The 57,671-nt window shown below is 35.3% G+C and carries 54 protein-coding genes and 1 riboswitch (2 of these 55 only partly in view); of the genes, 40 read left to right on the forward strand and 14 right to left on the reverse strand.

The annotated features are described in order from the left end of the window. The 5 genes from JST55_01235 to JST55_01255 all read right to left on the reverse strand — a co-directional run. Positions 1 to 907: the 5' portion of a TIGR01777 family oxidoreductase gene (locus JST55_01235; GenBank protein MBS1492100.1), read on the reverse strand. The gene continues 2 nt to the left of window position 1, outside the view; the window shows 907 of its 909 coding nt (coding positions 1-907); it begins with the start codon at positions 905 to 907; its stop codon straddles the left edge of the window (only 1 of its three bases is visible, at position 1). 1 nt (position 908) lies between these two features. Next, the gene (locus JST55_01240) at positions 909 to 1,436 is read right to left on the reverse strand and encodes a GNAT family N-acetyltransferase (GenBank protein ID MBS1492101.1); all 528 of its coding nucleotides are present in this window, start codon (positions 1,434 to 1,436) and stop codon (positions 909 to 911) included. A 122-nt stretch (positions 1,437 to 1,558) separates the two neighbouring features. Further along, on the reverse strand, positions 1,559 to 3,562 hold the full coding sequence (locus tag JST55_01245; protein MBS1492102.1) for a T9SS type A sorting domain-containing protein: 2,004 nt from the start codon (positions 3,560 to 3,562) through the stop codon (positions 1,559 to 1,561). A gap of 145 nt (positions 3,563 to 3,707) precedes the next feature. Continuing rightward, a complete protein-coding gene (locus tag JST55_01250) occupies positions 3,708 to 4,319 on the reverse strand; it encodes a T9SS type A sorting domain-containing protein (GenBank protein ID MBS1492103.1) in 612 nt (203 codons plus the stop codon). 1,541 nt (positions 4,320 to 5,860) lie between these two features. Further along, a complete protein-coding gene (locus JST55_01255) occupies positions 5,861 to 7,090 on the reverse strand; it encodes a T9SS type A sorting domain-containing protein (GenBank protein MBS1492104.1) in 1,230 nt (409 codons plus the stop codon). Positions 7,091 to 7,543: 453 nt separating this feature from the next. On the opposite strand from JST55_01255, the gene JST55_01260 reads away from it, so the two are divergent. Both JST55_01260 and JST55_01265 read left to right on the forward strand, forming a co-directional pair. Further along, a complete protein-coding gene (locus JST55_01260) occupies positions 7,544 to 8,794 on the forward strand; it encodes a T9SS type A sorting domain-containing protein (GenBank protein ID MBS1492105.1) in 1,251 nt (416 codons plus the stop codon). 282 nt (positions 8,795 to 9,076) lie between these two features. Beyond that, on the forward strand, positions 9,077 to 10,597 hold the full coding sequence (locus JST55_01265; GenBank protein ID MBS1492106.1) for a T9SS type A sorting domain-containing protein: 1,521 nt from the start codon (positions 9,077 to 9,079) through the stop codon (positions 10,595 to 10,597). 74 nt (positions 10,598 to 10,671) lie between these two features. Here the strand turns inward: JST55_01265 and JST55_01270 are convergent, their stop codons facing one another. Both JST55_01270 and JST55_01275 read right to left on the reverse strand, forming a co-directional pair. After that, complete coding sequence (locus JST55_01270; protein ID MBS1492107.1) at positions 10,672 to 12,498, reverse strand: tetratricopeptide repeat-containing sensor histidine kinase; 1,827 nt, start codon at positions 12,496 to 12,498, stop codon at positions 10,672 to 10,674. A gap of 84 nt (positions 12,499 to 12,582) precedes the next feature. Next, positions 12,583 to 14,454, reverse strand: coding sequence for a tetratricopeptide repeat-containing sensor histidine kinase (locus JST55_01275; protein MBS1492108.1), 1,872 nt, complete (start codon positions 14,452 to 14,454; stop codon positions 12,583 to 12,585). Positions 14,455 to 14,768: 314 nt separating this feature from the next. Between JST55_01275 and JST55_01280 the strand changes: the two genes are divergently transcribed. From JST55_01280 to JST55_01310, 7 genes are all read left to right on the forward strand, one after another. Then, on the forward strand, positions 14,769 to 14,930 hold the full coding sequence (locus tag JST55_01280) for a hypothetical protein (GenBank protein ID MBS1492109.1): 162 nt from the start codon (positions 14,769 to 14,771) through the stop codon (positions 14,928 to 14,930). Between the two features lie 85 nt (positions 14,931 to 15,015). Further along, the gene (locus tag JST55_01285; protein ID MBS1492110.1) at positions 15,016 to 15,276 is read left to right on the forward strand and encodes a hypothetical protein; all 261 of its coding nucleotides are present in this window, start codon (positions 15,016 to 15,018) and stop codon (positions 15,274 to 15,276) included. Between the two features lie 121 nt (positions 15,277 to 15,397). Continuing rightward, positions 15,398 to 15,919 carry a hypothetical protein gene (locus JST55_01290; GenBank protein ID MBS1492111.1) on the forward strand — a complete coding sequence of 174 codons (522 nt, stop codon included), beginning with the start codon at positions 15,398 to 15,400 and terminating at the stop codon, positions 15,917 to 15,919. A gap of 14 nt (positions 15,920 to 15,933) precedes the next feature. Beyond that, on the forward strand, positions 15,934 to 16,131 hold the full coding sequence (locus tag JST55_01295) for a hypothetical protein (GenBank protein MBS1492112.1): 198 nt from the start codon (positions 15,934 to 15,936) through the stop codon (positions 16,129 to 16,131). Between the two features lie 287 nt (positions 16,132 to 16,418). Next, complete coding sequence (locus JST55_01300; protein ID MBS1492113.1) at positions 16,419 to 16,952, forward strand: transposase; 534 nt, start codon at positions 16,419 to 16,421, stop codon at positions 16,950 to 16,952. Positions 16,953 to 17,651: 699 nt separating this feature from the next. After that, positions 17,652 to 18,917, forward strand: a complete 1,266-nt coding sequence (locus JST55_01305; GenBank protein MBS1492114.1) for a T9SS type A sorting domain-containing protein — start codon at positions 17,652 to 17,654, stop codon at positions 18,915 to 18,917. Positions 18,918 to 19,595: 678 nt separating this feature from the next. Further along, the gene (locus JST55_01310; GenBank protein ID MBS1492115.1) at positions 19,596 to 19,844 is read left to right on the forward strand and encodes a hypothetical protein; all 249 of its coding nucleotides are present in this window, start codon (positions 19,596 to 19,598) and stop codon (positions 19,842 to 19,844) included. Positions 19,845 to 20,076: 232 nt separating this feature from the next. On the opposite strand, the gene JST55_01315 is transcribed toward JST55_01310, so the two are convergent. Both JST55_01315 and JST55_01320 read right to left on the reverse strand, forming a co-directional pair. Next, entirely contained in the window at positions 20,077 to 21,723 is a 1,647-nt protein-coding gene (locus JST55_01315) for an arginine--tRNA ligase (protein ID MBS1492116.1), read from the reverse strand. Positions 21,724 to 21,803: 80 nt separating this feature from the next. Then, positions 21,804 to 22,826 carry an NAD-dependent epimerase/dehydratase family protein gene (locus JST55_01320; GenBank protein MBS1492117.1) on the reverse strand — a complete coding sequence of 341 codons (1,023 nt, stop codon included), beginning with the start codon at positions 22,824 to 22,826 and terminating at the stop codon, positions 21,804 to 21,806. Between the two features lie 74 nt (positions 22,827 to 22,900). Between JST55_01320 and JST55_01325 the strand changes: the two genes are divergently transcribed. The 7 genes from JST55_01325 (at position 22,901) to JST55_01355 (ending at position 27,195) form a co-directional block, all read left to right on the forward strand. Then, entirely contained in the window at positions 22,901 to 24,094 is a 1,194-nt protein-coding gene (locus JST55_01325; GenBank protein ID MBS1492118.1) for a pyridoxal phosphate-dependent aminotransferase family protein, read from the forward strand. Between the two features lie 179 nt (positions 24,095 to 24,273). Continuing rightward, positions 24,274 to 24,720 carry a GNAT family N-acetyltransferase gene (locus tag JST55_01330; protein ID MBS1492119.1) on the forward strand — a complete coding sequence of 149 codons (447 nt, stop codon included), beginning with the start codon at positions 24,274 to 24,276 and terminating at the stop codon, positions 24,718 to 24,720. A gap of 30 nt (positions 24,721 to 24,750) precedes the next feature. Further along, a complete protein-coding gene (locus JST55_01335; GenBank protein ID MBS1492120.1) occupies positions 24,751 to 25,176 on the forward strand; it encodes a hypothetical protein in 426 nt (141 codons plus the stop codon). Positions 25,177 to 25,179: 3 nt separating this feature from the next. Further along, on the forward strand, positions 25,180 to 25,584 hold the full coding sequence (locus tag JST55_01340) for a hypothetical protein (protein ID MBS1492121.1): 405 nt from the start codon (positions 25,180 to 25,182) through the stop codon (positions 25,582 to 25,584). Between the two features lie 2 nt (positions 25,585 to 25,586). Further along, the gene (locus tag JST55_01345) at positions 25,587 to 26,036 is read left to right on the forward strand and encodes a helix-turn-helix transcriptional regulator (protein MBS1492122.1); all 450 of its coding nucleotides are present in this window, start codon (positions 25,587 to 25,589) and stop codon (positions 26,034 to 26,036) included. 46 nt (positions 26,037 to 26,082) lie between these two features. Further along, the gene (locus tag JST55_01350) at positions 26,083 to 26,493 is read left to right on the forward strand and encodes a VOC family protein (GenBank protein ID MBS1492123.1); all 411 of its coding nucleotides are present in this window, start codon (positions 26,083 to 26,085) and stop codon (positions 26,491 to 26,493) included. A gap of 84 nt (positions 26,494 to 26,577) precedes the next feature. Next, positions 26,578 to 27,195: a DUF1211 domain-containing protein gene (locus tag JST55_01355; GenBank protein MBS1492124.1), complete on the forward strand. Its 618-nt coding sequence runs from the start codon at positions 26,578 to 26,580 to the stop codon at positions 27,193 to 27,195. Between the two features lie 76 nt (positions 27,196 to 27,271). On the opposite strand, the gene JST55_01360 is transcribed toward JST55_01355, so the two are convergent. Further along, positions 27,272 to 27,601 carry a hypothetical protein gene (locus JST55_01360; GenBank protein MBS1492125.1) on the reverse strand — a complete coding sequence of 110 codons (330 nt, stop codon included), beginning with the start codon at positions 27,599 to 27,601 and terminating at the stop codon, positions 27,272 to 27,274. A gap of 312 nt (positions 27,602 to 27,913) precedes the next feature. On the opposite strand from JST55_01360, the gene JST55_01365 reads away from it, so the two are divergent. The 5 genes from JST55_01365 to JST55_01385 all read left to right on the forward strand — a co-directional run bounded on the left by JST55_01365 (position 27,914) and on the right by JST55_01385 (position 34,109). Continuing rightward, positions 27,914 to 29,488 (forward strand): HAMP domain-containing histidine kinase, encoded by a 1,575-nt coding sequence (locus JST55_01365; protein MBS1492126.1) that lies wholly within the window; start codon positions 27,914 to 27,916, stop codon positions 29,486 to 29,488. Beyond that, complete coding sequence (locus JST55_01370) at positions 29,485 to 29,910, forward strand: response regulator (GenBank protein ID MBS1492127.1); 426 nt, start codon at positions 29,485 to 29,487, stop codon at positions 29,908 to 29,910. Before JST55_01365 ends, JST55_01370 begins: the two co-directional genes overlap by 4 nt. Positions 29,911 to 32,204: 2,294 nt before the next feature. Then, positions 32,205 to 32,876: a T9SS type A sorting domain-containing protein gene (locus JST55_01375; GenBank protein ID MBS1492128.1), complete on the forward strand. Its 672-nt coding sequence runs from the start codon at positions 32,205 to 32,207 to the stop codon at positions 32,874 to 32,876. 305 nt (positions 32,877 to 33,181) lie between these two features. Continuing rightward, positions 33,182 to 33,538: a hypothetical protein gene (locus JST55_01380; GenBank protein MBS1492129.1), complete on the forward strand. Its 357-nt coding sequence runs from the start codon at positions 33,182 to 33,184 to the stop codon at positions 33,536 to 33,538. Positions 33,539 to 33,776: 238 nt separating this feature from the next. Further along, positions 33,777 to 34,109: a hypothetical protein gene (locus tag JST55_01385; protein ID MBS1492130.1), complete on the forward strand. Its 333-nt coding sequence runs from the start codon at positions 33,777 to 33,779 to the stop codon at positions 34,107 to 34,109. Between the two features lie 131 nt (positions 34,110 to 34,240). On the opposite strand, the gene JST55_01390 is transcribed toward JST55_01385, so the two are convergent. Further along, positions 34,241 to 35,626 (reverse strand): tyrosine phenol-lyase, encoded by a 1,386-nt coding sequence (locus JST55_01390; protein ID MBS1492131.1) that lies wholly within the window; start codon positions 35,624 to 35,626, stop codon positions 34,241 to 34,243. A gap of 116 nt (positions 35,627 to 35,742) precedes the next feature. Beyond that, a riboswitch (cobalamin riboswitch) is annotated at positions 35,743 to 35,926 on the forward strand. A 118-nt stretch (positions 35,927 to 36,044) separates the two neighbouring features. Here JST55_01390 and JST55_01395 point away from each other — a divergent pair. From JST55_01395 to JST55_01460, 14 genes are all read left to right on the forward strand, one after another. Further along, positions 36,045 to 37,958 (forward strand): TonB-dependent receptor, encoded by a 1,914-nt coding sequence (locus JST55_01395; GenBank protein MBS1492132.1) that lies wholly within the window; start codon positions 36,045 to 36,047, stop codon positions 37,956 to 37,958. Positions 37,959 to 37,963: 5 nt separating this feature from the next. Further along, on the forward strand, positions 37,964 to 39,268 hold the full coding sequence (locus JST55_01400; protein MBS1492133.1) for a T9SS type A sorting domain-containing protein: 1,305 nt from the start codon (positions 37,964 to 37,966) through the stop codon (positions 39,266 to 39,268). A gap of 92 nt (positions 39,269 to 39,360) precedes the next feature. Continuing rightward, positions 39,361 to 40,014 carry a cob(I)yrinic acid a,c-diamide adenosyltransferase gene (locus tag JST55_01405; protein MBS1492134.1) on the forward strand — a complete coding sequence of 218 codons (654 nt, stop codon included), beginning with the start codon at positions 39,361 to 39,363 and terminating at the stop codon, positions 40,012 to 40,014. Positions 40,015 to 40,021: 7 nt separating this feature from the next. After that, entirely contained in the window at positions 40,022 to 40,222 is a 201-nt protein-coding gene (locus JST55_01410; protein MBS1492135.1) for a (2Fe-2S)-binding protein, read from the forward strand. 12 nt (positions 40,223 to 40,234) lie between these two features. Further along, positions 40,235 to 41,290 (forward strand): hypothetical protein, encoded by a 1,056-nt coding sequence (locus tag JST55_01415; GenBank protein ID MBS1492136.1) that lies wholly within the window; start codon positions 40,235 to 40,237, stop codon positions 41,288 to 41,290. Between the two features lie 52 nt (positions 41,291 to 41,342). Then, positions 41,343 to 42,224: a Mov34/MPN/PAD-1 family protein gene (locus JST55_01420; protein MBS1492137.1), complete on the forward strand. Its 882-nt coding sequence runs from the start codon at positions 41,343 to 41,345 to the stop codon at positions 42,222 to 42,224. Positions 42,225 to 42,233: 9 nt separating this feature from the next. After that, on the forward strand, positions 42,234 to 42,764 hold the full coding sequence (locus JST55_01425; protein ID MBS1492138.1) for a hypothetical protein: 531 nt from the start codon (positions 42,234 to 42,236) through the stop codon (positions 42,762 to 42,764). A gap of 45 nt (positions 42,765 to 42,809) precedes the next feature. Then, a complete protein-coding gene (locus tag JST55_01430; protein MBS1492139.1) occupies positions 42,810 to 43,310 on the forward strand; it encodes a gamma carbonic anhydrase family protein in 501 nt (166 codons plus the stop codon). Positions 43,311 to 43,493: 183 nt separating this feature from the next. Next, complete coding sequence (locus JST55_01435; GenBank protein MBS1492140.1) at positions 43,494 to 43,697, forward strand: cold-shock protein; 204 nt, start codon at positions 43,494 to 43,496, stop codon at positions 43,695 to 43,697. Between the two features lie 89 nt (positions 43,698 to 43,786). Continuing rightward, positions 43,787 to 44,200: a hypothetical protein gene (locus JST55_01440; GenBank protein ID MBS1492141.1), complete on the forward strand. Its 414-nt coding sequence runs from the start codon at positions 43,787 to 43,789 to the stop codon at positions 44,198 to 44,200. After that, positions 44,197 to 44,640, forward strand: a complete 444-nt coding sequence (gene ybeY, locus JST55_01445) for an rRNA maturation RNase YbeY (protein MBS1492142.1) — start codon at positions 44,197 to 44,199, stop codon at positions 44,638 to 44,640. Before JST55_01440 ends, ybeY begins: the two co-directional genes overlap by 4 nt. Positions 44,641 to 44,645: 5 nt before the next feature. Beyond that, positions 44,646 to 45,101: a DUF494 family protein gene (locus JST55_01450; GenBank protein MBS1492143.1), complete on the forward strand. Its 456-nt coding sequence runs from the start codon at positions 44,646 to 44,648 to the stop codon at positions 45,099 to 45,101. Between the two features lie 41 nt (positions 45,102 to 45,142). After that, positions 45,143 to 47,599 (forward strand): type I DNA topoisomerase, encoded by a 2,457-nt coding sequence (gene topA / locus JST55_01455; GenBank protein MBS1492144.1) that lies wholly within the window; start codon positions 45,143 to 45,145, stop codon positions 47,597 to 47,599. A 132-nt stretch (positions 47,600 to 47,731) separates the two neighbouring features. Then, positions 47,732 to 48,781: a hypothetical protein gene (locus JST55_01460; GenBank protein ID MBS1492145.1), complete on the forward strand. Its 1,050-nt coding sequence runs from the start codon at positions 47,732 to 47,734 to the stop codon at positions 48,779 to 48,781. Here JST55_01460 and JST55_01465 read toward each other — a convergent pair whose 3' ends face one another. Both JST55_01465 and JST55_01470 read right to left on the reverse strand, forming a co-directional pair. Next, the gene (locus tag JST55_01465) at positions 48,782 to 50,146 is read right to left on the reverse strand and encodes an aspartyl protease family protein (protein ID MBS1492146.1); all 1,365 of its coding nucleotides are present in this window, start codon (positions 50,144 to 50,146) and stop codon (positions 48,782 to 48,784) included. A 49-nt stretch (positions 50,147 to 50,195) separates the two neighbouring features. Then, a complete protein-coding gene (locus JST55_01470) occupies positions 50,196 to 50,921 on the reverse strand; it encodes a hypothetical protein (GenBank protein ID MBS1492147.1) in 726 nt (241 codons plus the stop codon). Positions 50,922 to 51,004: 83 nt separating this feature from the next. Here JST55_01470 and JST55_01475 point away from each other — a divergent pair, with 83 nt between their 5' ends. The 4 genes from JST55_01475 (at position 51,005) to JST55_01490 (ending at position 53,659) form a co-directional block, all read left to right on the forward strand. Further along, positions 51,005 to 51,430, forward strand: coding sequence for a DUF1801 domain-containing protein (locus tag JST55_01475; GenBank protein ID MBS1492148.1), 426 nt, complete (start codon positions 51,005 to 51,007; stop codon positions 51,428 to 51,430). A gap of 102 nt (positions 51,431 to 51,532) precedes the next feature. Continuing rightward, positions 51,533 to 52,528, forward strand: coding sequence for an ATP-binding cassette domain-containing protein (locus tag JST55_01480; protein MBS1492149.1), 996 nt, complete (start codon positions 51,533 to 51,535; stop codon positions 52,526 to 52,528). Positions 52,529 to 52,720: 192 nt separating this feature from the next. Beyond that, on the forward strand, positions 52,721 to 53,074 hold the full coding sequence (locus tag JST55_01485; protein ID MBS1492150.1) for a hypothetical protein: 354 nt from the start codon (positions 52,721 to 52,723) through the stop codon (positions 53,072 to 53,074). Between the two features lie 27 nt (positions 53,075 to 53,101). Next, on the forward strand, positions 53,102 to 53,659 hold the full coding sequence (locus JST55_01490; GenBank protein MBS1492151.1) for a hypothetical protein: 558 nt from the start codon (positions 53,102 to 53,104) through the stop codon (positions 53,657 to 53,659). A gap of 366 nt (positions 53,660 to 54,025) precedes the next feature. On the opposite strand, the gene JST55_01495 is transcribed toward JST55_01490, so the two are convergent. Beyond that, on the reverse strand, positions 54,026 to 54,748 hold the full coding sequence (locus JST55_01495) for a helix-turn-helix domain-containing protein (protein ID MBS1492152.1): 723 nt from the start codon (positions 54,746 to 54,748) through the stop codon (positions 54,026 to 54,028). Positions 54,749 to 55,289: 541 nt separating this feature from the next. Between JST55_01495 and JST55_01500 the strand changes: the two genes are divergently transcribed. Then, on the forward strand, positions 55,290 to 57,671 hold the 5' portion of the coding sequence (locus tag JST55_01500) for a TonB-dependent receptor (protein ID MBS1492153.1). 177 nt of this gene lie beyond the right edge of the window; the window shows 2,382 of its 2,559 coding nt (coding positions 1-2,382); its start codon is at positions 55,290 to 55,292; the stop codon falls past the right edge of the window.

Below are 57,671 nucleotides of genomic sequence, written 5' to 3' on the forward strand. Positions count from 1 at the left end.
ATATAGCGTTCTTCAGAGCAGTTTCTAAATCATTATAATTAAATTTAAATCCTTCGCTTATCAATTTAGATGGTATACAATTTCTTCCAGTAAGCGCAAGACTGGAGTCTGTTTTCATAAACAACCTCGCTCCTATTTTTACAGCAAAAACCGGCACCGGTGGAGACCAGGGTTTGTGAAGCGCTTTTCTTAATGCCTTCATAAAATCCTTATTTTTGGTTGGAGAAGTTCCTGTTGCATTATATATTCCTTCAGCGTTTTCATTATTCAAAACAAATTCAAACATTCTGTTCAAATCATCTATGTGAAGCCAGCTTAAGTATTGTTCACCTGATGCAATTGCTCCGCCTAAAAATCTTTTTGTTAGTTTTGATAGCGTTTCAAGAGCGCCGCCGTTTTTTCCTAAAACAAATCCAATACGTAGTAAAACTTTTCTGGTATTTGGCAGATTTGTTCTGAAGAATTCTTCTTCCCATTGTTTGCATACTTCAACAGAGAAACCTGTTCCGTTCGGGGCATTTTCATCGCAGATTTTTTTCGTATCACCGTAAATTGCAAGAGATGCTGCCTGGATTAGTATCTTAGGTGGATTCTTTGCCTGCAAAATTGCTTCGGCAATTATTTTTACTGAATCTATTCTGCTGTCAATTATCTCTTTTTTATTTTCAGGAGTGTAAATGCAGTTAACGCTTTTGCCTGTAAAGTTTATCACTGCTGCAGCACTATCAATGTGTTTAGTCCACTCACCAAAAGTTTTTCCATCCCAGTTCAAGTATTGAATATTATTTATTGTTTGTGATTTTCCGCGAGTTAGAATTATTACTTCGTAACCCAGGTTAAAAAAATATTCAGCGGCGCTTTTACCTAAAAAACCTGAACCACCCGGTATTACAATTTTTAGTTTCATGTTATTTCAGTTTTATCTTATACCATTCCGAAGGCAGAGAGCCATTAAAACTTTCATTCGAATATAAAATATATCCATTCTTAGTAAGTACTTTTCTTGATGCATCGTTTTCAGGATTTATTATTCCAATCACTTCTTTTATATCATCAAATGTTTTTGCAAACTCTGTTAAATACTCAGTTATTTCAGTTGCGTAACCTTTGCCCCAGAACTCAGAGAAAAGTGAGTATCCAACTTCTGCTATCCCGTTCTCCTTTCCTTCAGTGCTTCCTTTTTCTGCTCCATAGAAAAGAAGTTTTGCAAGACCGAGAACTTGGTTATCTTCGATTCCTTTTACTGAAAAATAGCCAAGCTTATCATGCATTGAGTTTGCAGTCATTATTTTCTTCCATTTCTCTTTTGCTTCTTCTGCAGTTGCTGCTTTTCCGTTTATATATTTCATTACTTCATAGTCCATTGCCTGACGTTTGTATTCTTCAAAGTCAGAGTCGGTGTAGAGGGAGTAGGTGAGGCGTTTTGATTTCAGCATTTACAAAAATGAGAATTATATTTTTAAGGAAAAATACAAATGAGTAAATAAATCAAAACAAAAAACCCGTCAGCATTTCATACCAACGGGTTGTTTCAATACTCATTACCCAATACACACTACTATTTCACCATCACCATTCTCTTCGTATCTTCAAATCCGTTTGCACTTAATTTATAAAAGTACATTCCGCTTGAAAGATTATACTTCCCTGCATCAAAAGTTATTGAGTAACTTCCTGCACTTTTATTTTCGTTAAGAATCTCCGCAATTTCATTTCCTAAGATATCGTAAATTTTCAATGAAACAAATCCTGAGTTTTTTATTTTAAAATTAATGTTTGTTGACGGATTAAAAGGATTAGGATAATTCTGCTCAAGTGAATAATCCTTTGGCATTTCTGTTTCAGGATTTGATTTCACATCAACCAGACCGCTGATTGGCGCTCTCACTACAGAAGTAGTTGAAGTTGCTCCGTATAAACTATTTCCGCTTACATACATTTTCGATACTCTAAGTTTGCTTCCCAGATTTCCATTTACATTTCTCCATGTAAGGCCGTAATCCTGGCTTACATAAAATCCTTTTTTATCCGTGCCTGCAAAAACTGCATTTCCGCTGGATGCCATGCATAGTGTATATTCGGTAAACGGTGTAGGTGCCCATGTTGTGCCGTTGTTGGATGAAACATATACTCCGATTCCTCCTCCTGCAAAAACATAATTGTTTATCGAGGCAAATGAGCTCAATGGGGAACCGGCAATTGCAAACTGATTCCAGATATTTCCTCCGTCAGTTGACATATATATTCCCGAACCTGAACCTCCTGCAAATAGTCTTCCCTGATTTTCATGGATATTGTAAATGGTCTGAACTCCTAAGTTGGTGGTAGTCCAGTTTGCTCCTGCGTTTGTAGAATATTTTATCCCGGAGCTGAATGTGCCCGCAAATAATGTGGAATTAGAAGAGACTAACATTGAAAATACTGCACTAGGTGCGCCGGCTACAGGTGCCCACGTAATTCCGTCATTAGTAGATTTATGAATAACAGTATTATTCATACCGCAGAAAATTGTTGAACCTATTGAAGCAAATGAACGGATGCTCCAGAAGTCGATGTTCAAAGTAAAATTAGTCCATTCATTTCCGTCGTTTGTGGAACGGTATATTCCAAAATTATTGGTGGAGCTGAAAAGGGTTGTAGGAGTTTTGAACACAGTGTATGTCTGCATCAAACCGAACTTCTTTTGTGTCCAGCTTGTGCCGTTATTGGTGCTATAGTAAATGGAAGTGTTATCCATCGCAATAACACCGGTTGATGTTGTTCTTATCTGCTTTAGTCCGGTGCCTGAATTAAATACTGATGTCCAGTTCTGTCCGTTGTTAGTTGATTTGTAAATTGTCGTACCGGAGATCGCATATATATTTGAACCCTTTGCAGCGATATCTTTTATATTGGAAGTTAAGGTAGTTGTATTCCACGATAGGCCTCCGTCACTTGAATAATCTACGCCTGTTGTTGAACCAACATAAACTTTACCGGCATCGTAGGCGAATGCATTAACTGACCTCAATAACGAAACCACAAAATTTACTGTATCAACACATCTGTAAACGGCAGTATTGCTGCCGGCAAAAAATACTCCCGGAGTAATAATTATTGTATTTATTGAACCTCCCGTTCCGGGATTCCAGGTTACACCGGCATTTTTAGAAAAGTATGCACCAATAGAACCCGAAACCATTGCAAGATTATTGTTCATGCACAGGTCTGTAACATTGCCGGGAGCGATTACGTTAGCGAAGTTAGCTCCGAAATTTGTTGAGCGGGATGCGATAGAAGAATTACCAACCATTATCACTCCGTTAGAAGCAGCGCATGCATTGTTGTTTCCGCTGGTGTATCCTGTTTCGCACCACGTTACTCCCAAATCAGTTGAGAAATGCAAACCAAATACATTATCTACTGCATATATGGTATCACCTGAAATATATAAATCATTGATAATGGGGACCGGGTCATTTGATGAGCCGTAGTTAGGGCCAATCTGAGTCCACTGCGCGAGGGAGAGTGCAGCAGAGCAGAAAATTAAAAAAACACCCAAAGGTAAAATGTACTTTTTCATAGGCAGGGGGTTATTTTATTTGTATAAATGTATAAAGAATTTTCATAGGTAAAAATCCAAATCGCGGGTTAATTCTACTAAAAAACCCGTCAGAAACTGAGTTCAAACGGGTTTTATTTTGAAACTTGAAATTTGAAACTTGACACTATTTAATAAGCACCATTCTCTTAGTATCTTCAAATTCTCCTGTGTTCAGTTTATAAAAATATACTCCGCTGGCAAGATTATATTTTCCGGCATCAAAAGTTATTGAATAACTTCCTGCGGTTTTCAATTCATTGACTAATTCTGCAACTTCACTTCCGTTCATATCATAAATTTTCAATGTTACAAAACCTGTATTGCGGATTTGATAATTTATTTTAGTTGCCGGGTTAAACGGATTCGGATAATTTTGGCTTAAGGTGTACTCATCAGGGATATCTGAATTTGTTGTATTTGATATTCCAACCAATGTACTTATGGGAGCCTTCAAAACAGATGATGTATATGTAGCTGCATACAGATCATTTCCCGATACAAATAACTTATTGACAGAAATTCTTTTTCCGAGGTTTCCGTTTATATTTCTCCATGTCTGTCCTAAATTCTGACTGATAAAAATTCCATTCTTTTCAGTTCCTGCAAAAACTATGTTTCCGCTTACGGCGATTGCATTAACATTTCCATACGGAAATACTACGCTGCTCCATGAGTATCCTTTATCAGATGATATGATAATTCCGTTAGATAATCCTGCAAAAGCATAATTTCCCATAAATGCGATTGAACCAACGCTTCCGGTAAATGCAAACGTTCTGCCAAATGTAAGACCTGCATTAACTGAAAAATAAATTCCGGATGTTGCAACTCCCGCAAGTACTATACTGTCTTTTCCTGCAAGGGCATAAATATTAAATCCGTTATTGATATTTGCCTGCCACCAGTTTCCGGCAAGACTTTCTTTGAACCAGATATCATGCTGATAAGTTGATACAACTAAATTCGGTGTTTCCGCAAGTATTGCATACACTGCATAACCTCCGAGACCAAAGCCTGACCAGTTTATTCCGTCATTAGTTGTCATTGCTACTCCGCCGTCATACGGGCTGTTGCCTGCATAAATTGTTGAACCACGAGTGGAAAAACATCTTACGTTTGTTACGCCGCCGAAATGAATATTCCAGTTTGCTCCTTCGTTCGTTGAACGGTATATACCGGGAGTGTTTGTTGAAGTTAACAAACTTGTCGGAGTTTTATAAGCTGTATATGCCTGCATAAAATGATATGGATAATTCACCCAGCTTGCTCCGTTATTTGAACTGCGATAAAACTGCGAGTTCACTATTGCATAAATATTATTATTATCTGATACGATTTCAGTAGCTGCCACATTACCGGCATAAGTTACACTCCAGTTTACACCATTGTTTGTAGATTTATATATGTTGCTTCCAGAAGTGGCGTAAAAATCACTTCCTTTCTTCGTAATTTTATAAAAGCCAAACTCTGTTGTCATCGCATTCCAGGTAACTCCGTTATCAGTCGTATAATCTATTCCGCTGCCTGAACATGCATATACAACTGTGCCGATTGTTGTGATGGAAGTTACAACTCTGGAGGTAAGTGAATTGGTGAAATTTGCTCCGTTATTTGTAGAACGAATTACTTTTGTTGAATCACCTGCAAACATTACATTGCCCGAAATGGCGACAGAAGAAAATCTTCCTGTGGTAATTGGTCTTGACCATCCATAACCTAAATTTATTGAAGTATATAATCCGGATGCGCTGCCAACAATTGCAAGATTTGTTCCCATATCTAAATCAAGCATTGTGTTTAATTGCGCAGTGCCGCCGAAATCAATACCGCTATTAGAGGAGTACATAATGTTTGTTGTAGAAGCTGTAACAACTATGTTATTTGTTTTTGCAATACCTCTTATATCTCCGGAAGTCATTCCTGTTTCGCACCAGGTCTGACCAAAATCAGTTGAGTAATGTGCTCCGAAAATATTGTTTGAGCTCCAGAGAGTATCACCTGAAATAAATAATGAATTGATCCCGGGTGTTCCCGATGGCGCTGCATTGGGACCTATTGGTGTCCACTGCGCAAGGGAGAGAGCAGCAGAGCACAAAATTAAAAAAACACCCAAAGGTAAAATGGACTTTTTCATAGGCAGGGGGTTATTTATTTACATAAATGTAAATAGAAATTTCATAGTGAAAAATACCAATCGCAGGATTTATTCCAACAAAAAACCCGTCAGCTCTTTTATGCTAACGGGTTGTCTCAATACTCACTACACAATACTCAATACTATTTTATAAGCACCATTCTCTTAGTATCTTCAAATCCGTTCGCGCTTAATTTATAAAAATACATTCCGCTGGAAAGATTATATTTTCCTGCATCGAAAGTTACCGAATAACTTCCTGCGTTCTGCTTTCCATTTACTAGTTCTGCAATTTCATTTCCAATCAAATCATAAACTTTCAATGTTATGAAATCCGCATTTTGTAATTTGTAATAAATAATCGTCGAAGGATTAAAGGGATTCGGATAATTCTGCTTCAGCTTAAAATCTTTTACAGCGCTTTGTGTTGGAGTAATTCCCACTAACTGCGAGAGCGGTCTGCGGTAAACTCCATTTGTCGGTGCGACATAAACATTCAGTGTAGAATAAACAATTCCATCTGAACGGATTTCTGTATTCGGAGGGAAGCCGTCGTTCATAGGCAGCCAGTTATTTCCCTGATTGTATGAATAAAATATTCCCTGCGCAGTACCTGCAATTACCCGGTTTGCGTAATATTTTAAAGAATAAATTGCATTGCTTGAAGGGCTCTGCGAGTAGCATTGTTCCCAGTTAGCTCCGTTATTCGATGTTCTGAAAATTTTAGCATCTGATGTTCCCGCGAATAAATATGTTGGCGAGTTAGTGAAAGTGAATGCCCACTTTGTTCCTGTAATTCCGCTTGAAACACTCTGCCATGTCTGCCCAAAATTATAAGAGACTTTTACACCTGCAGAATAATTGGAAGCGAATAAAACATTATCGCGGAAAATTAAATCAACAACCATAGTATCTGCCATTCCTGCTAAATTCCATACTGTTCCTGCATTGGTTGATTTGAACACTCCTTTATCCGTACCGGCAAAAATTGTTGTTCCGTATCCTGCAAAAGTTTTGACGACTATATTGGCAGGGAAACCTGTGTTTCTCTGTGTCCATGTACTTCCGTCATCTGGAAGAGTATAAACACCCATTGTATCCAGTCCTGCGTAAACAGTACCGTTAAAATTATACATGCGGTTCACCTGATAGTGATATGTGACATTAGGCAGTCCGTTCGTGAAAAGATTCCACGATAACCCGCCGTCTGTAGTGCGCGATACTCCGTTCTTGCCTGCATAAATGTTGCCGTCTTTTATCAAAAGGCAGACTGCAAAAATATCATAATAGGGACGCTCCCATTGAGCGTAAACAGGGAATACCAAAGAAAAGGATAAAGAAAAAAATAACAGAGCAGTTATTAATTTTTTCATAGGGGAAATTAAGTTTTAAGTAATTAACTTACTATTTTATGTAGTCTCACGGCTATAAAATTCTCTTAGAATTTTTTGGAGTAGAAGCCGTGAGCGCTGAAAACAAGCAAAATTAATTACTTTGTTTGATTAAGTGAATTTTTCGTCTTAAGTTAATATGCAAAGGGCATACCAATTTTATTTTCAGCACTCATATATAAATTGGTAAAATAAGGATTAAAAATAAATGAAGAAGATATGTATACAGTTTTTCTCGAGATTCTTCCCCTCCTTTATAAATAGGAGGAAGAATGTTGCGCATTTATTAAAATTTTTTCTCCCCCACAAACCCTTTAACATATAACCCTTTTCTACAATTATTCCCACTGATTTTATTAATCTAATACATTATATTCCAAGTCCATTATTATTTATTGTACAACTAAAAGACCGATGAGATTTCGGTACGATAAAATGAAAAAACTAAACCTTACAATTCTTTTTTTATTAATTTTTGTATCACAGTCATTTGCGGGGCTTGATTCACTCCGCGTTATGGACTGGAACATCCTCAACTTCGCAGGAACAGATACTTCACGCGTTCATTATTACAGAGACGTTATTTCTTATGCTAATCCCGATATTTTTATCTGTCAGGAAATAAGCGGACCTGCTGCAAACCAGGTTTTATTCAATCAGGTATTTCAGTCATTCGCTCCGGGAGTATATGATACGGTTTCATTCGATATGGGACCAGATACCGGAAATCTTTTATTCTTCAAAAAATCACGCGCGAAATTTATTTCCAATACTCCTATAAGGACTGAACTGCGTTACATATCGGAGTTCAAAATGTATATTCCTTACATTGCAGATACAGTAAGATTTTTCAGCTGCCACTTAAAAGCAAGCTCAGGAACTGCAAATGAAGACCAGCGCGGAAGAGAAGTAGATACGCTCCGATATTACACAAACAGACTTCCTGCCGGAAAATATTTTGTGCTCACCGGTGACTTTAATATTTATACTTCCAATGAACCTGCCTATAGCAAGCTTCAGGCAATTACAACGGGTGAAGGGCAATTTTACGATCCTATTCAGGGAATGACGGGTACTTGGAATAACGGCTCATACGCTTTTTACCATACTCAGTCACCGCGTGTTCGTTCGTTCGGCGGCGGAGCTACGGGCGGCATGGATGACAGATTTGACCTTATGCTGAACTCAAAAGCATGTACTCTTCCCGCCAATAAATTCTATATGGCTTACACACGTTCAAGATTTTATACAATAGGAAATGACGGTGCGCATTATAATGACTCGATTAATAAACTTCCAAACGCATCTGCACCTGTAGCAGTATTGAACGGAATACACTACGCTTCAGACCACTGCCCGATTATGGGAATATACCTTATGAATGGCGCAAGCGGAGTTGTAACACAGACTTCGAATGTTGCAAGCGAATTTGGTTTGGGACAGAATTATCCGAATCCTTTTAACCCGACAACAACTATTAATTTTGATTTGCCTGTTTCATCTTATGTAAGCTTAACTGTGTTTGATGTTAACGGCCGAGAAGTTATGAATCCTGTTAATGAAAATAAGACGGCGGGTAAATTTTCCGTGAGCATTGATGCTTCAGCGCTTCCATCAGGAACTTATTTCTACAAGCTAAGCGCAGGCAATTTTGTATCAATGAAGAAGATGATTCTGCTTAAATAATTATAGTTATTAGTTTTTGGTTATTCGCTAGTCGGATTTTTAAAATTATTATACGACTAATCGAATAACGAGCAACGAATAACGGACAACGAACAACGAGTAACGATAAACGCAGCCGGTAGAAATACTGACTGCTTTTTTATTTAAAACTTGGGAACGGTATTTGAAAAATAAAGTTTATAATTACAAACAACTGAATAACGAAAAATTATACTGATAAAGTCCTCAAAAATCGCTATTTTTAACTGATTTCACCAAAAAACGAACAGAAAGAAATTAATAATGAAAAAACTAAAGTACTTATTTCTTTTCATTTTGACCTCATTTGCTCTACAATCGAACTTCGCAGCAACTGATACCTTAAAAGTAATGGATTGGAATATATTGAATTTTGCAGGAACCGATACTTCCCGCGTACAGTATTACAGAACAGTTATCAGCTCCGTATCACCTGATATTTTTGTTTGTCAGGAAATTAACGGTACAGCCGCAAACAGAGTACTATTCAGACAGGTGTTTGAAGCATTTGCTCCGGGAATTTACGATACAGTTACATTCGTTGACGGACCTGACTCAGATAATCTTCTCTTCTTCAAAAAATCCAAAGCTTCATTTATTTCAAATACTGCTCATCATACTGAACTTAGAGATATATCTGAGTTTAAGATGTATATTCCGTATATACTTGATACTGTGAGGTTTTTCAGCTGTCACTTAAAGGCAAGCACAGGAACCAGCAATGAAGACCAGCGTGGAAGGGAAGCAGATACGCTAAGATATTTCACAAATCAGCTGCCTGCCGGAAAATATTTTATGCTTATGGGTGATTTTAATTTTTATAAAGCTTCTGAACCTGCATATATCAGATTACTTGCAGCAGGAGGAATTGACGGTAAGTTTAACGACCCCATTACAGGTATGACGGGTAACTGGAATTCGGTTGCAGCATACTCACAATATTATACACAGTCTCCGCGTGTGCGTTCATTCGGCGGCGGCGCAACAGGAGGTATGGATGACAGGTTTGATTTAATACTGCACTCCAATGCATGTCTCAATAGCGCAAATAAATTTTACTATGTACCAAACTCACATATAGCATACGGAAATGACGGCAATCATCTTAATGACTCGATTAATAAAATGCCAAACACAGCAGTTTCAGCATCGGTTGCTGACGGAATTCATTATGCTTCTGACCATATTCCGGTAATATCCAGGTTTGTTTTAAACAATCAGATTGCGCCTGTTGAGCTTTCATCTTTTGTCTCAATTGTTAATGCAAATAATGTTGAGCTTAAATGGAGCACTGTCTCTGAATTAAATAATTCAGGATTTGAAATTGAAAGAAAATCGGTTTCGGAATGGCAAAAAATTGCTTTCGTTGCAGGTAATGGAACATCAAATATATCTAACACTTACGCATTTACAGATAAAGCTTTGCAAAGCGGAAGCTATCAATACAGATTAAAACAAATTGACTACAACGGTAACTATGAATATTTTAATCTGAACTCTGAAGTACACATAGGTACTCCTGATAAATTTTCGTTATTACAGAATTATCCGAATCCATTCAATCCATCGACTTCAATTAATTTTAATATTCCTGCTGACGGATTTGTAAGCCTTGCTATATATGATTTAAGCGGTAAAGAAGTTATGAACGTACTACAGGAAAATAAAACTGCAGGATATTACTCAGTAAATATAAATGCCTCTGCATTGCCTTCAGGAACATATTTCTATCGTATATCGGCAGGGGATTTTACTGCAGTGAGAAAAATGGTGCTACTTAAATAGTTTTTCGTTTATTGTTTTTCGTTAATCGTTGTTCGTAATTTTCTTTAAAACGGACAACGATTAACCAATAACGACTAACGACCTTCGATTGGAATCCTTACAATCATATTAGCTCCTTTACCGGGCTCGCTTTCTGCTTCTATAGTACCGTGAAGTGAATCTACAAGTTTTTTCACAATTGAGAGTCCAAGTCCTGAAGAATGTTCTCCGCCCGTTGGTCTTGCGCTAAGTTTTGAGAATTGTCTGAAGAGCTTCTTTTTATCTCCTTCGTTGAATCCCGGTCCTTCATCTTTCACTTCTATTTTCATAAACTTACCCTCTTCAGATATAGTTATAAAAATATTTTTACCTTTCGGGGAAAATTTGATCGCATTAGAGAAAAGATTATCAAGAATATTTAACAATGCATCTTTATCCGTATTTACGTATTTATTACTTACCTTATTTTCAAAAATTACATCTATTGATTTATTACCCGTCTGTACTTTATAAAATTTTATAAGCTTAATGATTTCCTGATTGATATCAATATTTTCTATCTTAGGCTGCGCTCTGCTTTGCTCCATAGCTGTAGTATCAAGCAGTTTGGTTACAAAGCCAAGTGATGTTTCTGCAGATTCAAGTATAAGAAGTTTGAAATCGTTTTTTTCTTCCTCTGAAAGTTCAGTTTCGTTTATTAAATACTCAACAAGCTGTTTAATATTTCCTATGGGATTTTTAAGGTCATGAACTATATTGCCGAGAGCATCATTCTTTTGCTTTTCATTCTTCAGGATTATTTTTTCAATCTCAGATAATGCCTGCTTATATAAAATTTCAATTTCTGAATTAAATTTGCCGGTAACTCTGCTTTCTGCTTTTTTATATTCAGCAATTTCATTTGAAACGTTTTCCCTCTGAATTTTTTTCTCTGCTTCGGTTAACTTGTAAAGAATTTTATTGGCTTTTTCAAAATTTTCTTTCGCTTCGTAAAATTCTAAGTAAGCTTTATTTAGATGTAATAACAGGTTTGTTTTAGATTCTATATTTCCCGTTAATTCTTCAGCTGACTTTAAATAGTTTTTCGCTTCCTTTAATATTTTTTTACGTTTCTCTGTTTTGTAAATTTTCAGATATGTTCTTGCAAGTAAAATGCTGCAGTAAACTAATTCCTCTTTTTGTTCCGTATGGTTGAGAATGTCTGACGATTTGCTCAGTCTAGCAATTGCATTTTCATAATCACACTGCTCAAAATATATTTTTCCCTCTAAATAATTGCAGAATGCAATTCCCTGCAAGTCATCGAAAAGTTTTTTTATTTCGATGGAATTTTTAAGATAGCTGATGGCTTGGGAATAATTCTTTAAATGGAAATTGATGGCGGCAATATTCTGATAGACGGTTGATTTAAGGCGGTTAAGATTTTTATTGTTGAAGATTGCTGCAGCTCTTTGAAAATATATTAAAGCTTCATCATAATCTTTTTTAAATAAAAATATATTTCCTAAGTTGTTATAAGTAATTGCTGATGCATCTGAATTTTTAATGTCGGAGTTGTATTTATGCGGTCGGCTGCTGTACTCATACGCTTCCTTTATAGATTGAAGATTTGCTTTTAAAATATACAGGTCAGTGTCTGTTTCTTTTTCAGCAGGGGAGGAGTTAAAAAGCAGCTCAGTATAATACTCAGCTTCTTTGTAGTTAATTGTTTTGAAGTGCTCCAGAGCGAGTTTTCTTAAGTAATAAGAATAACTTTGAATATCACTCTGATTTTGAAATTCAGGGCTTTCTAATTTTTTAAGAGTGCTTTCAAAAATCTTTTTAGTCTCTTCGTAGTTATCAGCCTGAACTGACTGTATTTTTTTACATAACCCTCTGATATGTTCTAAGATATCAGATTGTGACTCAGTACTTAAAATCATATTATTTAGCTCAAACCGTTGGCCGAAAAAATTAGGGGGTTATATTTTTATAATTTAGTGTATGAGAAGGTACACTTTTAAATTTTAAATGGGAATTCTTACTATCATACTTGCTCCGTTACCTACTTCACTATCGCACTCAATTTTTCCTTTTAAGGAATCTACAAGCTTCTTTACTATCGATAATCCTAATCCGGAAGAATGTTCTCCGGCTGTAGGCCTTGCGCTTAATTTTGAAAATTGGTTAAATAATTTTTTTCTGTCTTCATTGGAAAATCCCGGACCTTCATCTTTAATCTCAATTTTCAAAAAGTCATCCTCTTTCAATAATCTTATCATAACATTTTTTTGCACGGGTGAAAACTTAATCGCGTTAGAAAATAAATTATCTATTATCTGTACCAGGGCATTTTTATCCGAGTGTATTATATTATTTTTCAGTTCGTTCTTCAACTTTACTTCTATTTCTTTCTGCATAGTTTTCAATTTATACAGACGTATTATTCGCTCGGTTTCGGAAATTATATCAAAATCATTCACATTAAGAGTTATTTTTCCCTGCTCGATTGCAGCATAGTCCAGAAGTTGCGTAATGAGTTCAAGAGAAGTATCAGCCGATTCAACAATGAATTTTTTAAATTCATTCACTTCAGCATGTGAGTAATTTCCTTCGTCAATCAGAAATTCCGCTAACAGTTTTATATTGCCGATAGGATTTTTTAAATCGTGAACAACTACTCCGAAAAATTCATTCTTCTGCTTTACAATCTCTTCAAGTTTCTTTATCGTCTCGGCAAGCTCTACGTTTCGTAACTGATTTATCTCGGCAGTGTGTTTCGCTTCCTTTACCTGAAGTTCTTTTTCAAGCTTTAAAATATCCTCAGTTACTTTTTCATTATAAATATCTTTTTCTATCTCATAAAGTTTCTTGTGGAAGTCAAGCGCTTTTTCTAAGTTACCGAGAATCTCATAAAGAGAAGAAAGATTTTTATATATCAGAGACAAAGTGTACTTTGAATTCACTCTTTGCGCCGTAAAAAGAGATTCCAGAAAATATTTTTCTGCCTTAGTCAGCAACGCTTTTTCTTTCTGTCCTTCTGTTAAATATTTATCAACATACGTTTTCCCGAGATGCATATTGGAATAAAATATCCCGTTCTTATCGTCAAGCTTCGTTTGTATCTCAAGCGATTCCCTATAATATTTTAGTGCTATATCAAATTCCTTTGCATCCAGATGTATATCACCCGTTAAAAATTTGCAGACTGCAACTCCGAACTGGTCATTTATTTCCACTTTCAGTTTCTCAGCTTCGGCAAGGCAATTTAGTGCATTCGGATAATCTTCTCTGTGAATATATATCGATGCCATGTTCTGAAGTACATTGGATTTGTTCATCTTCTGGTCAACCTGATTAAAATAAAACAAAGCCTTTTCATAATGGGGGATTGCCTCATCAAAATTTTTCTGAAATAAAAATACGTTGCCGATATTATTATTTGTGCTTCCCATTCCTTCCAGATTATCTAACTCCTTAAAAATTTCCAGCGCAGAAGTAGAGCACTTCATAGATTCAGTATAATCACCAAGGTCGGAATGTATATTACCCAGCTGCAGCAGTGCGTTAGCCTTCATCAGATTATCACTGTAATATACTGAAGCGGTTTCAAGCAGTGCTGTGTAGTGCAGAGCCTTTTCATATTTTGAAGAATAAAAATGAACATTTGAAAGATGTGTAAGAATTGTAGTATAAGCGTGCTTATACTCTTTTGAGTTCCTGTCGGAATTCAATTTTTCAAGCCGTTCAAGCAGATTTTCAAGTCGTAAGATAGTACCAACAAAATCGCTGCGGCGTAATTTTTCTGCATGGTTCAAATCCTCAGATATTTTCTGAAGACTATCCACAGAAGAATTATTGCCCGACTCTCTGTTAGTTGGGATATTTAACTCTTTCATAATAGTAGTACACTTTTTCTACATGGGAGCGCATAGGACAACGCCAAGGTTAATTGTCCTTATAAGATGTGAGTGCCACCCCACGTAAACTTAAACTACGTAAAATTAAGACTAAATTTGAGTTAAAAATTTAGCGATACAATTTATTAACATTTCACTCAATAGCCGCAACTTAGTTGTAAAATAAATAGTTTCACCTCAAAAATTTAAAAGCTTTTTCTTATATTGAAAAAAAAGATTCTGTGTTTCATAAATTAGGTAAAGTATTTGAATTTCTCTTAACCGATTTTAGCGGTTCTTCTGAACTTACTAAAATGAGAAAAATTTATGAATATCTGATACATGGAAAGGAAATGTACAAAACTGAAACCGATGAAGCTGAATATGTACCGCGGCTTACACCGGTTAAAAAAATCTTTATAATAGTGTTTACTGCAATCATCATTTGTTTTTTATTTCTGATATTTTATGTCTAAAAACTTTCGCTGAGAAAACTTTTGATTTTTATTTTGATAGCCATCATAGGAATTTATTTCACTTTTTAACCCCAACCCCAAACAAATGTATCAAATTTTTATTGCAAGCGTTAAAATTCACAATTCCGATTTAATGTTAATCGGAGGAATTGCATTCGTTATTCTATGGATTTTAAACCGCCTTATTGCAAACCGCATTAAATTCAAACCGAAACCAAGCGAAGCTGACCACGCTCCGGGGCAAGTTTCCAGACCTCAAAGCAAGCTTGCTATGTATGCTTTCTGGATTATAAATATCATAGCATTCTGCGGATTATTTGTTTTGATAACGTATTTATTTTTTTAAATCACTATATTAAAATCCATATCCCGTCCCGCTTAAGTTCAAACAGGGGACTATAGCTTCCGCGCAGCATACCATATAAATTTCCAAAACAATTTTTTAAAACAATCTAAATAAAACTCGTATGAAATTTATTCTTGCTGCAATTTTTTTATTTCTACTTTCCGGCGCTGCCTTCAGCCAGGATGATATTCTATCAAAAACTAAATGGGGAATGAGCGGAGATGAGCTTATCTCTGCCTTCAAAGATAAGGGTATTGCCAATTACACCTATTCCGATAACGATGACAACAACAACAGCGATAATGATAACGATAACGACGATAACAATAACAGAAGCGGCTACAGGATTTCCAATTATTCAATCGACGGGAACAGCTACTCCGTAAGATTTTCGATGAACCACAACAAGCTGAAGGAAATAAGATTCACGCTGAATAAAAATGATAAGGCATTAGATATTTACGAAGGCTGGAAGAAAACTTTTAACAGCAAATTCGGAAACAATGTTCACGAAAACGACTTCTCCGGCTACGGAAGAACACAAAACGAACGCGCATGGGAAGGCTCAGTCGTTCATGTTGAGCTTAACTACTTCTCAGGCAACGGAAGAACTGCAATGGATATAACTTACAGCAGGGATTAATCGTAACATATTTTATGAACACACTGTTAGATATACTTGGAAATTTGATTATATTAGCTGACTGGTCTATTCTTTTCAGAAAAGATAATAATGAAAATGAAAAGGAACACCGCCGAAAAGTAAAATCATTCTGGAAGGGAATTGCAGTTGTGATTTTTATTTTCGTAGGAGGATTTTTTATCGGATGGTTAGCATTTAAGTTGTTTGGGTAAATATTTTCTGCATTTTACAGGGTAAGTTTTTAAAATTCAAAAGTTCTCTCCTTCCCAACGTCCTCGTTGGGAAGGTATCAAGCATGGAAAATTCGTATGAAAAAATAAAATTCCATTCATACGTAGCACTTACAAAGTTCAAAATAACCAATCGGTTTCTTTATAATTTTCAAGTAGATATATTTCAACTCCTCCTTCCCAACTACCTGTCCCGCTTTTAGCGGGATCCTCGTTGGGAAGGTTTGTAATCTTTAAAAATTTTTCAGCTATTAGAATATTCATATTTTATGAGAAGCACATATAAAGTCCATAATCCCGATGCAGTTTATTTTATTACTTCTACAATTGTAAACTGGATTGATGTATTCGCTTCAGAAAAATATTTTAATATTCTAATTGACGCAGTAAATTTTTACATAAAAAATCAAAACCTTACAGTTTACTCTTATGTAATTATGAAAAATCATTTTCACCTGATTTGTAAATCTGATAATCTTACAGAGACTATTCGATTAATAAAAAGTTATACTGCAAAGAAAATTATAAGCGAATTAAATAAAGATGGCGAAGAAGAATTGTTGGCACATTTTGCTGAAAATAAAAAAAACTATAAAATCGGAAGAACATATCAGATCTGGCAGGAAGGTTTTCATCCACAGGAAATGATAAATAATGATGTTATGAAACAAAAGATAGAATATATTCATAGTAATCCTGTTAATGAAAATTATTGTAAATATCCGCAAGATTGGAAATATTCTTCAGCAGGATTTTATGAGACCGGAATTCATTCTTTAATTCCTATTGAAAGAATTATTTAACCTTCCCAACGAGGACGTTGGGAAGGAGGGGAACGGGTGCAGAATATGTTATTTCTCACAGCTAAAGTTCAGTTTACTATTATTGCAATATAAAATTATGGAAGGAAAGTTAAATGGTATTTTAATCGTTAAGTCTGCCTCCTAATTCCCAACGTCCTCGTTGGGAATTGAATGTAATCAAAATTCTCTATTCCAACTTTCCTAATTCTCAACGTCCTCGTTGGGAATCGAATGTAATCAAAATTCTCTATCAAACTTTCCCCCTTCCTGTCAATACCACAACCCACCTATTCCTACTAATAGGGGAGAAACCTTTCCTATTTAAAAATAATTTATTTATTTTTGAAGTGAGCCGCAAAGTTCCGCTGACTTTACTAAGGAGAGCGGTAACAAAAATATATCTTATGTAAAAAATCCGGACAAAATATTATTAAAGTTACTTTAACCTGAGTTTCCGGAGAATTAACTCCCGTAAATTCTCCGGAAAGTACACAAAGTAAAGTAAAGTAAAGGAAAGTAAAGAAAAGCAGTGTGTATTGCACACACACAATTTTGAAAAATTCACTCAAACACAGTTCTTGATCCTTGGAATTTAAGTGTTTCCGAAGAAATATTTATAAGCGGTTTCAGTGAAAACCATTGTGAATTTAAAATTAAATAATTATTTTTTTAACTTTAAAAATATTAAATTACACAGATTTGAAGATAAAATTTTTACTAGTTATTATAATTGCTTTTGCAGCGGTCTCTTCAATTTTTGCGGAGGGCTGGGAATCAAGAAGTTCAGGTCTCGGAAATGTTTTCTTTAAATGCGTTGCTTTCAGTAGTGCGACTAATGTATTTGTGGGAGGAAACCTTAATAGCATCAAATCAACTAATGCCGGAGATAATTGGTCAGTTCTTCCTGCGCCAGTAGCAGGAACTGTGTGCAATTCAATTTTTTTTACAAATGCTCTTACGGGATACTTCGGCTGCACTTTATCCGGTACAACCGCTATTTACAAAACTACGGACGGAGGACTGACCTTTACAACTTCACTAATATCGTCCGATGTCAACATAAATTCCATTAATTTTCCCTCTTTAAATACAGGATATGCAGCGTGTGGAAGCGGGAATATCTTAAAGACTACTAATGCTGGCGTGAACTGGATTTATACTCCCACGCCATCAATTAATAAGTTCGCAGTCTTTTCAGTTTCCTTCGCAAATGACTCTGTCGGATTTGTTGCGGGATCTGACGGAATTTTTATTAAGACTACAAATGGCGGAAACAATTGGGAAACTCATTCAGTCGGCGTATCATACGCTTTTTATTCAATTTCAACAACAGATATTTTGAATGCTTATGGCGTAGGAGAGGGAGCGATAATGGCAAAAACTACAGACGGAGGAATTACCTGGATTGGAACTTCATCGCCATCGATAAAAGCAGAGCTTAGAAGTGTTGATTTTAAGAATACCTTAACCGGTTACGCATGCGGAAATACAGGGTTCATTATGAGAACGACTAACGGAGGTATTAACTGGACTCAGCAAACTTCACAAACTACTCATTTTCTTTCCGGTATTAAATTTTGGGGGTACAATCTTGGCATTGCTGTCGGCTATAACAGCACTATTCTGAAAACAACAGATGGAGGCGGGTCTCCTATAGGAATTCACAATATTAACAATGAAAAACTCAGTTTTTTTAAGTTAAATCAAAATTACCCCAATCCTTTTAATCCTTCAACACATATTAACTTTTCAATACCTGAAAATGGAGACGTGATGTTAAAAATATTGGACATAAGCGGGAAAGAAATTTTCAATCTGATTGGTTCTTATTTATCAAAAGGTGAGTATGAAAGAACTTTTGACGGAACAAATTTAGCTTCAGGAATTTATTTTTATAAATTGGAATTTAAAGGAATAAGTGGTAAGGTTTATTCTGATGAAAAGAAACTAGTTTTAATAAAGTAACTTTTCTATACTGATAAATATTTTAATATCCATTTAATTTTTTTACTATTACATCATTCATCCTACCTGTCAATACCACAACACACCTATACCTACTAATAGGGGAGAACCCTTTCCTATTTAAAATTAATTTATTTATTTTTGAAGTGAGCGGCAAAGTCCCGCCGACTTTACTAAGGAGAGTGGTTAACAAAAATATATCTTATGTAAAAATCTGAATAAAATAATATTAAAGTTACTTTAACCTGAGTTTGCGAAGAAATAATTCCCGTAATCTCTCCGGAAAGTACATAAAGTAAAGTAAATAAAAGTAAAGAAAAGAAAAGCAGTGTGTAGCACACACACGTTTTTTCGGAATTTACACATGAGGAAAGTGGGAAGAATAACCCGACTATTTCCGATTTATGTATAACGTTCCAACGCTGGAGCATTGGAACGAGTTGATGTTAAATAACTTGTAATTCGTAATTTGAAACTCGTAATTCTTAACTGAAATAAGAACCCGACTATTTTCCGACTATTTGCAAATAGTGAAATGGTGAGTAGTGAAATAGCGAAAAAATAAAATGTGACTTTTTTGCGACTATCTGTGAAATCATAATTTTCATAGTTATCAGTGTTCAGAAATCCGTCAAAAATCCGTCAAAAAAAAATATTTTTTAACTAAACAAATAAAAAATGGCAGCACTAACCCCGGCTGTAATTTTAGCCATAGGAAATTTCTTCCTTCCTGCGCTCGTTGTTCTGGTTGTAATATACTACGTAATAAAATACTCGCTGCTTTGGCAGTATAGGCTTAAAAATCGTGACAATCTGCTGAAGAACAGAAGCGAAATGCCATTTGCAAAATTCCTTAAGTGGGGAGATATAATCGTGGCAGTAATCGGACTGGCCATTATATATTTGTTTGTAAAGAGGTATTTTTGATTAGAGAAAAGTATGAAGTTCAAATTTGAAATAACAGTAATTTAACCCATAACTTACGAGGGGGCGATAGTTTCGCTATATGTTTTTACAATAGTTAAATTCTGATCGAATACAAAACTTTGAAACTCAGAATCCAGACTTTGCAATTAGTGAAATATCGAGAAGTGAAATAGTGAAGATAAAACCCGACTATTTTCCTACTTTCTGACAACTAAAAACCGGCAACTGACAACTACATTCTCTCCGGAGCGCTGATGCCAATGATATCAAAACCGTTCTTCAGAATCTGCTTAGCTGCAAGACAGATTTTCAGACGGGCGATTGAAAGCTCGCGGTTTTCCGCATCAAGCACACGGTTATTATGATAGAATTTATGAAATCGTTCAGCCACAACATTCAGATATGTAATAATCTTATGAGGCTCATATGAAGCAGCACTTGAACTAACTTCTTCAGGGAATTTAGCTAATATCTTAAGCAATCCAAGCTCTTCCTCTGACCTAATCAGGTCAGTATTAAACTCCGCCTCTGAATTAAAGTCAAAGCCCGGGAAGTTGTCCTCAGCATTTCTGAGGATGCCGCAAATCCGCGCATGAGCGTATTGAAGGTAGTAAACGGGGTTCTTATCGGAGTGCTCCTTGGCAAGCTCGATATCGAAATCAAGATGCGTGTTAGCTCCGCGCATAACAAAAAAGAACTGCACTGCATCGGCGCCGACTTCTTCAATAAGTCCGTCAAGAGGGTACGATTTATCGCTCCTTTTGCTCATTTTCACGCTTTCCGTGCCTTCTTTAAAGGTAACCATCTGGTGTATAATGACCTTAATTTTGGAGGTATCGTAGCCAAGCGACTTGACTCCGAAAAGCACTTCTTTATAAGTATCTCCGTGGTCTGAGCCGAAAATGTCAATTATAAGGTCGTATCCTCGCTGGATTTTCTGAACATGGTAAGCCATATCGGGCAGGCGGTAAGTCGGCTCGCCTGTGCTTTTGCGAATGACTTTATCCTTATCAAAACCTGCTTTTTCGTCCATTTTCAGCCATAATGCGCCGTCTTTTTCGTATGCCATACCTCTGCGAACAAACTCGTCAATGACCTGTTCAATCAAGCCGTCTGTATATAGCTGCGACTCGTTTGAAAAGACATCGTGATGAATTCCGAGCTTGTTTAAAGTCTGCCGAATGCCCTTAAAATTGTAGTTTTCACCCGCTTTTGTAAAGAAAGCGAGGTCAGTTGAGTTCTTAAGCGAGTCCTTGCGTTCATCATAAATGAGCTGAGCGATTTGCTTTATATAATCGCCTACGTATCCGTCCTCAGGAAAAGGGTAGTTTGGGTCGATAATCTGCATATAACGCGCATAAACGGACTTTCCGAGATTCTCCATCTGGTTCCCGGCATCGTTGTAATAGTACTCGCGGGTAACATCGTAGCCGACGGCTTCAAGCAGATTTGCAATGGCTTTTCCAAGGCAGACCTGGCGGCCGTGACCGAGATGAAGCGGTCCTGTAGGATTTGCAGAAACCCATTCAAGATTGGCTGTTTTGCCTATAAATTCATCGGATTTGCCGTATTTATCGGCAGCTGTTAATATGTTAAGCAGCTCAGTTATATAGTACTTATCTGATATGAAGAAGTTGATAAATCCGGGTCCGGCAAGCTCAATTTTGGATATGATATCGTGGTTGTATTCAAGGTTATCGACGATGTTCTGAGCAATATCACGCGGCTTTTGCTTCAGCTCCTTTGCAAGCGGCAAGGCAATATTGGTAGTTACGTCACCATGCTTTTCGTCCTTTGGAGTATCAAGCTGAACGTTCTGCTCAGCTACTCCCAGCTTCTTAAGCGAGTTATTTAGTATCGATTGTAAGTATGTTTTAATCACAGATTTTGAGTAATGTTAAAGGTCTTAATATGTATTTCTATATAGGTGTTAATTGCTAACTGTTAATTGTTAATTGGTTACTTTATCCACCCTTGTTCTTTGTACCAGTCAATAGTCTTTTTAAATGATGATTCAAGTGTGTATTTGTCTTTGAATCCAAGCTCTTTGCGGATTTTATCAGTTGAGCATACCCAGCGAACCTGAGTGATATCTCTGCATTTCTCGAGATTGAGCGTTGCCGGCTTGCTTGAAAATCCCGCAAAGAACTGAGCAAAGGCTCCGACTGTATATACTATAAAATGAGGAAGTGCCAGCTTGAATGCCTTTTTGCCGAGGAGCTTTCCGGTTATTTCACCGATTTGCTTCCAGTTATATGCTTCCTGAAATCCTGCAAAGTACTTCTGGCCTTTGGCTTCGTCTTTTTCTCCTGCGAGAACGATTGCATCGGCAAGATCTTCGACGTAAACTAAAGTCAGGTATTTTTCACGAAGTCCGATTACGGAATTAAGTCCTTTAGCAAACGTCTGGAAATAAACGAATACTTCCGTATCACGCGGACCGAAAACAGCCGGCGGGCGGACAATAGTAACGTTCATTTTATCTTTATACTTCATCACTTCCAGCTCGGCATCGCGTTTGGTAACACCGTAAGTTGTAATAGGGTGATAAGGCGTTTCTTCAGTAATTGGCTTTTCGTCTAAGTTGGGTCCGACTGCAGCAAGTGAGGAAACGTGAACAAACTTCTTTATATTGGGATTAACTTTGTACGTGATTTCAATAAGGTTACGGGTTGCAAGCTGATTGCCTTTAATAAATCCTGCTTTGTCTTTGGATTTTACAACTCCCGCAACGTGGTAAACGTAGTCCATTTCAGCAATCGTCTTTTCAAGGACTTCATTGGAGAAAAGGTCGCCATCGACGTATTTGATATCTTTGCCATCGAGCCATTTTGTGGATGAGGTTGAACGTTTGAGACAGTAAACTTCGTATCCTTTTGCTAAGAGCTTATCGACTAAGTGGCTGCCGACAAATCCTGTAGCGCCTGTTATAAATGCTTTCAAGTATATTATATTGGTTAATTTCCTATTAAATTTTAACATAGAAGTTATACAGAATAATTAGTATTTTCTATTTTAAAATATTTACCCTAAAACGTAAAAAACAACAGAATTCAATGGATTTATTTCAAAAATGTTATAATTTCACACGCGCAGACGAAGTAAAAGCAAGCGGAATGTACCCGTATTTCCGCGCTATCGAAGAAAATGAAGGACCCGTTGTACAAATAGAAGGACGTAAAATCATTATGGCAGGCTCCAATAATTACCTTGGACTTACCGCTCACCCAAAAGTAAAAGAAGCAGCTTTAGAAGCAATCAGAAAATACGGAACAGGCTGCTCAGGCTCACGATATTTAACAGGAACATTAGATTTACACATAAACCTTGAGAAGAAATTCGCTGAATTCTTCGGCAAAGAAGACTGCTTGCTTTTCTCAACAGGATATCAGACTGCACAGGGAATTATCCCGACACTTGTATCAAAAGGTGATTACACAATAGCAGATAAAGATGACCATGCCTGTATAGTTGCAGCAAACATGATGGCTAAAGGCGGTTTTGCTGAGTTCAAACGTTATCAGCATAACGATATGGCTGACCTTGAAAAAGTTCTTTCAAGAATTCCGATTGATGCCGCTAAACTAGTTACAACTGACGGTGTTTTTTCTACTACAGGAGAAATAGTTGACCTTCCTAAACTGGTAGAGCTCTGTAAAAAGTATAATGCAAGGATTTTAGTTGACGATGCGCACTCAACAGGTGTAATCGGAAAAGGCGGAAGAGGAACTGCATCTAAGTTTGGTCTTGATAATGAAGTCGATATGATAATGGGAACGTTCTCAAAAACATTTGCTTCACTCGGTGGATTTGTAGCAGGGGAAAGAGCCGTTATAAATTATATTAAGCATCACTCACCTGCATTGATTTTCTCGGCTTCACCTACTCCTGCAGCAGTTGCAGCAGCAAGCGCAGCATTGGATATTTTAATTGCAGAGCCGGAAAGAATTGATAATCTTATTGCTAATGCTGCAAAGATGAGAAACGGATTTAAAGCAATGGGCTTTAATGTTATCGAAAGCGAAACAGCAATTGTACCGGTCGTGTTAGGACAGGATGATATTACCTTTATGTTCTGGAGAAAATTATTTGATGCCGGTGTGTTTGTAAATGCATTCATTTCACCGGGAGTTCCGGTCGGAATGGCAATGCTCAGAACATCATTCATGGCTTCACATAAAGAAGAACATCTCAACAGAATACTTGAGATATTCGGTGATATCGGAAAAGAATTAGGTGTGATAAAGTAATCAAAAGAGTTCGTTCATTTTAAATTTATATAATGCCAATGCAGTAATTTGTGTTGGCATTTTTTGTGACATTAACTGTTCTCCCCCTTAACAAGGGGGAGTTAGAGGGGGTTTAAAGTTAAATATAGACCTCCCCCAATCTCCCTCCTTATAAAGGAGGGGATAGAATCACTCGTGATATGATTATAAGAAAAGCAACATTAGAAGATTTTGCTGAGATAGATTCATTTGATGTCTTTGGCGGAGACCGAAGAACAGAAATTGAAAGAGAAGAAATTCTTGTTGTTATTATCGATGAGAAGATTGCAGGGTATATTACACATAACAGAAGTTTTTACGGCAGAGCATTTGTTCAGTTTGTAAACACTAAACCAGAATTTTTGAAAAGGGGAGTTGCGAAATCTTTGTTTGATTATGTTGAAAAAATTTATTCAGAGTCAGGTGATGAATTGATATTTTCTTCCACTGAAGATTATAATAATATAATGCTTGGATTTTTTGAAAGAAACGGATGGCAGAAGTCAGGTGTAATTCATAATATTCAAAAAGCAGCTGAAATAATTTTTGTCAAGAGGCTAAATAATTTTGATAAGGAACTTCAATACGAACCAAAACTTTACAAGTAAAATTATAACTAAAAACTCATAATCCAAAATATGCTTAAACTAATTCCAATTTTATTTATTGCTCTTATTTTCACATCATGCTCAAAGGACGATAAACCAAAAAATGAAACAAAACAAAACAGCTCAACAACATCTACACAAACAGTTGCGAACGACGATGCAGATACCAATATGAGTAAGGAAGAAATATTCAGCTCAACACTTGTTCAGGATATTGCCGGGGATGAAAACGAAGACCTGGAAATGTATCTGGAAGAGGTAATTTACCCTATGGTATCGAAATCGAATAAAGTAACTCTTGAGAAAATATCAGGATCGGTTTATTTATTAAGCTACGATGATAATGGTACAATGAAAAACTTATTAATACAGGAATATTATTCTCCTGCAAAAGATGAAATGGTATTCGATAAAACTGAGACCACTACAAATGCTGTTAAACAATTTGTAAAATAAAACATGAAAGTCTGCTTAAGTTTAGTAATTTTCTTTCTGGCATTATCACTTCATGCACAGGATGTAGATAAGTCAAAATGGTTTTTACTCGAAGGAGTATCAAATCCGGATTATAAAGTTTACATGGATCCTAATATTATGAAGTACGAACCCGGGAAAATTATTGAAGTCAGATTAATGTATGATAATACTTCAAAAGCAGATACAATAAATTCAGTTTGCTTCATAAAATACTATGTAGATAAAGATGCTTATCTAATGGAATATGAAGAGTTACTTAAAAGTGATAGTTTAAAAGTATTGAGAACTGAATCTGTTCCTAAGCCTCTTATTCCCGGTTCTGAAATGAGTATTATATATCAGGGAGTTTATATTCAGGCAGTAACAATGGGACCAACAAGAAAATAATAATGAAAGACGCTTATCCTAAAATGTATCTTTACAAAAGAATTGTACAGGCGAAGATGTTCATTGATGAACACTTTGCCGAGCAGATTGATGTAGATAACATCGCCGATGAAGCATGTTTTTCAAAATTTCATTTTATAAGGCTCTTCAAAAAAACATACGGAAGAACTCCTCACCAATATCTTACCTATGTACGAATTGAAAATGCAAAAGAGCTTTTGAAAAAAGATTCAAACGTAACTGATGTTTGCTTTGCCGTAAGTTTTGACAGTTTAAGTTCTTTTACAGGATTATTTAAGAGGGAAGTCGGATTAACTCCTTCTGAATACAAATCGCAGCAGCTTGCACTTCAGCTTGATACCAAGAAACGCCCTATGAAATACATTCCCGGATGTTTCGCTTCAAAATACTCGCAGTTGAAAAATAGCAATTCTCAAGAAGTAAAATCGTAATACTACTCCTATCTTTGTACATTAATTAATCAGATTATTTATAACTATGATATCAAAAATGTCACATCAGTGTATTTTTGTCTTGAATCAGGACAACGCCTACGATTTTTATGTTAACAAGCTCGGCTTTAAAGTTGTTACCGATGCAAAATTTGATAAAGGCAGATGGCTTACAGTCTGTCCCAAGGGAATGGATGGATTTGAGATAGTTTTAATGGAAGCAAATGAAGGTATGATGTTTGATAAAGCTTCCGCTGAAGCAATGCAGGGATTACTTAAATCAGGCAAGATGGGCGGAGCATCTTATGAGTGCGATGACATCTACGCTACCTATGAAGAAATGAAGGCAAAGGGAGTTGTGTTTTCTAAGGTACCAACTAAAGAATTTTACGGAGTAGCTGCAGTATTTGTGGATGACTCCGGCAACTGGGCAAGCTTAACAGAAAAGAAGAAGTAATTTAACCAAGAATTTTCAAGATTGGTATTTCAAATTAAAGATGCGTGAACTAATTTTACGCATCTTTTTTATTTTAATACAGAAATGACAAATATCAATTTCGGTAGTTTTTCAAAGAGTAGGATTGAAGCATTCAGCGACGGGGTGTTCGCAATCATTGTAACACTGCTTGTGCTGGAAATAAAAATTCCGCATCTTGAACATAATACAAACGCAGAGTTTCTTCATTCAATGATTGAGCTGCTTCCGAAAATACTTGCATGGATGAACAGCTTTTTAGTTGTCTGTGTGATATGGATGAACCATCACCGGCTGATGGAAATGTTTAAGAGAATTGATGTCGGACTTTTCTGGTTCAATAATTTTCTGCTTATGTCAACATCGCTGATTCCTTTTCCTACGGCATTACTCGGTGAATACATGAACCTTGAGTATGCAGTTTTTTTCTATGGGGCATGTTCATTATTGATGGCAATTAGTTTTATTGTGATAAGACTTTACGTTGTAAAGAAGCCTGATTTGATGAAGGAAGATGTGGATTTGAAGGCGTTTAAAAGAGGAACCTGGGATACTTTTCGGTATGGATTTTTACTCTATCTTGCCGGAGCTATTGTAAGTCTATTTAATCCCTGGATTGCATTCGCAATATATTTCTTTATACCGGTGTATTTTATATTCCCGCGCGCTACAGTAGGTAAATAACTTCATAGAATAAAAAGTCCTTACATTCATTAAGAATGTAAGGACTTTTATAAACTTCAATAATAATTGTAATTATTTATACTTCGGAAAGAGCAGGGGAGTTGGCTTTGTGACCCCAGATTGCATCCTGCAAACCCCAATAAAAATTATACTCGCTTGCAGTTACTTTGTTTACTTTCTTGGTGTTCGTTCCTTCATCTGTATGAAGATAAATTATGTCGCCTTTTTTTACTTTAACAGATTCGAATTTATAATTTTTTTGTGAACGGTAAACTGTTTCATCGCCGGTGGCATTTTTTATATGAACCTTATATTCGCTGAGATTACAGTCTTTAATTACCTTTATGCAGATGTTTTCTTTAAATAAATATCCTTTATCGTTTAACGCCGAAATTTCTAATTTCATATATAGTAGATTAGATTTTTAATTTTACCGGATGACGGGGGAAAGCAGATATTTCTGAATTGTTTAATTACTTTTATGCAGAATATCTGATTTTTATAAGATAAGAAGATTTACCATCAATGTATATGGGAAAATTTAGTACGTATAATTACTTTAATCTGAAAACTATGTAGATTTTAAGAAAAGTTTTTTTTAATTTAGCTCGTTATTAATCGTTTTTCTATTCGTTCTTTTAATCGTTGTTTTGGTAAGATTCCAGACCCCGGAATAATCTTGGGCTTCTTCCTTATTCTAAAACTAAACCTGGCAGCCTTGTTAAAAGATATTTCGATATCAAAAAAGCTTTACTTTATTGTTGGTACAATGGCAGTACTGATTGTAGTTGAATTGGTAACTTTGACTTTTGCAATTCATACTCTTTCATCTGTACGTGCATTTGTAGGTGCTGAAGGCTTATGGTCAAAATCACAAAAAGATGCGGCATATTATCTAAGGAAATACGCGCAGACTCATGCTGAAGAAGATTATAAAGAGTTTCAAAGGTTTATGGCTGTTCCTTTAGGTGACCATAAGACACGCATAGAACTGCTGAAACCAAATCCCGATATGAATATAGCCCGTCAGGGTTTTATAGAGGGGAGGGTTCATCCTGATGATATTGAGGGAATGATTAATCTGTTCAGGAGATTCCATAACATTTCCTATATACACCGCGCGATTGATATCTGGACTGAGGCTGACTCCATAATAGCTGAATTTATTCCAATTGGTGAAAAACTTCATTCTGAAATTAATTCAACAAAGCCTTCTCTAAAAGAAATAGAGACAATTACAAATCAAATTGACCCGATAAATCATAGGCTTACCGCAATAGAAGATGATTTTTCGTATACCTTGGGAGAAGGTTCACGCTGGCTCGAAAACTTAATACTTACAATACTATTTTCAGTTGTGCTGACAGTAGAATCCACCGGCTTAATACTAAGCATTACTGTAAGCAGGGGAATATCAAAAGGTTTAAACGAGATAATAAGAGCATCAGATGAAATAAAACTCGGTAACTTAAAAGAGCGGGCAAAAATATTTTCCATGGATGAAATCGGTTCGGTTGCCCAATCTATAAATGAAATGACTAAGCAGCTTGTTGAATCGAACCTGAAAATCTCCGAAGGAAAGGAAGATCTGGAAGAGCTTGCGATGAGACTTACTAAACAGAATCAACAGCTTATAGACTTTGCACATATTACTTCACATAATTTACGCGCTCCTGCAAGCAATCTCTTTTCACTGCTTTACTTATATAAACAATCTAAAAGTGTAGAAGAAAAAGAATCATTTTTTGAAAGAATAGAAACTGTTGTAACTCATCTATCGGAAACGCTTAATGATTTGATGAATGCAATACAAATAAAGGAAGAAGGCGTAAAAAATATTGAAGAACTCGATTTTGAAGCCACTCTTAAAAAGATAAAAGAAATTTTAAGCGGGCAGATAATTGAAACCGGTTTTGTAATAACTTATGATTTTTCCAAAGCGCCTAAAATTCATTACAATAAACAGTATCTTGAAAGTATAATTCTTAACTTAGTTTCAAACGCAATAAAATACAGAAGTCCCGATAGAAAACCTGAAGTTCATATCCATACCGAAATTGAAAAAGGTAATGTGATATTGAATGTAAGAGATAACGGACTTGGGATCGATCTGCATCGTCACGGAAGTAAACTTTTCGGACTTAGAAAAACTTTTCACCGCAATAAGGAGGCCAGGGGAGTGGGGCTCTTTATTACTAAAACTCAGGTAGAAGCAATGGGAGGAAGTATAGGTGTAATAAGCCAGGTAAACCAGGGCTCTATATTTTATATTAATTTTAACTCTAGAGAATGAATTCAGGAATTACAATTTGTTTAATCGATGATGATGAAGTATATAAGTTTGTAATGAGAAAAATAATTGAAGGACTTGAAGTAAATATTATCAGAAAAATACTTACTTTTTCAGACGGTGAAGAAGCTTTAGAATTTATTACGGGAAATGTTTCAAACCACTCCGAGCTCCCGAACATAATTCTGTTAGATATAAATATGCCGATAATGGATGGATGGCAATTTATGGATGAATATGTACTGCTAAAACCCAGGATAGGAAAGAAAATAACTATCTACATGGTCTCTTCCTCCAAAAATGAAGAAGATATGGAGCATGCCAAACGTATAAGCGAAATTTCTGATTACCTGATAAAACCTGTTACTCCCGACGAGTTAAAATTAATTATAGATGCCCTTCAATTGGAACCGGGTTCGAATTAAACATTAGAAACTCATAACATAAAATTTAACAAATGTGAAATAGTAATCATTAAATCAATTAGTATTGCTAATAAATTCTTAATTTTTTACCTTATTAAAACAATAAACTTGAAAGGAAGTGCGCTATGAGAAAGCTGCTTATTGTTTTAATATGCATTGTTGCTTTTTCCCCGGTTTTACCTCAAACCATTACATTAAATTTTTCACAGAATCCCCAAATTACTTGGGGAACTACACAATCATATCTAAAAAAATCCTATATCACATCGGTAGCAGATGCGTTGAATAATGTATATTATTCAGGCAATTATGACTCTACAGGATTATCTTATGTTAAAAAATTTAATGCTAAAGGTGAAGAAGTTTATACTCACAATTTCAACGAGCAGATTCATATAAATTCCAATAGTCAGTTCAGAATTAATTCCCAAAATCAATTTGTAATCGTATCTCATAAAGTCATTTCTTCTAACACATTTGCGGTAAGAATTCTTTGCTATGATGAAAACTGGAATAAATTAGTTGATGTTTCTACGCCTTTGAATTCAGGTGAAAGCTTTACTTTAACTGATTTCAAATTTGATTCGGATAATAATATTTATATTGTTTCAGATATGACTCAGGTGGGATTATCTTATTATCATTGCTGCTTATTCAAATATAGTTCTTCCGGACAGTTTATGTGGAAGAAAATTATAAATACATCAACCGCAGGGATAACGAGAAATTCTATCTATAAGATGGATGAAAATTCGTTTTCAATGATTGTTACACGGGCATCTTCATTGAATAATTTTTTTACACCTTATGAAATCAGCAAAGCTACAGGTGATGTAATAAAATTTACTTTATTGGTTGATGTCCCGAGTTTTCAAGATTACAGATATGCAGTAAAGACTTTTAATGGAAATACTTATTTAGCTTATTCAGCATATATAAATAATAATTCTCCTACTTCTTACATAATCCGCAAGTTTAATTCTAATCTTGATACGGTCTGGACCCGGTTACCTTCAGGCACTTCTTATCTATCGTGCATGGAGATTGACAACAATGAAAATATTTATTTAAGCGGTAACCTGGCTACAAAAAGTTTTACAAAAGATGGTGTTTTAAGATGGTCAAGTCCTTATTGGGGTGTTACATCTTTATTGGAAAACAATAATTTTTTTCTTTACGGGTATGATGGCAATAAACCTGTTTTCTCTCAGCTGGATTTAAATGGAAATTATATTTTGTCTTCTGAAAAATATAATCCCTTCAATAATACACCGCAATTTCAATACTGGTTTTCAAACTCAGCAGGAACACCTTCTTTTTCATTTTCCGGAATTGCAACTGAACCGAATCTGATAAAGCATGCATATACAAATCAGTTCAGTAAAGAGGGCTTGTTCCAGTATTCGTTGTTAGAAGGTTATAATAATGACTTCGCATTAGACTTTAAGTACTATAATAATTTTTTATATACCTGCGGTTATACAAAATTCAGAGAAAACTTTTCTACAGCTTTTATTAACAAATTTTCCTCTTCAGGTGCATTACTCTGGTCAAAAAATATTTTTAACAATACCGATTATTCCGGAACTCTTACTAATATTTATCCTGATAATATTGAAATTTTAGGAACAGGTGAATTACAGGATGATGCTTCTTTAAGGGAAAATGCTGCATTAGTAAGTCTTGACCAAAACGGCAATACAAATTATAATTTCTTCTTTAAAAATCTTCTGGGTGAGCGTAGCTCAGGGAAGATTGTAAAAAAATCAGTCAATAATATTTATGTTGCCGGTCAGTTCAAAGATAGCCTGAATCGTATAAAGGTATTCTTATCTAAAAATATTGGCAATGAAAATATATGGATAAAAAAGCTCAGTGCAAGTAACGAATCAGATTCACTTGTTAGTTTATCGGTTGACACTTTAAATAATGTTTATCTCTCTTATAATAGTTTTACCGGAATTGTAAAGTCAGGATATACAATCGTGAAGTTTGACGCAGATGGAGATATGGGTTATAGCAAGGTATACCAAAATGCTGCAGGTGTTTTTCTAAAAAAATCAGAAAGCGATAAGGCTGGATATGTTTACACTTTAGCTTCGGTAAAAGTTAACGGAAATTATGATTTGCTTACACAAAAACTTGATACAGGCGGAACAATTATTTGGTCAGATAGTTACGCTAATAATCTTAACACTGATGACTTAGCCGCAGATTTTGCAATTGGAAAAGATAACAGTATTACCATTGCAAGCAATACAGTAAATTCTAATCTCCGCCTAGATGCATTTTTAATGAAACTCAGCATTACGGGCGAAAGAGTCTGGAACAAAAATTATAATGCAAGCAATAAGTTTATAGTTAAAAATATTTTCTCTGATGATATGTCCTACAGGTATTTATTCGGTAAAAATGTTGATGCAGCTAATCAGGAAAAAATAATGTTTCTGCAGTATGACCCGTTAGGCAATTTAAAGAATGCTATTGGTTATAATCCTCACGATACGCTTACACTAAGTTTTGCAACAGATTTTGTGGGAGCATATGTGGCTGATTTAGCAGGAAACAATAAAAAAGTATTCAGCACTTCCAATGTTAACAGAATTAACAGAGGAAGCGATGTGAGAATAAACTCATTTTCAGGTAATGTAATTGTTACCAATATATCATCAGGAACTGAAACGGCGGATAAGTTCTCTTTAAGCCAGAATTATCCTAATCCTTTTAATCCTAAAACGACAATAAGGTTTTCATTGCCTTCTGAAGGATTTGCAAAGCTTATTGTATATGATATTAACGGCAGAGAAGTAAGTACATTGGTAAATGAAAATCTCACAAATGGTGTTTATGATAAGAACTTTGACGGCGCAAATCTGGCATCAGGAATATATTTCTACAAGCTGGAGTTTACAGGCTTTAACGGGCAAAAATTTGTTGAACAGAAAAAATTTATACTTATCAAATAGAAAGTTATAATCTCCTTTCCAACATCGAAATGGAAAGGAGATTTCTTTTAAACTTTTTTCCTTTCTTTCTTGTTAATTTTTATACCTTTCTCCAGAGATATTCTTTCTCATTTTTAAAGAAATAAATAACATTAAATTTGCAGTTTGAAAAAATAAATTAAATTGTATATTGCAGAAGTTCTTTTAAAAATACTCTCTTCTTGATTGAATGATTTGAAAAAAATTAATTAAATCGTTCAGCCCTTTCTCTTCAGTATTTTGATTCTTCTCACAATTAAAATTAATTTCTTGAAAGGAAAATTATTATGAGTAAATTTATTTTTGCAATTCTTTGTTCTGTTTTATTTACAGCTTTTGCAATTCCAACAGGAGTTTTTGCCCAGGAGAGCAGCTCAGGTATAAATAAAACTGTACAAACTGAAGTAAAAAAAGATGTGACTCACAAAACTGCAACCTTGCAGGATTTACAGTCTAAGCTGACAGACCAATATGGTGTGGACGGTTTCAGATTTGTAAAGAATGGTGAGTTAAAAGAAATGAAGAATCAACAAAAACTTGGAGCAAAAGAACTATCCGCAGCTTCAGGGCTTGATGAGTATACAATAATAATAATACTTGCCGCTATAGGTGCGATAGCTGTTATACTTTTCATCTTTAAGTAATTTTCTTATCCTCCTTCCCGCTATTGTTATTGCAATAGGGGGAAGGAGAATCATACCTTCATAATTCCTGTATTAACTACTTATGTAGAAATACTTAATTAGCGTTTGTATTAGTCATTAAAAACACTATATTAAAACAGACTTCTTAAATACTCTTCCACGGTAACAACTCTCGGACCCAATCGAAAGCCTTATCGCTCAAAAGTAAAATCTAAATTTCTCAAAGGAGAATAATATTATGAGTAAAATAATTTATGCAATACTCTTTGCAATAATTCTTATGCCATTTTGCGCACAAGGACAGACAGGAGTTGCAAACAACAGCAATATACAAACTGAAGTTAAAACAAATGAAGTACCACAGAAAATTACAGAACTGAAATCAAAGCTTGTTGACCAATACGGAGTTGACGGATTCAGATTTGTAAAGTCAAATGACGCAACTACTAAAACCCAAAAGACTTTAACTGCTCATGAGTTATCCGAAACATCGGGTTTAGATGAGTATACAATTATAATTATATTAGCAGTTATTGGCGCTATTGCAGTTATATTGTTGGTATTCAGATGATACAATAGTTACAATCTGATATAAAATTATAACGAGATAAAATATTGTCACTGATACGAATTATCTAAAAATGGGGTTTTTAGAAAGTTCAATATTCACTGACAATTTTTATCTCGTCTTTTTATTTTATACTATTTAACAGGTTTAAATCTTGCCTGGAAGAATCTCAGATACTTCGGTTCGTAAATCATTTCCAATCCTTTAATAGCTTTCCTCCTGTTATAAACTTCAGCAACTGATTCAAACGTAACATCTAAATGCGCCTGTGTATATACTCTTCTCGGGAAGGTGAGTCTTACAAGCTCAAGCTTAGGATATTTATGGTCTCCTGTTATTTTATCACGTCCTGCCGATACAACTCCGCGCTCCATGCTTCTTACACCTGAATCAATATATAATTCCGAGCATAACGTCTGAGCAGGGAACTGACTTTGCGGAATATGTGATAAGAATTTTCTTGCGTTTAGGAATACGGCATGTCCGCCAATAGGTGTTACAATCGGGATTTTTGCCTTAAGCAATAAATTACCGAAGTACTCAATCTGACCTATGCGTGCGTGCAGGTAATCGAAGTTAACCATTTCTTCAATACCTCTTGCCATAGCTTCTAAATCTCTTCCCGCTAAACCTCCGTATGTATGCAGACCTTCATATACAACAACTAAATTTCTTCCTTCTTCAAATACCTTTTTGTTTCTGGTTGCAAGAAATCCTCCTATGTTAACAAGCAAATCTTTTTTCGCGCTTACCCAGATGCCTTCAAAGTATGAACACATCTCTTTCAGTATTTCAGCTATCGTTTTCTTTTCATAACCTTTCTCACGCATTTTTATGAAGTAACAATTTTCAACTGCACGCGTAGCATCTAACCATACTTTTACACCGTATCTGTCACATAATGCTTTTACGTCTCTGATATTTTTCATAGATATCGGCTGTCCGCCTGCCATGTTTACAGGTCCTGCAACTGATACATAAGGAATTTTCTTCGGGCCGACTTCCTTGATTAATCTTTCTAATTTATTCAGGTCAATGTTTCCTTTAAACGGACTTTTATCATCGGGGTTATGGGCTTCATCGCAGATAACATCTACAAATGTACCGCCCGCTAATTCCTGATGCAGACGTGTAGTTGTAAAGTACATGTTGCCGGGAATGTAGTCGCCCTTCTTAATTAATATTTGTGATACAAGATGCTCTGCGCCTCTTCCCTGGTGAGTCGGTATAAGATATTTGAACCCGTAATATTTTCTGACATTATCTTCTAAGTAGTAGTAATTTTTACTTCCTGCATAAGCTTCATCTCCGAGCATCATACCTGCCCATTGGTAATCGCTCATTGCATTGGTTCCGCTGTCTGTTAACAAATCGATATACACATCCTGTGATTTTAAAAGGAAAGTATTATATCCTGCTTCTTTAATTGCTTTAATCCTGTCTTCTTTGGAAGTCATTTTAAGATGCTCAATGACTTTAATTTTAAACGGTTCAGCCCAGGATCTTTTAGTGATTTTCATTAGTGATTTTTATTTAAGTGAATTATCCTTCATATACAAAAATCACAATTTCAATCGTGAACTAATATGATGCAAAATATTGGAAATCAAAAAATTTATATCTATATTTGTATAGTTCTTTATATAATATTTTCGGTTCCTAATTAAGGAATAATAGGGAATCCGGTGCGAATCCGGAACTGTCCCCGCAACTGTAAAGAAGAAGATTGAATCACTAAGCCACTATTGCAAATGCAATCGGGAAGGCGATTTGAAAAGTGCTTCTAAGTCAGGAGACCTGCCGCAAGTATTACCAAAGTCATCGTGGGAAATGACAAAGGCAAAATGAGTTTACGGAAGTCCCGTTTTCTTTATTTATGTTTTTCTATCCTGCGTGATTTATAAATAAAGGAAACGGGATTTTTTTCTTATACTCATTTTGAAAATACTTTTACTGGCCATATTACTCGCATTTTTTAATTTTGCTTTTGCACAAAAGCAGGATTCATCAAAATATTCCACGGAAGAAATTGAAGTAAATTCATTTTTCTCCGAGACGAATGTTTATACATCACCATCTAATATTTCTGTCTTAAATAAAAAATCAATCAATAACCGTAACGGTAACAATGTATCGGATATTCTGAAAAGTGTTTCAGGAGTTTATATAAAATCATACGGTGACCCTTCATCCTTGCAGACAATTTCAATGAACGGTCTTGGCGCAGAGCATACAGTAATATTATTGAACGGCTCCAAATTGAATTCGCTACAGAACGGACAAATTGACTTATCTTTAATCCCGGTTGAAAACGTCAAAAGAATTGAAGTGATGAATAATGGCTATAGTTCTTTGTTTGGCTCGGAAGCTATGGGAGGAGTCGTTAATATAATTACAGATGATTTATTAGAAGAAAATAAACTTAAGCTCGGAGTCAGTTATGAGTTTGGTTCTTACAAAGCCAGAAAGTTTTCTTTTAAAATTTCCAACAACCTGAATAAATTTAAATATGATTTTCTTTTATCGGATGAGAAATCTGACAACGATTATAATTTTTACTTTGATACAGGATTAGAAAAAGAATTAAGAAATAAATTAAACTCTGCATATGAAATCACCAACTACACATTTTCGTCTCAGTTTAATTTCACACCTGATTTCAGTCTTAATTATTTTACTCAGTTTGTAAATGCTGACAGGGAAATTCCCGGAATTGAAACAGGAAATACGCCTCCCGATACAAAACAATTAGATAGAAACTGGAATAATATCCTAAAGTTAAATTATGCAAAAAAGAATTTTACTTTTTACTCTGATTTTAATTTTCAAAATAACATAGAAAACTACAATACATATCCTGTTATAAAAAGTTATTATAAAAATATTCTGTTCTCAAACTCAAACAGGATTGAGATAAGCCATAAAGAAAACTCATACACATTCGGGAGTGAAATAAAATACGGCACATTATATAGCAACGAATTACAGAACGATATTGACAGGAAACATTATTCGCTGTTTAATTCATCCAAAATTTCATTGGATAATTTACTAATATATCCTTCTTTAAGATACGATTATATTACTGATATTAAAAAAGGCGCTGTAACATATCAGCTTGGATTGAACTATCAACCGATTAATAAATTTGATTTTCACTTAAGAGGCAACGTAAGCAGAAATTTCGGAGTACCGACTTTTAACGGTCTGTACTGGAAGACCGGCGGAAATCCTGACTTAAAACCGGAGTACTCGCAAAACTATGAAGGTGGATTAATTCTATCGTTCAAATCACTTCTGGATTATACTTTAAAATTTACTTATTTAAATATTGCAACAGAAGACAGAATTGTCTGGCTGCCGGGAAGAAATTTTATATGGAGCCCTAAAAATATCGGAACAAGCAAATCAGAGATATTCATATCATCATTCAAACTTCAGTATTCATTCAGTAAAAATATTTTTATAAAAGGAGATGTTTCTTACACGAATAACCATACTAAGAAAACGAATGAAGATTTCACCGGTGACCCTTCTGTAAATAAGCAAATCTTATATATACCGGATGAACAGATTCAGTCTAATCTTGAATTGAATTTCGGAAACATCGGTCTTAATCTATTTCATTCTTACATTGGTAAAAGATATTCGGATACGGAAAATTTGAATACTATGAATCCGGTAAATACTCTGGATGGGAATTTATTCTTCAATTACAAAATATCCAAATATACTGCTTCATTTAAATTTGAAATAAATAATATAACTAATTCTGACTATCAGATAATTGCAGGATATCCTGCGCCGCTTCGTAATTACAATTTTAAAATTAATCTAAACTATTCATTATAATATCCATGAAAAAAATCTTACTGTTAATCATCACTTTTTTCATTCTAATAATTTCAAACTCCAATGCTCAAAATACAAAAGCATATATTTTAAGTGAAGGCGGGGGAGCACCGGGTTCAGGAAAGCTATCTACTTATACATACAATGGAAACAGTTTTTCTTTAAGCATTACAAATCCGGGAAATTTAGGATTGTATCCTGACGGTATAGCAAAATATAATTCTACTTTGTTCGTTTGCGAGCAAGGCGGATTCGGCGGTCAGGGGAAGATTTACAGAATGGACAGCACCGGACTTGTATTGAATTCACAGTCATTCGGAACAAATCCTTATTCAGTAGCTATAGCAAACAATAAAATTTATGCAACTAATGGCCCCGCAAGCAAAGTTACAGTTTTAAATATTTCTGCGCTTAGCTCTATAAAAGAAATTCCGGTAGGAGTTTATCCCCAAGAAATTTTGGGATATCAGAATAAAATTTATGTCTGTAATACAAGCGCTTTTGGAGGAAATCGTGATTCGAGTGTATCAGTAATTAATGCAATAACGGATTCCGTAATAGCAAGAATATATTTTGAAAGGGAGCCTACCTCACTTGCAATTTCAAATGACGGAAAAATATTGGTTGGATGCAACGGGTTTGACGGTAAAATTTACAAGATAGACCCTGCAACACTACAGATAGTTGATACATATTTAATCTCAAATGGTTTTGATAAAGATATATCGGTAGATAAAAACTCTAACAACGTTTACTTCATCGATTATGCAAACAATATTTCGTCTCTTAATTTATTGACAAGACAAGTCATCACATTCATCACTAATAATTCTCCTGCCTCATCTTTCTTCTATGGTTATAATTATGATTACACCAATAACAGACATTTTGTATTGGACGCTAAGAATTTTGTGGTATCAGGGAGTCTAAATATTTATGGTCCTTCAGGAAGTTTGCTGCAAACTTTTACAACCGGTGTCGCTCCGCGCAGAGTTATTTTTGATTTAACTTCTACAGTTGATATAAAATATATTTCTGAATTTGTTAATGGATATGAATTAAAACAGAATTACCCAAATCCGTTTAATCCAAATACTACAATCAGATTTTCTATTCCTAAAAATGACTTTGTATCGTTGATAGTTTTTGATGTCAACGGAAGAGAAGTTGAAAATCTGATTAATGAAAATAAAACATCAGGAAGTTATGAAATAAATTTTAATGCATCAAATTTATCTTCAGGAGTATACTTCTATAAATTAAATACTTCATCTTTTTCATCGATTAAAAAAATGACGTTAATTAAATAAGGTCAGGTATAAATTTGTATAATGCAAATTAACTTTTAACTTTAATCAAGGTTTAACAGTTTATATTAATAGGAACACCACAATAAAATCATATGAACAAAGAAGAAGCAAAATCAGCAGGCGGTTCGAAGTATAAGGAGAAAATAAAAGAAACTATTGAAGGTTACAAAAATCTTACAGAAGAAGATAAGCATATGTTTCATATCTATTATGGATATGGAAAAGGGAAAACTACTGCCGTGATGGGGTTGGCAATGCGCGCGCTTGGCGCGGGAAAGCGAGTTGCTATTGTACAATTCGATAAAGGCTACGACGGACAAAATGAACACTATGCTGAAAGAGTGATACTTCGTAAGCTTAAAGAAATTGGTTTTCCGATAGACATACATCCCACCGGCGCAGAAAGAATGAATTCAGACGGTACGTTCAGATTTAAAAATACAGAAGAAGATTTTGATGAAGCCAAAAGAGGCTTGGATATTGCAAAGAACTTAATACTAAAAGGAGAGATAGACTTACTGATACTTGATGAAGCTATTGCTGCAGTTGTTTATCATCTGCTTACAAAGGAAGATGTTGAAAAGCTCATTGAGCTTTACAATAAAAAAAGAAGATTTGAATTAGTAATGACAGGGCATAAACTATGGGAAGGACTTGAGGCAAAAGCTGATTTAGTGACTGAACTAAAAAAAGTTAAACATTATTTTGATGAAGGAATTCCTGCAAGACTGGGAATAGAATTTTAATTGAACTATGCTGATAAACAGATGCGTTTGTTACAATATAAAGTTTGAAGAAATTAAAAAGATCATGGTTGAACATGGATTTACAACTATTGAAGAAGTCCAGAATGAAATTGATGTATCTAAAAACTGTAAACTTTGCCGGCCTTATATTGAAAAAATGATTGAGACGGGGGAAACCGAATTTAATTACATTATAACAAAAGAGTGATTATTTTCCCAAATGAAATTTATATCAAAGCTTACACTGTTTTTATCAGCTGCCCTCGTATTATTTCAAGGATGTTTCAGAGATGAAATTATAATTAATCCTAACCCCTCCAACCTTCCGAATAAATTAGGCGTTTACGTTTTATCCGAGGGCAATGGACTTGCCAACCAAAGTAAACTATCTTTTCTGAGTTTTGCAAATGGTGACTTCAATTTAAATATTACATTCCCTTCAGTCTTAGGTCTTTATCCCGATGGTTTAATTCAATACAATGGAAATTATATGTATATCATAGAGCGCGGTAGTCCCGGCAGCTCAGGTACAATTTACAAATTAGATACTAACGGAATAATTTCCGGGTCAAACAACTTTGGGGTTAATCCTTACTCCTTAGCTGCGGCTAACGGTAAAGCTTATTGTACAAACGGACCTGACTCGTCAGTAAGTGTTATTGATTTGTCATCACTGACTGAGATCAAAAGAATAAAAGTCGGTTTATATCCACAGGAAATCACGACTATAGGCAATAAAGTTTTTGTTGTAAATACTCACATTACCGGCGGCGGTATTGATTCGACTATTTCTGTCATTGATGTTATTAATGATGTTAATGTCGCTCAGGTGAGAGTCAGTACTTCACTCACTTCTCTTGCAGTAACCAATGATGGTTATTTACTTGTAGGCAGCTCTTCAAGAGGGGGAGTAATTTATAAAATCAGTCCGGCTAATTACGCTAAGGTGGATTCATTCTCTGTTAACTCTGCAACCATAAAAGATATTAACGTAGATAATACTTCTGATAATATTTACTTTATTCGTGATAACAATTCTATTGTGCAGCTTAATTTATCCGATAGAAGTTTAACCCCTGTGATAACTCCTTCTGTTTCAAATGGAATTGCATATATAAACGGCTATGCTTACGATGCGAAAAAACAAAAGCACTATATTGCAGATGCCCGTGATTTTTTCCTAAACGGATTTTTATATAAGTTTAATTCAACAGGTCAGTTGGAATCGGCATTTCAGACAGGAATAAGACCCCGCAGAATTCTGATTAGAAACTAGCAAAATTCAATTGATAAAATTCTTATATCTCTCTAATTTGTTTTTATAATTTATGGTAGAGTTTAATTCAACTAACAACGATACAAATTTTCCATCAGCCGAATACCCTAAAAATTCAGAACTGATAGGTACTGATGATAACGGGCTAAAGATTTTCATAGAGAGAAATAATCTGTTCGGCATAGAAGAATACCTGCGCAGCGATACAAATAACGAGCTCGGCGGAGTATTAATTGGTAACGTTTATAAAGATAAAAATGACAAACTTTTTATTGTCATAAAGAATAATATCATTGCTGAAAGCACTAACGCTTCACTATCCAGATTAACATTTACCCATGAAACATGGGAAAAGATAAATTCAAATCTGGAGAAGGATTTTCCCAGCCAGAAAATACTCGGCTGGTATCATTCTCATCCCGGGCACTCGGTTTTTCTTTCAACATATGATGTATTCATACAGGATAATTTTTTTGATATGCCTTACATGACTGCATTTGTTTATGATCCTATTATTAATGACAGAGGATTTTTTTATAAAGATGAATCAGGCATTAAAAAATCTGAAGGATATTATATTTATGGCGAAAGACCTGAACTGATTAAAACAACAGAACTTGAAATTGAAATGCCAAAGCCGTTAGAGAATATTGAAGTAAAAAAAAATGATAACACAAACAAGAGTTCAATGAAAAACATAGTTATTATCGCTTTAGTTGTTATCAATTTTATATTTTGTCTTCTGTTATTTGTAAAGATGAATTCTAATGAGAAGGAACTTTCAAGATTTGAAAATGTTAATAACCAACTGAACGAACTTAAAAATGAAAATCTGAAACTGAACCAGAAGTATGATAATCTGATAAAATCATTTGAGACAGAAAGAATGAATACATTTGATACAACAAAACAAAAACTTAACCCTGGCAGGTAATAATAGAACATGAGTCCCAGACAAAGACGATTACATTCCGACTTCGAAAAAATAAAAGAAGAATTTAAAGAGCATCCTTACATTAAAGTTATGTACGATGAAGGAGATTCAGTTCCTGAAAAATACATAGTGTATTTTAATGTTAAAGGATTGAAGCTTGACCCTGAATCTACAAAAGAGAACAGAGTCATTTTAATCTCACGTGAGCATAAGATAGAAATTTATCTTCACATTGATTATCCGCGTATGAAACCGATGGCTAATATTCTTACTCCTATTTTTCATCCTAATTTCAGAACAGCATCACCGCACGATATCTGCATAGGCGATTACTGGGCATCGGGGGAAACTCTTGTTGATATCATTTATCAGATAGGTGAAATGATAATGTATCAGAATTACAATGTTGATAGTCCGTTAAACGGTCCCGCTGCTTTATGGGCAAAAAATAATATTGCCCGATTTCCCGTTGATGATACAAACATCCGCAAAGGCGATGTAAAAGTGGAAGTAAAAGATATTGAAATAGATCTTAAATAGTATGTAGTAGAAAGTAACAAGTATAAAGTATAAGGTACAATAATAATGATACAATCGTGCAAAGGTAAAAGTCCGGATATACACAGAAGTGTAAAGATAATGCATGGCGCGCAAATTATAGGAGATGTGGTCATAGGGAAAAATTCCAGTATATGGTTCAACTGCGTAGTGCGCGGTGATGTTAATTATATCAGAATAGGGGAGAACACAAATATACAGGACGGTTCTATTCTTCATGTTAATCATATAGATTATTTTTTGCAAGTCGGCTCGTATGTTACAGCCGGTCATAATAGTATTTTGCATGGCTGCGTAATTGGTGATAATGTTTTAATCGGCATGGGAGCCATACTTCTTGATAATTGTAAAGTCGGTAACAACTCACTAATAGCAGCCGGCGCAGTCGTTAAAGAAAACTTTGTTGTGCCTGAAGGCGTGCTTGTTGCAGGAGTTCCGGGAAAGATAATCCGCGACCTGACAGCCAAAGAAATTGAAGATATTAAACAAAGCGCTATAAATTACGTAGAATATGCTAAAGAGTACTGATTAGAGCTAAATACCCCAAATCATAATAATTAATAACGGATTAATTATACTATATTAGTTTTCAATTTTTTTATATATTTTAAAAGTATGAAACATAGACAGTTTAAGTTCTTGAGGCAATTTTGAAGTAGGTCTATGTTTTATGTTTCAAGAACTTAGTTATTATTTATTTGGAGGTAACAAATGCCAAAAGGTAAAGTAAAATGGTTCGATGCTAAAAAAGGCTACGGATTTCTTGTAGGTGATGATGGGACTGATGTCTTTATTCACTACTCAGATATCAGCACCGAGCAATCCTACAAAACACTGGACAAAGGTGTCAGCGTTGAGTATGATTTAATCGAAGACCAAAAAGGCAAAAAAGCTGCAAATGTAAGAGCTATTTAATTTTTATTAAATTCTTGCAATTTGAACTTAACCCTAATCGATACTTTAAAATATTGATTAGGGTTTTTTAAATTAAGACCACATTTGATTTGAGCAGTCAATTTACACACAGCATAAAGTTAATCGAAGAACTACTTGGCGTAGAATTTTCCAATGACGGAAATCTCTATTCGGTTAATCTTAAAAATTCAAAAACACATACTGACATTCACGTTGAGCTACATCTAGAAGCCGAAAATAATTTTCTGGTTTCAGTCTATACAAACAACTGTCATCTTCAATTGCAGAACTGCAGCAACATTATTGTAAGCAATATGCTTGAAGAATTTATTTTCACTTCGGAAACTGAAGAGTTCATCTCCGGAATGATTATTTCAAAACAGGGCGATTGTTCGTTGTATTCAAATGTGAAAAAATCTATTTTGAATTCAGACTTCTCAGAGCTTAACTCGGAGAAATTGCTTTCAGCAGTAGCGCTTTCCATAACTGAATCTGCTAATTGAATCGCGAGGTTAAGTTAAAGATTAATTTCTTCTTCTTAAAAGATTTTTTAAAAGATAAAGAGAAGAAAGCTAAGTTCAGAAAAGAGGTAAGAACAATCATAACGAAAGTTCTTCAGACCGAAAACCATTCGCTCTCATTTCTGAATTTAATTTTCTGCGATAACAAGACCATAAGAGATTACAATAATAAGTTTTTATCTCACGATTACAATACCGATATAATTACGTTTTTTGACTACGATGAAACTAATATAATGTACGGCGAGTTATTAATCTCGGTTGACCAGGTAAAGCTAAACGCAAAAGACTACAGCACAACATTTAATAAAGAACTAAAAAGAGTTATCATACACGGAGTATTACACCTCTGCGGATACGATGATAAGACTAAGACCGCTAAAGCTAAAATGAGAAAACGTGAAGATTTCTATTTAATTTGAAAATCATGCAGGAAAAAGTTTTAGAAATAATAGTACACATATTATCGCAGATAAAAAGCGATAAGCATCTCAATGACATCGATGTAGATGCTCTTGCAAAAGAGGGCTATACCGATGCCGAAATAAATTCCGCCTTCGCGTGGATTTATTCTAAAATAGAGCAGGGTGAAAGCTTATTCATTGAAAAGAATAAGACCAATAAATCTCACAGATTTTTTCATCCCGCTGAAAAAAGTATCATTACTAACGACGCTATTGGTTATTTAATCCAGATGAAAGAACTTGGGTTAATTAGCGACTTAGATGAAGAGCTAATCATCGATCGGATTTTCTTTTTAGGATACCAGAAAGCCGGTATTCCTGAAATCAAAACTGTTTTAACGACTTTAATTTTTAATTTTGACGGGAAGTCGGATAAACTTGAAAGATTGATTCTTCAAAATAATGAGACAATTCATTAAGCACCCCGTTTACAAATCATAAGAAAGTTTCCAATATTTTAATGGCGAAATCATCAGTTAAAGCTACAGCTAAAAAATCAGTTAAGGCAACAAAAGATAAGACAACAGTTAAATCCACTTTAGATAATGAACCGGTAAAACCTTCTGTAAAATACTCAGGTAAATCTTTAGTTATAGTTGAGTCACCTTCAAAAGCAAAAACTATCAATAAGTATCTTGGAAAAGATTTTATAGTAGAAGCTACAGTAGGGCACATAAAAAATCTCCCGAAGAGCAAGATAAGCATCGATTTAGAAAAAGGTAATTACGAGGCAACCTATGATGTTATTCCCGGCAAAGAGAAAGTAATCGAAACGATAAAGAACGCTGCAAGGAATGCAGATAAAGTATATATAGCGACTGACCCTGACCGCGAAGGAGAATCAATTGCAGATGACATCGCAGATGAAGTCAGAAAAGTTAACAAGAAAATAGTCCGCGTTCTCTTCAATGAAATCACCAAGAAAGGTGTTGAGAAGGCAATGAAAGAACCTCTCGAAATCAACATGCCTATCGTTGAATCTCAGATGGCGCGCAGAGTGATGGATAGAATCCTCGGCTACAAAGTAAGTCCTTTCCTATGGAAAACATTTTACTTCGGCCTCTCTGCAGGAAGAGTTCAGTCAGTTGCATTGAAGCTCATCGCTGAAAAAGAAAAAGAGATTCAGGCATTCAAAGCAAAAGAATACTGGTCAATAGACGGATTATTCTCAAAGCTCTCCGGAAGCTCAAAACCTTTCGGCGCAAAGCTCTATAAGATAAACGATGATACATTAAAGTTTGACGGCGAGAAACCGAACATTGCAAATCTTGATGAAGCGCACGCTATAATAGAATCATTAAAGAACAACAAGTATAAGATAATTGATATTCAGGTAAAAGAAGTTAAGCGAAACGCTCCGGCTCCTTTTACAACTTCAGTTTTACAGCAGACTGCTTCTACACGAATGGGATTTTCACCCAAACGCACGATGGCAGTTGCACAGAAACTTTACGAAGGTATTGAAATCAAAAAAGGCGAAGGCAATACAGGTCTTATAACATATATGAGAACTGACTCCACACGCTTAAGTCCTGAAGCTGTTGAAGCTGCAAGAGAATATATCAGCACAAACTTCGGCAAAGATTACATGCCTGAAGCGCCGAAGATATTTGCAAACAAAAGCAAGAATGCGCAGGATGCTCACGAAGCAATACGACCTACCGATGTAAATATTCATCCCGATATGGTAATGAAGCTCGGCAAAGAGTATCATGCATTGTATGATTTAATATGGAAACGCTTTGTTGCATCACAGATGTCGCAGGCAGTTCTTGACCAGAAGACAGTTATAATAAAAGCGCTCTCACCTAAGGGTGATAAGAATACATATCTCTTCAAAGCTACAGGAAGCGTTATTACATTCAGCGGCTTCCTTAAAGTTTATGAAGATGCAAAAGATGAAGACGATACACCGGCAGATGAGGATATTGCGTTAATTCCGGCTGACCTTAATATTGGCGACAATGTTAAAGTCTCTAACTTAAGAAAAGACCAGCATTTCACATCTCCTCCTGCAAGATATACTGAGTCAAGTTTGATTAAGCAGCTTGATAAGCTCGGCATAGGGCGACCTTCTACATTTGCTATGATTGTTTCAACAGTGCTCGATAGAAAATATGTTGACCTTGTTGAAAGAAGACTCTTTGCTACTAACCTCGGAATGACGGTAAGCAAAATCCTTGATGAATATTTCCCTGATGTAATCAACGTTGACTTCACTGCAAGAATGGAAGGGGAGCTTGATACAATTGCAAACGGCGAAGCTACGTATAAACAAGTACTGGATGACTTCTATCTTCCATTCGAGAAAGATTTGCTTTCAGCTGACTCCCATGCTAAAGAAATTAAAGAACGATTAACAGAACGAACAGATAAGATATGTCCCGAGTGCGGAGCAGAAACGGGCGCTCACATGGTAAAGAAATGGGGACGTAACGGTCAGTTCTATGCATGCGAAAATTATCCAAAGTGCAAATGCTCATTACCGCTTGTTGAAGATCCTGAAGCCAATAAAAAGGTTGAAGGCATTAACTGCGATCTTTGCGGCGCACCGATGGTATTGAAAGTCGGACCTTACGGCAAATTCTACGGCTGCAGCAACTATCCAAAATGCAAAGGCATCAAGCCGATTACACTCGGAATAAAATGTCCTAAGTGTAACATAGGCGAAGTTGTCGAACGCCGCGGCGGTAAAGGAAGAGTGAAGCGCGCATTTTATGCATGCACAAGATATCCTGACTGCGACTTTATCTCAAACGGTATGCCTGTAATTCAAAATTGTACTGAGTGCGACAGTAACTATCTTGTAAAGAAAGTTACAAAAGGCGACGGTGAATTCCTTGAATGTCCTAAGTGCAAAGCGAAATACGATTTGCCTAAGGATGAGAAAGTAAAAGAAGAAGCTGCTATTGAGTAGCAAGTATTAAGTAGCAAGTATAAAGTATAAAGTATAAAGTATAGAGAACCTGTCAGATGAATATTTGACAGGTTTTTTTATTGCTGCTTTTTGCTATTTTGAAATTATCACCTCATCAAATTCATTATCTGAATGAAACTTACATTAACTGTTCTTTTCGTTCTTGCAAATCTTTCGGTATGCTTCGCGCAGGATTCTACTTCCAAAGGAAAAATTTCCGGCTATATGTTCAGCGATTATTATTATAATGCCGAGCGCGATACATTTAGCACATTAAAGAACGTTGCTTATGGCGGACAGAAAGGACAAAACGGATTTCAGTTCAGACGTATCTACTTCACTTACGATTACAACATCTCAAAAAAATTCACTACACGATTCAGACTTGAAGGCGCACAGGATGAAACATTCAAGAACGGAAAAGTCGGAGTATTTATCAAAGACGCTTATCTTGAATGGAAGAACATCTTCAAAGGAAGCAATCTTATAGTTGGGATACAGCCGACTATAGCTTACACTGCAACTGAACAAATCTGGGGACATCGTTATATTGAAAGAACAATAATGGATTTGCGCGGTATAGTGGACTCACGTGATTTTGGTATTTCTCTCAACGGAAGTTTTGACGAACAACACAAAGTGACGTATGGAGTAATGCTCGGTAATAACTCAGGTGTTACAGTTGAGACCGACAAGTATAAAAGGGTATATGCGCACCTTGGTTTTAACCCTGTAAAAGAACTATACATCACATTGTTTTCAGATTATAGAGCGCATCCTGGTGGTTATGAATTAGGCGGTATAAAATTAAACTACGATGAATATACACAGGCAGTAATGATAGGTTATAAAAATGATAAAACATTCAGCGCGGGGATAGAATCATTTTATAACTACACACAGAATTGGTACAGAAGTTTTGGGCTATCATTTTTTGCGAGTACGATTTTTAGCGACCAACTCTCTGCCTTCGGAAGATATGATTACTTTGATAATGATATTACAGAAGGCCATAACTCGGATACAAGAAACTTATTCTTAGCCGGGCTGGATTTCAAACCTGATAAAAATGTTATCATATCTCCAAATGTAGCAATAGAAACTTATGCAGATTTATATGACGGCACAAAAATAAAACCATCTATCACTCCTCGCATAACTTTGTTTTATACGTTTTATTAGTTATCTGTACAATCTCAGTTTTTTATCCTTAAAGTCTATACACATCTTACTGTATTTTTTTAAAAACGAATTTCCCAGTAAGCCGCCTGAATTTTTCAATCCCATACTATTAAACAAAGGTGAGTCTACAATTTTTGTTTCGAAATCTGAAATAACATTTCCTTCCAAAGTGATATTATTTACCATTGCGTTCATAGTTGATATTTTATTTCCATCTGCTCCCCGTACACTAATTGATTGTACTCCAATTAAATTTTCTTTAGCTGCCATACTTGATTGAATAAAAGAGAACGGCGAACCTGTATCCAAAATAAAATTAATATCGCTGCTTCCGATTTTACCTTTGACAAATATATGCCCGTTTGCCGTTGTGAATGGTAAACTAATAAAGCCGGAAGTATTTTTTGTATAGTTTTTGCCAAGGAGCAAATCAACTTTCTTAGTGGAATCTATTGCGAACTCTAACCCTTCAAATTTTTGTAACAAATCTATACCTATGATACCATCAATTTTCTTTCCCTTAATTTTGAAGAGTGTATCAATAACATAAAAAAGACTTTGTTTAAATGAGACTGTCCCTAATTCAATTTCAGGCAGAGTGCAAGTTTTCAAATTACTTATGTTACCACCAAATCCTGCAGAAGGCGCATCGATTGATTCTACTCCCTCCACTGAATATTGTTTTGCAACAAGGTCTTCAGTCTTAATTCCTTCTGGTAAATTCTTCATTGTGATAAGCGAATTCGTTGCTGCTAAGTCTACTACAAAGTTACAAATTTTATCACCAATCTTTATCTCTGTTAGAAAGTAATTTCCGGTAAACTCAATCTTGGTTATACCGTCCTCTAAATATCCGCTTGTTGTTTCTTTTATTTCAGTTGTAATGATGAACTCATTTTCTTGGGGTGTGATTTTATCTCCAAACATATTCAATACAGGTGAATTATTATCTTCGGTTACTGTATCGTAAGCCGAAATCATAAATGCTTTTTTAAGTTTATCTGATACAATATTAATTCGGTAATCAAGTTTGTTGAGACCGCTTACAGGAGCATTGATTAACTGTTTAAGAGTACCGTCTTCTTTTTTCAGACTGAATACCAGCTCGTCATTAACATTTCTAACAACAAGAATTTTCTTATCGGCAAGTTTTACAAAGTCACCCGAAAGCCCGTTACCGGATGGGAAAACTAAAGTCAGAATACCTGAGTCTCCGCCGCAGATATAAACTTTTGTTTCATCCTTAGCAATGGTTTCTTTTTCAATTTTGGGAATGTCGTTTTCAATTGTAACTAAGAACAAATTTGTTTGCGAAAAACAAAGAGGGGAGAGAGCTATAAATAATGCCAGTATGACAAATTTCATAAATGAAAATATAGGTTTACATTTATGATGCACCAAACTATAAAAAGGTTTACTTGTGCATTATCTTATCCAGCAGACTTTTTTCCTTTACAAAATATGTAAGCTCACTCCATTCTAACAGCATATCTTCATCAGGTGAAAGCGCCTGTAATGCATGAGGCAAACCGTAATCATAATAGAACATTATTCCTTTATCTGTAAATGCAAAGTGTCCAAGATTTTCTTCAGTAAAGTGTTTCCCCTCAAAAAACTGAAGCGCATCTTCTTCTCCCATATCTTCTTGCATTACTTTATCCTTTATTCTCTTCTGAACAATCTTATCCAGCTTCTCTGCAAGTTTTTTTAAAGCGCCGGCATCTATTATATCTCTAGCTAAAATTCTATAACCGGTATTCAGATTAAGATTAACATCAGTATAGAATCTATCGGGGTATGCTCCCATAGTTTCCACGTAAACAGAAATGCTGAGCACTCCATATTTATTATATAGAATATTATAATCGCACCCTGTTATTCCTGCTCCGAACTGTTTATAATCGCTTATTATGCTGTCAATATTATCACCAAGAATACTATCGGAAACCAAATATGAGTTTAATTTGCTTAGTAACACTGCATCCGCTCCACCTGATATAAACGGCAATTTGTAAAGTGCTGTATCTTCTCTGTATTCATCTTTAAAAGGAGCTGTGTAAAATTTTGATTCAACCTTAACAGAGTCAGCTGCAAATATATTAGTTGAAATCATAAAGAACAGAATTAGATATTTTAACATATAATGTCTGAAAATTTAGTTCCCAAAAATTACATATTATAAAGCATAAAGTGAACTTATTTTTATTGCTTAAATCTAATCTTATGGCAAAGGCAGAAGCAAAAACAAAACCGACAGAGGTAACTCTCGATAAATTCTTCAGCTCAATTGAAGATGAAACTAAACGCGCTGACTGTTACACTCTTGCCGAACTGATGCATAAAGTCACCAAAGAAAAACCTGTTATGTGGGGTCCGGCAATAGTCGGTTATGGAAGTTATCATTACAAATATGATAGCGGTCACGAAGGCGATTCATGTATTATCGGTTTCTCTCCCCGAAAATCTTCTCTTACTCTTTATGTCGGAAAAGATTTTGACGGTTTTGATGAGCTCATGTCAAAACTCGGCAAACATAAAATGAGCGGCGGCTGTCTTCACATCAAAAAGCTTGCTGATGTAGATATGAAAGTTCTAAAGGACATCATAACTGCCAGCTATAAATCAAAGCTGAAGAACAAGAGCTGTTAATTGCAGCTGCTTCATGTTATATATTTTACAATCTACTATACATTCAACTTTATACTCAATTTCAAAAATCATATATTGCATACAAATTAATCTTTAAGAAGAATGTCTGAAAACTTACTCGAAATAAAAGGGCTCAAAAAATACTTTCCCATCAAGAAAGGTATATTTTCCAAAACTGTCGGCCACGTTAAAGCTGTTGATGATATCGACCTCGTTATCAAAAAAGGCGAAACACTCGGCTTAGTAGGGGAATCAGGCTGCGGCAAAACTACAGTGGGCCGCTCACTCTTAAGATTAATCGAACCAACCGGCGGAAGCATCATTTACGACGGCAAAGATATTACCAATATCCCGCTCGATGAAATGAAGGCATACCGCAAGAAGATGCAGATAATTTTTCAGGACCCGTATTCATCACTTAATCCGAGAATCACCGTAGGCGGAATGCTTACTGAAATCCTTAAGTTCCACGAAATCGCCGAAGGCGAAGCTGCCGATAAAAGAGTAGCTGAACTTCTCGAACGCGTCGGCCTGCGCAAGATATATGCAAGACGCTATCCACATGAATTCTCCGGCGGACAAAGACAGCGTATCGGTATTGCAAGAGCGCTTTCAGTTCAGCCTGAGCTTATTGTTTGTGATGAACCCGTATCTGCTCTTGACGTTTCCATTCAGTCGCAGGTAATCAATCTGCTGCTTGATTTGCAGAAGGAGTTCGGACTAACATATCTTTTCATATCACATGACTTATCAGTTGTAGAGTACATCTCAAACAGAGTTGCCGTTATGTACCTCGGCAAAATTGTTGAGATCGCCGATACAAGCGAGCTTTATACAAGCCAGAAACACCCATACACACAGGCATTACTATCAGCTGTTCCTGTTCCTGACCCTAAGAACAAGTCAAAGCGTATCATCTTATCGGGAGACGTACCGTCTCCTGCAAATGTGCCGTCTGGATGTTACTTCCATCCGAGATGCCCGAAGGTGTTTGGCGATTGCCCGAACATAGGACCGGTATTAGCTCCGGCATCAGGTCACAGAGTAAGATGTCTGCTTTATCCTGAAAGCTATCCGGGCACGCAGAAAGTAGCTTAGTTTAGTTGCCGGTTTATAGTTGACGGTTGTCAGATAGTCGGGAAAAAGTCGGGTTTTAATTATTCATTATTCATTATTAATTATTAATTATTTGACTTGGTCGGGAAATAGTCGGGTTTCTGAATGAATTTCAGTCCTGTCTTCGGTGGGATTAAAAAATTTACCTATTAGTAGGGATAAAGTGAACAAATCTTGTTAAGAATTATTTACAGTGAAAAATATTTTTATGCTATAGTTGCAACGATTGTAATATTCCTTTCTCTAATGTCGTTTGGCATTAATCAGTTAGCCATTATATTTTACTTCATCAATTTTTTTCTTGCTTCATCCTATACATGTGTCTTTTTATTTAAGAAACAGAAGGAAGAATATTTTTATGCTGACGTAATCGTCTGCGCTGTTTTAGCAATAGGGCTTTACATATTTTTTGTATTCTTTGAAAAAGACTCATTGCCTCTGAAAATTTATCTTATGCCTGTGTTTTTCGTAGTAAACTTTACGGCTTCATTATACTTTTTATTCAGAAAAAAAATATTTTCAAAATAAGTCGGGAAAAAGTCGAATTCTTTATATATGGTTGAAAAATCTAAAACGAATAATTTAAAACAAATAGAATATTTCAGAAGAATAATTTCCATTATAAATGATGATATTATAGATGATAATCTGAATACAGTTGTATATACTTCACACAAAAAAAATCTCAGCAGTAAAGAAAATTTCAATAATTTTATTTTAAATGTTCAGAGATTTTTTGATGAACTTAATATTAAAAAAATAACATGTTTTCGTGAAGAAAATGCAAATTGGCTAAAGTACTTATCTTATGAAAATGTGGCAGAAGAATTAAATTCTGCATATAAATATTTACAAAAGCTAATTAATGCAAAGAGCTTCACAGGTGTTTTTGTTATGGAAACCTCGGACTTAATTCAATTTTTACCCCACATAATTTCTTTTACAGCATTTCAAGGGGGCTTACCTTCAATCTATTTTGGTTCTGATGATTCAAATTTATTGTTTCATGTATGCAAATATTCAAATCTCCATGTATATTATTATGGAAGCAAAATAATTAAACCTTCGTATTTTGAAGTTACTTCTCCACGAGAGGAATATTGGATTGGATGAAAAGTAAATCCCGTTTAATATTTTATATTTTAGTTCTTAATCTTATTATGCTTATGTTTGTGCGAAAGATTGATTCTCCTATAATATTTCTTGTAATTATTCTTATAAATTTTTTCGTTGCGGCATATTATCCTTTGTATCTGCTGCTTAGTCTTTTAAAACTTAATAAATATATTATACTGGCGGTTTCATTTTTGCTTACAGTAATTCTTTTTTACCTGTTAAGTAATTTAAATGAAACTCTAAATACGGCGCTGTTTTATTTGTTCATTATTAATCTTATTTCTATTTCAATTGCATTTATAAACAGGTTAAGAAAAAGCGGTACTGAAATTTCTGATAATGTAAGTCACTCAGATTAAATTTTTAAGCTGAAGCAGATTTACTTATTCCCTTAGTTTTATTTTTTTGTCTTACCTGTTTTTTATCGGCTGATTTATTTTTAACCTCCGGTTCATCTTCTAACTTATCTAGCCTTTCCTTACATTGATTCCTGAGACTACTGAAAAACTCCGTTTCCTCATTTATTAAGTTTTCTATAAAATTCTGCGCGTCTTCACTCTCAGGAGTTTTACTTTCAAACTCGTCATTCATTTTTTCCAGCCGGGACATATATACTTCGTTTTCGTAATCCTTATCTTCTTTTTCTTCCCTTGCAATGAATTCTTCGTTAAGCTTATTGTAAACTTCTTCATCGGTTGCTATTATATCAGAGCTGCCTACGCCTTTTTCGGATTTTTTAAGCAGTGAGTTTAATTTATGCTCACCTGTTTCTTTATGGAGCATCTTAGTAAGCTTTTCTATTAAGTTCAGCAGACTCAGTTTGTCTGTCTTTTGCTCGTCTTGTCTTTCAAATGCATCATAGCAATCTGCAAGCATCTCACCAAGGAATCTTATTCTTCTCATTTTATCTGCGCGAGCAGCGAGTAAAATTTTATCATATTCATTCTGCTCGGCGATTTTTATATCGGCGTAAAAATCTTTATTCCACTGTATAAGTGTCGTTCTGTGAATTCCAAGTTTTTCTGCAATATCATTTATTGCAAGTCCGTGTGCTCTTAACTGGATAAAAGTTGATTTGATTTCCATTGAAAACATAATTGTTTTTCCTCTTTTAAATTTTAAAATGATTTAACTATTCTGCCGTTTGACTGCAGAATAGCTTATCAATTTATAAATTAAAAACAGAAAAAATATTTTATCTTAACTTATTAGTAGTAATAGGGAAAATATTTTTGAAAGGTCTTGACAGAGTTAGTTTATACTTCTTTAAACCACCCCTAACCCCTCCTTATTAAGGAGGGGGAGTCGCGCAAAAATCAGAAATAATTTTAACTGTCTCCCAAACCCCCGTTTGGGAGACATGCACCGTCCCAAACAGGGGTTTGGGACGTAGAACAAAAGTTTTTTAGAAATGTCTTGAAAGTATTTTGTTTTTCGTTGCTTGTTGCTCGGTATTCGTTTTAAAAATAAGTATTTTCTACTTTCTACTTTCTACTTTCTACTTTCTACTTTCTACTTTCTACTTTCTACTTTCTACTTTTTTTGTTAATTGCAAATGCAACTTTCCCGTCCTTTTTACAGTTTAATAGAGTATAAATTACCCTAATTTTGTCTAATAATTGTTCAAATGTCCCGATATAATTTAATTCGATTTTTTGTAATCATTTTTTCATTTTTTATAATTACAGGTTTAAGCTTTTCACAGGACTCATCTAAAATCCATGTCTCGGGAAAAATTGTTTCCGATAAGAACGATGTTCTCTCCGGTATTCTGGTCACGTTCAAAAGTACCGCTAATGTTGAATCATACACTGCTTTCACAAATGAAGAGGGAAGCTATGCTTTTGATTTAAGCGAAGGTAATTATCAGATTTCAATTGATAGAATGGGATTTGAAAAATATCAGCAGGCTGTAACAGTTGATAGAAATTCCACGAATGTTTTTAATATTACTCTTACTGAAAAATCTCAATACACAACTGAACAGATAAACGTTGAAGCGGAGTTTCGCCAGCGGCAGGAAGATTTGCGGACGAGTATGTACAATGTTCTGCCCAAGGAAGTTAAGATGCTTCCGGGAGCGATTGAAGATGTGATGCGCTCGCTGAAATCATTGCCGGGAGTAACTGCTCCCAACGATTTTACTTCGCAGTTAGTTGTCCGCGGCTCGGGTCCCGATCAGAATTTAATCATTATGGATGACGTGGAGATTTTTAATCCTTACAGGTTGTACGGACTTGTGAGTATGTTCAATCCCGAAACGTTGCAGGATATTACACTTATCACAGGAGGATTTCCCGCAAAGTATGGTGACCGACTTTCAGCAGTGCTTGATGTAAATAATAAAGAAGGAGTGCGCGATAAAACTTTCAGCATGATAAGCAATGTGAATATTGCAAGCGCGAACGTGATTGTGCAGGGTAAAAATCCTTTTAAGATTCCCGGCTCATGGATTGTTTCATCAAGAAGAACATATTATGATTTAATTCTGGGACCATTTGCAAAAAACGCAGGACTTATTACTGATGATTCTTCACTGCCTAACTTTAAAGATTTGCAGTTCAAGTTTGCATTCGGACCGTTCAAGAAAAGTAAGTTTTTAATAAACGGAATTTTTTCGTCGGATGGAGTTGATGTGATTCCGGGCAAAGACAGAACGCAGCCTGATAGTGTAATTGCGCAGGATGTTACAAATAATAATGTGCTCTCTGCATCGTGGATATATCTGCCCAACAATAAATTTTTATCGAAGACAACTTTTTCATGGTATAAAAACACAGGCGATAATAATTTTGAGGGAGATATTCTTGACCCGCTGATTGACAGGGAAGGACTTACTCCCGGACAAAGAGATTCATTGAAGGCTATTGGCGCGCTGCTTGGATTTAAGTTTGATTCAAAATACAATTTCAGGAAGTACTCTCTCGTAAATAAAAGCACGTGGTTTGCGGGAAAGAATTATTTTGAGTTTGGGGGAGGACTGGATTTAATACGAACGGATCTGACCTATACTCTTAACCTCGATGAGAATTTTAAGAGCTTTATAAGAAGCCAGCCGAATGCTCAGGCAATACTGGATGATTTTAAAATAGAAGGTAACGATAATTTACGCGCTAGCATTTACGGGCAAGGAAGATTTAAAGCCGGCGATAAATTTTATTATCAGCCTTCACTCAGAGTAGATTACTATTCATTTTTAAAAAGAGCATACGTATCTCCGAGATTTAATATAGGATATTCGATCGACCCGATAACAACAATACGTTCATCTGTGGGAGTTTATTATCAGTCACCCGGCTATGAAAAATTAGTTGACGGACAGACGTTTTATGACTTAACGGGAAGCGCAGGAGATAATTTAAAGGCAGAGCGCTCGATGCACTTCGTACTTGGAATTGACCGCTGGCTTAACAACGAATGGAATGCAAAAATAGAAGGCTATTATAAAAAGTTTGATGATTTAATCACACAGAAGAGAGTTACAAATTACAGATATCAGTTTACGATTGCTGACCCGACTAACACTGACCCGAATTACATAGGAGATCCTGCAAACTGGATACGTTCCGATACTAAGCTGCCGTATGATTCTATTACAACAACTCCCATAAACGGAGTAACAGGGAACGCATACGGAATAGAATTTTCACTGGAGAAAAAATATCTGGGACCAGATTCAAAATTTTCCGGATGGATTAACTATGCGTATTCATTTGCAAACAGAACACGAGACGGACACGAGTATCCTTTCAGATTTGACCAGAGGCACGTTGTAAACATAGTAGCAAATTACAGATTCAATAAAACATTCGAGCTCGGCGCGAGATGGACTTATGCATCAAACTTTCCATACACACCGCCTGTTGGAATTACACCGCGAACATCACGGGACAGCATTGTTGTAAATCCATTTACTCAGCAGGTAATATTTAATCTAGATTTCGGAGATGATAACAACAGATTTTCACAGGTAAAACCGGCTTATCACAGGCTTGATGTCCGCTTCAGC

Source organism: Bacteroidota bacterium (assembly GCA_018266835.1).
Lineage (GTDB): Bacteria > Bacteroidota > Ignavibacteria > Tepidaquicellales > Tepidaquicellaceae > JAFDZO01.

Coding starts and splice junctions, on each gene's coding strand:
- JST55_01475 (MBS1492148.1), top strand. CDS start 51,005: ATGGCAAAGGCAGAAGCAAAAACAAAACCGACAGAGGTAACTCTCGAT.
- JST55_01375 (MBS1492128.1), top strand. CDS start 32,205: ATGAAACTCAGCATTACGGGCGAAAGAGTCTGGAACAAAAATTATAAT.
- JST55_01350 (MBS1492123.1), top strand. CDS start 26,083: ATGATATCAAAAATGTCACATCAGTGTATTTTTGTCTTGAATCAGGAC.
- JST55_01340 (MBS1492121.1), top strand. CDS start 25,180: ATGAAAGTCTGCTTAAGTTTAGTAATTTTCTTTCTGGCATTATCACTT.
- JST55_01250 (MBS1492103.1), bottom strand. CDS start 4,319: ATGGGAAATTATGCTTTTGCAGGATTATCTAACGGAATTATCATATCA.
- JST55_01270 (MBS1492107.1), bottom strand. CDS start 12,498: ATGATTTTAAGTACTGAGTCACAATCTGATATCTTAGAACATATCAGA.
- JST55_01325 (MBS1492118.1), top strand. CDS start 22,901: ATGGATTTATTTCAAAAATGTTATAATTTCACACGCGCAGACGAAGTA.
- JST55_01320 (MBS1492117.1), bottom strand. CDS start 22,826: ATGTTAAAATTTAATAGGAAATTAACCAATATAATATACTTGAAAGCA.
- JST55_01370 (MBS1492127.1), top strand. CDS start 29,485: ATGAATTCAGGAATTACAATTTGTTTAATCGATGATGATGAAGTATAT.
- JST55_01400 (MBS1492133.1), top strand. CDS start 37,964: ATGAAAAAAATCTTACTGTTAATCATCACTTTTTTCATTCTAATAATT.
- JST55_01415 (MBS1492136.1), top strand. CDS start 40,235: ATGAAATTTATATCAAAGCTTACACTGTTTTTATCAGCTGCCCTCGTA.
- JST55_01300 (MBS1492113.1), top strand. CDS start 16,419: ATGAGAAGCACATATAAAGTCCATAATCCCGATGCAGTTTATTTTATT.
- JST55_01420 (MBS1492137.1), top strand. CDS start 41,343: ATGGTAGAGTTTAATTCAACTAACAACGATACAAATTTTCCATCAGCC.
- JST55_01255 (MBS1492104.1), bottom strand. CDS start 7,090: ATGAAAAAATTAATAACTGCTCTGTTATTTTTTTCTTTATCCTTTTCT.
- JST55_01335 (MBS1492120.1), top strand. CDS start 24,751: ATGCTTAAACTAATTCCAATTTTATTTATTGCTCTTATTTTCACATCA.
- JST55_01460 (MBS1492145.1), top strand. CDS start 47,732: ATGAAACTTACATTAACTGTTCTTTTCGTTCTTGCAAATCTTTCGGTA.
- JST55_01435 (MBS1492140.1), top strand. CDS start 43,494: ATGCCAAAAGGTAAAGTAAAATGGTTCGATGCTAAAAAAGGCTACGGA.
- JST55_01245 (MBS1492102.1), bottom strand. CDS start 3,562: ATGAAAAAGTACATTTTACCTTTGGGTGTTTTTTTAATTTTCTGCTCT.
- JST55_01405 (MBS1492134.1), top strand. CDS start 39,361: ATGAACAAAGAAGAAGCAAAATCAGCAGGCGGTTCGAAGTATAAGGAG.
- JST55_01275 (MBS1492108.1), bottom strand. CDS start 14,454: ATGAAAGAGTTAAATATCCCAACTAACAGAGAGTCGGGCAATAATTCT.
- JST55_01345 (MBS1492122.1), top strand. CDS start 25,587: ATGAAAGACGCTTATCCTAAAATGTATCTTTACAAAAGAATTGTACAG.
- JST55_01490 (MBS1492151.1), top strand. CDS start 53,102: ATGGTTGAAAAATCTAAAACGAATAATTTAAAACAAATAGAATATTTC.
- JST55_01385 (MBS1492130.1), top strand. CDS start 33,777: ATGAGTAAAATAATTTATGCAATACTCTTTGCAATAATTCTTATGCCA.
- JST55_01240 (MBS1492101.1), bottom strand. CDS start 1,436: ATGCTGAAATCAAAACGCCTCACCTACTCCCTCTACACCGACTCTGAC.
- JST55_01295 (MBS1492112.1), top strand. CDS start 15,934: ATGAACACACTGTTAGATATACTTGGAAATTTGATTATATTAGCTGAC.
- JST55_01285 (MBS1492110.1), top strand. CDS start 15,016: ATGTATCAAATTTTTATTGCAAGCGTTAAAATTCACAATTCCGATTTA.
- JST55_01480 (MBS1492149.1), top strand. CDS start 51,533: ATGTCTGAAAACTTACTCGAAATAAAAGGGCTCAAAAAATACTTTCCC.
- JST55_01470 (MBS1492147.1), bottom strand. CDS start 50,921: ATGTTAAAATATCTAATTCTGTTCTTTATGATTTCAACTAATATATTT.
- JST55_01360 (MBS1492125.1), bottom strand. CDS start 27,601: ATGAAATTAGAAATTTCGGCGTTAAACGATAAAGGATATTTATTTAAA.
- JST55_01265 (MBS1492106.1), top strand. CDS start 9,077: ATGAAAAAACTAAAGTACTTATTTCTTTTCATTTTGACCTCATTTGCT.
- JST55_01390 (MBS1492131.1), bottom strand. CDS start 35,626: ATGAAAATCACTAAAAGATCCTGGGCTGAACCGTTTAAAATTAAAGTC.
- JST55_01280 (MBS1492109.1), top strand. CDS start 14,769: ATGAGAAAAATTTATGAATATCTGATACATGGAAAGGAAATGTACAAA.
- JST55_01330 (MBS1492119.1), top strand. CDS start 24,274: ATGATTATAAGAAAAGCAACATTAGAAGATTTTGCTGAGATAGATTCA.
- topA (MBS1492144.1), top strand. CDS start 45,143: ATGGCGAAATCATCAGTTAAAGCTACAGCTAAAAAATCAGTTAAGGCA.
- JST55_01430 (MBS1492139.1), top strand. CDS start 42,810: ATGATACAATCGTGCAAAGGTAAAAGTCCGGATATACACAGAAGTGTA.
- JST55_01465 (MBS1492146.1), bottom strand. CDS start 50,146: ATGAAATTTGTCATACTGGCATTATTTATAGCTCTCTCCCCTCTTTGT.
- JST55_01425 (MBS1492138.1), top strand. CDS start 42,234: ATGAGTCCCAGACAAAGACGATTACATTCCGACTTCGAAAAAATAAAA.
- JST55_01495 (MBS1492152.1), bottom strand. CDS start 54,748: ATGGAAATCAAATCAACTTTTATCCAGTTAAGAGCACACGGACTTGCA.
- JST55_01355 (MBS1492124.1), top strand. CDS start 26,578: ATGACAAATATCAATTTCGGTAGTTTTTCAAAGAGTAGGATTGAAGCA.
- JST55_01310 (MBS1492115.1), top strand. CDS start 19,596: ATGGCAGCACTAACCCCGGCTGTAATTTTAGCCATAGGAAATTTCTTC.
- JST55_01450 (MBS1492143.1), top strand. CDS start 44,646: ATGCAGGAAAAAGTTTTAGAAATAATAGTACACATATTATCGCAGATA.
- JST55_01410 (MBS1492135.1), top strand. CDS start 40,022: ATGCTGATAAACAGATGCGTTTGTTACAATATAAAGTTTGAAGAAATT.
- JST55_01290 (MBS1492111.1), top strand. CDS start 15,398: ATGAAATTTATTCTTGCTGCAATTTTTTTATTTCTACTTTCCGGCGCT.
- JST55_01380 (MBS1492129.1), top strand. CDS start 33,182: ATGAGTAAATTTATTTTTGCAATTCTTTGTTCTGTTTTATTTACAGCT.
- JST55_01260 (MBS1492105.1), top strand. CDS start 7,544: ATGAAAAAACTAAACCTTACAATTCTTTTTTTATTAATTTTTGTATCA.